General features: G+C 33.9%; 44 protein-coding genes and 1 riboswitch. Of the genes, 25 read left to right on the top strand and 19 right to left on the bottom strand.

Features of this window, described 5'->3' with window-relative positions; all coding sequences use genetic code 11:
- The 5 genes from ACFSTE_RS14135 to ACFSTE_RS14155 all read right to left on the bottom strand — a co-directional run.
- Positions 1-3,144: choice-of-anchor L domain-containing protein (locus ACFSTE_RS14135; RefSeq protein WP_378298202.1), on the bottom strand; the 3,144-nt coding region annotated here is incomplete at its 3' end.
- A 908-nt stretch (positions 3,145-4,052) separates the two neighbouring features.
- Positions 4,053-4,727 carry a response regulator gene (locus ACFSTE_RS14140; RefSeq protein ID WP_176029799.1) on the bottom strand — a complete coding sequence of 225 codons (675 nt, stop codon included), beginning with the start codon at positions 4,725-4,727 and terminating at the stop codon, positions 4,053-4,055.
- A gap of 70 nt (positions 4,728-4,797) precedes the next feature.
- Positions 4,798-6,828 carry a tetratricopeptide repeat-containing sensor histidine kinase gene (locus ACFSTE_RS14145; RefSeq protein WP_378255483.1) on the bottom strand — a complete coding sequence of 677 codons (2,031 nt, stop codon included), beginning with the start codon at positions 6,826-6,828 and terminating at the stop codon, positions 4,798-4,800.
- Between the two features lie 120 nt (positions 6,829-6,948).
- Positions 6,949-7,113 (bottom strand): hypothetical protein, encoded by a 165-nt coding sequence (locus ACFSTE_RS14150; protein ID WP_378255485.1) that lies wholly within the window; start codon positions 7,111-7,113, stop codon positions 6,949-6,951.
- Between the two features lie 415 nt (positions 7,114-7,528).
- Entirely contained in the window at positions 7,529-8,266 is a 738-nt protein-coding gene (locus ACFSTE_RS14155; RefSeq protein WP_176029796.1) for a LytR/AlgR family response regulator transcription factor, read from the bottom strand.
- Between the two features lie 723 nt (positions 8,267-8,989).
- On the opposite strand from ACFSTE_RS14155, the gene ACFSTE_RS14160 reads away from it, so the two are divergent.
- From ACFSTE_RS14160 to purB, 3 genes are all read left to right on the top strand, one after another.
- Positions 8,990-9,685, top strand: a complete 696-nt coding sequence (locus ACFSTE_RS14160; protein ID WP_176029795.1) for an SIR2 family NAD-dependent protein deacylase — start codon at positions 8,990-8,992, stop codon at positions 9,683-9,685.
- A gap of 6 nt (positions 9,686-9,691) precedes the next feature.
- Entirely contained in the window at positions 9,692-10,246 is a 555-nt protein-coding gene (locus ACFSTE_RS14165) for an adenylosuccinate lyase (protein ID WP_378255487.1), read from the top strand.
- A 303-nt stretch (positions 10,247-10,549) separates the two neighbouring features.
- Complete coding sequence (gene purB / locus ACFSTE_RS14170) at positions 10,550-11,893, top strand: adenylosuccinate lyase (protein ID WP_176029793.1); 1,344 nt, start codon at positions 10,550-10,552, stop codon at positions 11,891-11,893.
- Between the two features lie 385 nt (positions 11,894-12,278).
- Here the strand turns inward: purB and ACFSTE_RS14175 are convergent, their stop codons facing one another.
- From ACFSTE_RS14175 to ACFSTE_RS14190, 4 genes are all read right to left on the bottom strand, one after another.
- Positions 12,279-12,818 (bottom strand): DUF4252 domain-containing protein, encoded by a 540-nt coding sequence (locus ACFSTE_RS14175; RefSeq protein ID WP_378255489.1) that lies wholly within the window; start codon positions 12,816-12,818, stop codon positions 12,279-12,281.
- Positions 12,819-12,989: 171 nt separating this feature from the next.
- Positions 12,990-13,514 carry a DUF4252 domain-containing protein gene (locus tag ACFSTE_RS14180; RefSeq protein ID WP_176029791.1) on the bottom strand — a complete coding sequence of 175 codons (525 nt, stop codon included), beginning with the start codon at positions 13,512-13,514 and terminating at the stop codon, positions 12,990-12,992.
- Between the two features lie 43 nt (positions 13,515-13,557).
- On the bottom strand, positions 13,558-14,007 hold the full coding sequence (locus tag ACFSTE_RS14185; protein ID WP_176029790.1) for a hypothetical protein: 450 nt from the start codon (positions 14,005-14,007) through the stop codon (positions 13,558-13,560).
- On the bottom strand, positions 13,994-14,503 hold the full coding sequence (locus tag ACFSTE_RS14190; protein WP_176029789.1) for an RNA polymerase sigma factor: 510 nt from the start codon (positions 14,501-14,503) through the stop codon (positions 13,994-13,996). The genes ACFSTE_RS14185 and ACFSTE_RS14190 overlap by 14 nt, the downstream gene beginning before the upstream one ends.
- 139 nt (positions 14,504-14,642) lie before the next feature.
- Between ACFSTE_RS14190 and ACFSTE_RS14195 the strand changes: the two genes are divergently transcribed.
- Both ACFSTE_RS14195 and ACFSTE_RS14200 read left to right on the top strand, forming a co-directional pair.
- Positions 14,643-16,034, top strand: a complete 1,392-nt coding sequence (locus tag ACFSTE_RS14195; protein ID WP_378255492.1) for a S41 family peptidase — start codon at positions 14,643-14,645, stop codon at positions 16,032-16,034.
- Between the two features lie 57 nt (positions 16,035-16,091).
- Positions 16,092-17,564, top strand: a complete 1,473-nt coding sequence (locus ACFSTE_RS14200) for a S41 family peptidase (RefSeq protein ID WP_378255494.1) — start codon at positions 16,092-16,094, stop codon at positions 17,562-17,564.
- A gap of 97 nt (positions 17,565-17,661) precedes the next feature.
- On the opposite strand, the gene ACFSTE_RS14205 is transcribed toward ACFSTE_RS14200, so the two are convergent.
- Complete coding sequence (locus ACFSTE_RS14205) at positions 17,662-19,629, bottom strand: TonB-dependent receptor plug domain-containing protein (protein WP_378255496.1); 1,968 nt, start codon at positions 19,627-19,629, stop codon at positions 17,662-17,664.
- 71 nt (positions 19,630-19,700) lie between these two features.
- A riboswitch (cobalamin riboswitch) is annotated at positions 19,701-19,949 on the bottom strand.
- 119 nt (positions 19,950-20,068) lie between these two features.
- Between ACFSTE_RS14205 and ACFSTE_RS14210 the strand changes: the two genes are divergently transcribed.
- From ACFSTE_RS14210 to ACFSTE_RS14260, 11 genes are all read left to right on the top strand, one after another.
- Complete coding sequence (locus ACFSTE_RS14210; protein WP_176029785.1) at positions 20,069-20,587, top strand: bifunctional adenosylcobinamide kinase/adenosylcobinamide-phosphate guanylyltransferase; 519 nt, start codon at positions 20,069-20,071, stop codon at positions 20,585-20,587.
- Positions 20,588-20,651: 64 nt separating this feature from the next.
- On the top strand, positions 20,652-21,698 hold the full coding sequence (cobT, locus tag ACFSTE_RS14215) for a nicotinate-nucleotide--dimethylbenzimidazole phosphoribosyltransferase (protein ID WP_378255498.1): 1,047 nt from the start codon (positions 20,652-20,654) through the stop codon (positions 21,696-21,698).
- Positions 21,699-21,709: 11 nt separating this feature from the next.
- Complete coding sequence (locus ACFSTE_RS14220; protein ID WP_176029783.1) at positions 21,710-22,006, top strand: hypothetical protein; 297 nt, start codon at positions 21,710-21,712, stop codon at positions 22,004-22,006.
- A 44-nt stretch (positions 22,007-22,050) separates the two neighbouring features.
- Positions 22,051-22,815 (top strand): adenosylcobinamide-GDP ribazoletransferase, encoded by a 765-nt coding sequence (locus ACFSTE_RS14225; protein ID WP_378255500.1) that lies wholly within the window; start codon positions 22,051-22,053, stop codon positions 22,813-22,815.
- Entirely contained in the window at positions 22,800-23,318 is a 519-nt protein-coding gene (gene cobC / locus ACFSTE_RS14230; RefSeq protein ID WP_176029781.1) for an alpha-ribazole phosphatase, read from the top strand. The genes ACFSTE_RS14225 and cobC overlap by 16 nt, the downstream gene beginning before the upstream one ends.
- A complete protein-coding gene (locus ACFSTE_RS14235) occupies positions 23,296-24,471 on the top strand; it encodes an ABC transporter substrate-binding protein (protein WP_378255503.1) in 1,176 nt (391 codons plus the stop codon). The genes cobC and ACFSTE_RS14235 overlap by 23 nt, the downstream gene beginning before the upstream one ends.
- Complete coding sequence (locus ACFSTE_RS14240; RefSeq protein ID WP_378255505.1) at positions 24,468-25,499, top strand: FecCD family ABC transporter permease; 1,032 nt, start codon at positions 24,468-24,470, stop codon at positions 25,497-25,499. Before ACFSTE_RS14235 ends, ACFSTE_RS14240 begins: the two co-directional genes overlap by 4 nt.
- An 11-nt stretch (positions 25,500-25,510) precedes the next feature.
- Positions 25,511-26,305 carry an ABC transporter ATP-binding protein gene (locus ACFSTE_RS14245; protein ID WP_176029778.1) on the top strand — a complete coding sequence of 265 codons (795 nt, stop codon included), beginning with the start codon at positions 25,511-25,513 and terminating at the stop codon, positions 26,303-26,305.
- A gap of 160 nt (positions 26,306-26,465) precedes the next feature.
- Positions 26,466-27,500: a hypothetical protein gene (locus tag ACFSTE_RS14250; protein ID WP_378255507.1), complete on the top strand. Its 1,035-nt coding sequence runs from the start codon at positions 26,466-26,468 to the stop codon at positions 27,498-27,500.
- 114 nt (positions 27,501-27,614) lie between these two features.
- Entirely contained in the window at positions 27,615-29,012 is a 1,398-nt protein-coding gene (gene rmuC, locus ACFSTE_RS14255) for a DNA recombination protein RmuC (protein WP_378255509.1), read from the top strand.
- 406 nt (positions 29,013-29,418) lie between these two features.
- Positions 29,419-29,787 (top strand): 6-phosphogluconate dehydrogenase, encoded by a 369-nt coding sequence (locus tag ACFSTE_RS14260; RefSeq protein WP_176029775.1) that lies wholly within the window; start codon positions 29,419-29,421, stop codon positions 29,785-29,787.
- 71 nt (positions 29,788-29,858) lie between these two features.
- Here ACFSTE_RS14260 and ACFSTE_RS14265 read toward each other — a convergent pair whose 3' ends face one another.
- Positions 29,859-30,947 carry an alpha/beta hydrolase gene (locus ACFSTE_RS14265; protein WP_378255511.1) on the bottom strand — a complete coding sequence of 363 codons (1,089 nt, stop codon included), beginning with the start codon at positions 30,945-30,947 and terminating at the stop codon, positions 29,859-29,861.
- Between the two features lie 630 nt (positions 30,948-31,577).
- Here ACFSTE_RS14265 and ACFSTE_RS14270 point away from each other — a divergent pair.
- Positions 31,578-31,946, top strand: coding sequence for a c-type cytochrome (locus ACFSTE_RS14270; RefSeq protein WP_176029773.1), 369 nt, complete (start codon positions 31,578-31,580; stop codon positions 31,944-31,946).
- 137 nt (positions 31,947-32,083) lie between these two features.
- Here the strand turns inward: ACFSTE_RS14270 and ACFSTE_RS14275 are convergent, their stop codons facing one another.
- The 3 genes from ACFSTE_RS14275 to rpmH all read right to left on the bottom strand — a co-directional run bounded on the left by ACFSTE_RS14275 (position 32,084) and on the right by rpmH (position 36,201).
- Positions 32,084-32,944 carry a hypothetical protein gene (locus tag ACFSTE_RS14275; RefSeq protein WP_378255514.1) on the bottom strand — a complete coding sequence of 287 codons (861 nt, stop codon included), beginning with the start codon at positions 32,942-32,944 and terminating at the stop codon, positions 32,084-32,086.
- A 142-nt stretch (positions 32,945-33,086) separates the two neighbouring features.
- Positions 33,087-35,939 carry a carbamoyl-phosphate synthase large subunit gene (carB, locus tag ACFSTE_RS14280; RefSeq protein WP_378255516.1) on the bottom strand — a complete coding sequence of 951 codons (2,853 nt, stop codon included), beginning with the start codon at positions 35,937-35,939 and terminating at the stop codon, positions 33,087-33,089.
- 103 nt (positions 35,940-36,042) lie between these two features.
- Positions 36,043-36,201: a 50S ribosomal protein L34 gene (gene rpmH / locus ACFSTE_RS14285; RefSeq protein ID WP_176029770.1), complete on the bottom strand. Its 159-nt coding sequence runs from the start codon at positions 36,199-36,201 to the stop codon at positions 36,043-36,045.
- 177 nt (positions 36,202-36,378) lie between these two features.
- Between rpmH and ACFSTE_RS14290 the strand changes: the two genes are divergently transcribed.
- Positions 36,379-36,894, top strand: coding sequence for a tetratricopeptide repeat protein (locus ACFSTE_RS14290; protein WP_176029769.1), 516 nt, complete (start codon positions 36,379-36,381; stop codon positions 36,892-36,894).
- Between the two features lie 148 nt (positions 36,895-37,042).
- Positions 37,043-37,846 (top strand): TlpA family protein disulfide reductase, encoded by an 804-nt coding sequence (locus ACFSTE_RS14295; RefSeq protein WP_176029768.1) that lies wholly within the window; start codon positions 37,043-37,045, stop codon positions 37,844-37,846.
- A gap of 175 nt (positions 37,847-38,021) precedes the next feature.
- Here the strand turns inward: ACFSTE_RS14295 and ACFSTE_RS14300 are convergent, their stop codons facing one another.
- Positions 38,022-38,984, bottom strand: a complete 963-nt coding sequence (locus ACFSTE_RS14300; protein WP_378255519.1) for a lytic transglycosylase domain-containing protein — start codon at positions 38,982-38,984, stop codon at positions 38,022-38,024.
- A 72-nt stretch (positions 38,985-39,056) separates the two neighbouring features.
- Positions 39,057-39,719, bottom strand: a complete 663-nt coding sequence (locus ACFSTE_RS14305) for an alpha/beta hydrolase (protein ID WP_378255521.1) — start codon at positions 39,717-39,719, stop codon at positions 39,057-39,059.
- A 325-nt stretch (positions 39,720-40,044) separates the two neighbouring features.
- Here ACFSTE_RS14305 and ACFSTE_RS14310 point away from each other — a divergent pair, with 325 nt between their 5' ends.
- Positions 40,045-40,347 (top strand): GNAT family N-acetyltransferase, encoded by a 303-nt coding sequence (locus ACFSTE_RS14310; RefSeq protein ID WP_378258909.1) that lies wholly within the window; start codon positions 40,045-40,047, stop codon positions 40,345-40,347.
- 83 nt (positions 40,348-40,430) lie between these two features.
- Here the strand turns inward: ACFSTE_RS14310 and mtaB are convergent, their stop codons facing one another.
- Positions 40,431-41,741: a tRNA (N(6)-L-threonylcarbamoyladenosine(37)-C(2))-methylthiotransferase MtaB gene (gene mtaB, locus ACFSTE_RS14315; protein ID WP_378255523.1), complete on the bottom strand. Its 1,311-nt coding sequence runs from the start codon at positions 41,739-41,741 to the stop codon at positions 40,431-40,433.
- A gap of 153 nt (positions 41,742-41,894) precedes the next feature.
- Between mtaB and ACFSTE_RS14320 the strand changes: the two genes are divergently transcribed.
- On the top strand, positions 41,895-43,508 hold the full coding sequence (locus ACFSTE_RS14320; RefSeq protein ID WP_378255525.1) for an ABC transporter substrate-binding protein: 1,614 nt from the start codon (positions 41,895-41,897) through the stop codon (positions 43,506-43,508).
- Between the two features lie 32 nt (positions 43,509-43,540).
- Here the strand turns inward: ACFSTE_RS14320 and ACFSTE_RS14325 are convergent, their stop codons facing one another.
- A complete protein-coding gene (locus ACFSTE_RS14325) occupies positions 43,541-44,722 on the bottom strand; it encodes a GlmU family protein (protein ID WP_176029762.1) in 1,182 nt (393 codons plus the stop codon).
- Positions 44,723-44,906: 184 nt separating this feature from the next.
- Positions 44,907-45,158 (bottom strand): type B 50S ribosomal protein L31, encoded by a 252-nt coding sequence (locus tag ACFSTE_RS14330; protein WP_176031136.1) that lies wholly within the window; start codon positions 45,156-45,158, stop codon positions 44,907-44,909.
- Positions 45,159-45,335: 177 nt separating this feature from the next.
- On the opposite strand from ACFSTE_RS14330, the gene ACFSTE_RS14335 reads away from it, so the two are divergent.
- The 4 genes from ACFSTE_RS14335 to ACFSTE_RS14350 all read left to right on the top strand — a co-directional run bounded on the left by ACFSTE_RS14335 (position 45,336) and on the right by ACFSTE_RS14350 (position 50,458).
- Complete coding sequence (locus tag ACFSTE_RS14335) at positions 45,336-45,863, top strand: DUF4199 domain-containing protein (protein WP_176029761.1); 528 nt, start codon at positions 45,336-45,338, stop codon at positions 45,861-45,863.
- Between the two features lie 3 nt (positions 45,864-45,866).
- A complete protein-coding gene (locus ACFSTE_RS14340; protein ID WP_176029760.1) occupies positions 45,867-46,814 on the top strand; it encodes a glycosyltransferase family 2 protein in 948 nt (315 codons plus the stop codon).
- A 64-nt stretch (positions 46,815-46,878) separates the two neighbouring features.
- A complete protein-coding gene (locus ACFSTE_RS14345; protein ID WP_378255528.1) occupies positions 46,879-48,612 on the top strand; it encodes a phospho-sugar mutase in 1,734 nt (577 codons plus the stop codon).
- Positions 48,613-48,631: 19 nt separating this feature from the next.
- Positions 48,632-50,458, top strand: coding sequence for an ABC transporter ATP-binding protein (locus ACFSTE_RS14350; protein ID WP_378255530.1), 1,827 nt, complete (start codon positions 48,632-48,634; stop codon positions 50,456-50,458).
- Positions 50,459-51,203 lie beyond the last annotated feature (745 nt).

A 51,203-nucleotide genomic window follows, 5' to 3' on the forward strand; every position in this document is an offset into this window, starting at 1 on the left:
GCTATCATCAATACCATCACCATCGGTATCCGTACCACTTGGGGCAACATAACCAACCGTTGGTTGTCCTTCTATATTATCTACAATACCATCACCATCACTATCAATATCCTGATAATCCAGACCTCCTGTACCATCGGTATTGGGTAACGGTAGCATCGTTCCGCCATCTCCTGTACCCGCAACCGTATTATCATCTGTATCCACACTATCAGCAAATCCATCACCATCAACATCTGCCATAGAGGTTGGATCTCCCGGGGTTGGATAATCTATCTCTCCATCACCATCAGTATCTACTCCTCCAGCTTCACTGATATCTGTTAGCCCATCATTATCACTATCTAAATCCAGGCTATCTACAATACCATCATTATCGCTATCAGGATTTAACAACGCTGTACCACTAGTTACTTCTCCAGCGCCACTACCACTGTCAATTGTATCTACACTATCTTCTAATCCATCTCCATCTGCATCCGTCATAGACGTTGGATCCCCTGGAGTCGGGTAATCAATCGCTCCATCACCATCGGTATCAATTCCACCTGCTTCGATTATATCTGCTATCCCATCATTATCACTATCTAAATCTAAATAGTCTGGCTTTCCATCATTATCACTATCTCTTGACACACATGTTTGTAAAGCGAACTCTATCAAATCCCCTCCAAATCCTTCTATACCTACTCCTTTCCAATTAAAGGTTACAGAAGTAAATGTCCCGTTAATTCTAACAGAACCAGAGGCTGTTCCTTCTGTCATTCCTGCCAAAGTTTCCGGAGAATTACTCGTCATAACTACATTAGGTGCTCTCTGAATCGTTGTTCCTCCTAATACCTGAAAATCATCCGAACCACTTAATCTAGATAATGTGACTCCCGACGTTACCATCGTTAATTGTAATGAATTCGATAAAGAAAGACTTCCTGAACTACCATTTCCTCCTAATTTATCTATATGAAAAGTAGGATCTGTCACTGGCTCACTAAAAGTAAATGTTAGGGTTCCCGATCCCTGGTCATCCGATGGTAAATCTATATCTGCCCCTGAATCCGGAGTACTATCCCAATTCACATCATATATTAATGAAGGAGCTGAAGCCAGATTAGGTGTCCAAAAATTTGTTGTATTAAATGTATTATCACTAAAAGGTAAAGAATTTGCCGGGGCTGTAAAAGTAGAAGTAGTTGTCACAGTTACTCCTGCCGCATTACTGGAAAATGTAGTTCCTGACCCTGTCCAGGTTCCTGTAGAGGTTAGCGTACAAATCCCTTCATCTATATCGGATACTCCATCATTATCTGAATCTAAATCACAGCCATCAGGAACTCCGTCACCATCTGCATCAGCAGTATCACTAAACCCGGTACATACATCATTTCCATTTATTACACCATCTCCATCATCATCACAGGTGGTAGAAGTCACTGCATTATTAGTACTACTTACGTCTGCTTGTCCACCTGAAACTGCCGTGGGAACACCATTAGCATCTACTCCTCCTGTAATTCTACCGTTTGCATCTAAACTTGCTAATGTAAGACCTCCATTATCTCCTTCTAAAGCATCTGCACAACTGTCATTATCTGAGTCATTATCTAAATAATCCGGAATAGAGTCTCCATCCGTATCAGGACAAAATATCTCATTCGCAGCAAATCTAAATCCTTCTAATCCTGCGCCACCCTCTGCATTTATTGTAAATTGTGTTGCTCCTACTGGAAATACTACATACCATTGTAATACATTATTATTAAAGACTCCATTTTGAACAAAATTGCCTCCGTTTGAAATAGACTGTTCTCCTCCTACAATTTGATTCCCCGCAGGATCATAAACCCTAGCATCTCCAATACCTCCTAACCAGGAAATCGTATATGTACCAAACCTAGAACCAAAACTCGCATTAAAATCCGGTGATGTTTTATCTACAAATCCATATAATATTAATTCTATATCTGCTCCTACAGGAAGTGAACTTATTTGAAATGTAGTACTTAAATCCCAAGGATTAGATCCCGTATGAACATAGTATAACTCATTATTATCCGAAAGTCCGGAAGAAACTAAACTCCCTCCTGAATTGGATATGGTCCAATTTGCAGTTCCTCCAGAATTAGACAGTACAAAAGTCCCATTAGTTGAGCTCGCCACTGTAAAATTAGATGAACTTGATTGACACTCTGTACTATCTAATATCCCATCATTATCATCATCTAAATCTACCGCATCTGACAATCCATCTAAATCAGAATCTCCCAAACCAGAAATCTGACTCACAAATACTCCAGAATCTAACGAAGGATCTCCAGTATCAGCAATTGCTATAGCAAATCTATACGTATTACCCGGTGTTAATCCGGATAAATTCCCTGTTATCCTTCCTGTCAAACCATTATATTCTGTAGTTATTACAAATGGTCCTGGATTTGTGTTACAAGCACCTGTCGTAGTATGTCCGTTATTGATGTATATAGCACTGTTGGTTAAATCCTCTGTAGTTGGATCATCAAAACATCCGACAAATCCTGCATTAATTGTATTTACAGCTACAGGGCTGGATGTCCCAGGAACTAACGCAATATTTTGAGTTCCTGTTATTCCGGGTCCGGAAACGAAAAAACCAAAGATATCATTAAATCTACTTCCTACATAATCCGGGTATTCATCCGATCCAAATTGATATTCTACCACCAACTCTCTAATATTGGGATCTAGCGTAACATCAAATTCATATACCACCACATCATTATTAGCTGTAGGATCTATAGCAGTTATCGGAGGATATGAAAAAGTAGCTCCTCCTGCAGGTCCTTCAGTTACCTGTATTTGATTATTTGTTGTAAATGCTTCTGTAACTGTACCTGTAGTAAAAGCAATTCCGCTATCCAGAGATAGGTTTGCTCCTCCAAGTCCATTAGAAAACAGCCCTATCTGCGAAGCTCTTATTCCTGAAACCAAGAGAGGATTACTTAATGTAACACCTTCTCCTTCTAACTCTGCAAAAATCTGAGCGTCCGTAGGACCTGTTGTCAATGTTGCTTGCGAAAAACTGACAAAAGGAAACAGAAGTAGTAAAAAAGAAAATAATAAATAGTTTTTGTGGGTATGCTTAATCAAATTAGGAGTAATTATATCCATAAGCGTTAATATATTTTGGCTGGTTGAGAATCATTTATGAAGCATTCGCCTCATCTTATTTAGAAACTTAAAGGTATTAAATCTACATTAAAATAATCGTTAAAAAACAAAAAACATCGTTAAAAAGACGTTTTTATTCTGAATACGTGTAAAAAACAACATCGAATGCTTTTCTTCAAAACTCCTCACTTAAACATTTTTATTATTCAATTCACTTAAACAAGAGTATTATTTCTCTTATTTAGTATTAGAATTCTATACATCTTATTTAACTTCACTATCAAATTTATTAATAAAATTTTAACATTTATTACGTCTAAACCACCATATTTATACTGTTAAAAACCAAGATATTAACCTTATCTTTTATCTTATATAGATTAAACATTTTCTTATGTATCTAAAGACAGGAGCTGTCTCAGGTATTTTCAAAACCTTCTCTTTTTTAATAAAAACTGAATTTCATTCTTAATTTTTCTTATTTATTTTATCACTCATTTCTTTATCACATAGCATTAATCCATACAACTACTATGGAAAACATATACTTTTTAATGTTTCACAACTATTTTTACCCGTTAACAAACAATTTCAAACAAAAAAGCACTACGATATAGCCTGTACATCGTAGTGCTTCCTGAAGGAATCTCCTTTATTTATAAAAAAGTATCTGTTGTTATCTACTCGATAATCGAAATGTTGTACTCAGTGCTTGGACCTGAAATTAATGTTCATTTCCCAAACTATCTCATATTATTACTTAATTAGGAAAGGTAGTTTAGTTATTATAACTAGAAAAGTTGTTAGCTATAAAAATATGTAATCAAAATTAAACTTAAGCGCTATTCATTAAATAAACGTCTTATTCAATTTAGGATATCTACATATAAAAACAGATCTTCATATTGTTATACAAATCCTCTTCTTCTTGCTTCTTCCAGTAGTTTTTGGTCATCTGCTTTTGCAATAGAAAACATTTCTTTTATCTGATTCTTTCTTTTTTCTATAGCACTAAGTGACAAACTCACATAGTTAGGAAGGTTTTTAGTTTTTACACCTCTGGAAAGATGATATAGTATTTTTAAATTCTTTTCATCCAAAGAAAAATTATTGGTCATCATTTTTCTAAAGTGACTATTCACTGTAGCACTATAATATGGTGTCCCGACCACTATATTATTAAATGCTAATAGCAATTCACTGGAAGTAAGGTCACTCTTAATCAAAAATCCTGAAGGATTAATACTCTTCAAAATGTTATGAATTCGATGATCTTCTCTATGCATCGTAAGGATGATAATCTTAGCTTTGGGCAGTAATTGCTTAGCATGCTTAGCCAGATCTTCTCCGGATGTAATAGATCCATCAGAGGAAGGTGGTAATTTTATATCTACAAACAACATATCATATGGTGCCGCAGATTTAGAAGACTTTACTATTTTATCGTATGCATCATCACAATTAGAAGCGATATCTATTTTAATATTATACTCTTTTTGATTCTCTCCTAATAAGGTGTTCTTATATCCCTCAATAATCATCGGGTGATCATCAATCATAAGAACTTTTAGCTTTTTTTTCATGTTTTACTAATTTCGGGTTTTAAAAGTCATATATCTATTCAGTGACATACCACTTTGGTTTTAAGATTTATTAATATGACGGAATACTAATCAAAACAGATGTTCCTCCTCCTTTATTACTCATAAAATCTACCATTCCGCTCATTTGACGAACTCTGGAAGTTATATTTTTTAATCCTATACCTTTTTTGACTTTGTTACTATTAAATCCAATTCCATCATCTAAAATAGTAAGATTTATTTTATCTTCCGAATAATCAAAACTAATTTTTATCTTTTGAGCCTGAGCGTGTTTAAAAATATTTTGTAGGGATTCCTGCAAAATCCGGTAGATATTTACTTTTTTATGATTATTAACGACATCCCAATCGATGTTCTCATCATTCTCGAATTCGAATTCCATACTATGAGCTTCGCAGAGATCACTAATTAAGCTTTCTACTACATCTGCATAAGCAACATCCGGAGAAATTGAATCTGTTCCCAGATCATGTGAGATCAGTCGAATTTCTTTTTCTATGGATTTTAGCTCTTCTATATATTTATTCCGCGCATCGGTAAAACCATCATTCGCTCGTTGATTAATTCCATCGAGGCTTAATCGTACCCCAAACAATCTTCCTAATACTCCATCATGCAGTTCTTCTGACATTCGCTGTTGTTCTAACTGTCTTCCTTCTTCTAATTTGATCTGCTGATTTAGCAGCAATCGATAAATCTCCTGATTTGATTCTTGCTGCCGCTGTGCAAATAACAGTTCTTTATTACTCTGCTTTTGTCTAAAAATGATATACCCTAATATAAACAAGGCTGATAAGCCTAATACTGCCACTATTAACCGATCGTTTTCTTTAGTGATTTGCTGGTTTTCCTCTTTGATCTGATCAGTTTCATACTCAATCCGGGCAAATTTATCCCGATACAAACGCTCCTCTCGCTGTAAACTATCACTGAGTTTAATATAAGCATGAGCATATTGAACACCTTCATCACTAGGAACTATCTCTGACAATATCTGATAGGATTTTAACAATTCTTCGTTATTATCAATTTCCAGCGAAATATCTTTGGCTTTAGTCGCAAATTGAATAGCTAGACTATCATTACTCATGGACTTATAATATTCTGATAAATGAAGTGAATTTGTAACTATTCCTCTTTTATATGAAACACTATCTCTTATCTTCAATGCTTTATAAAACAAATGGGGAATACTATCTAGATCATTTGATAAAAAATCTGCATATGCTAAATTATCTAAAACTCTTGCATAACTTTCTGGTCTATCTTTCAAGTAATTTTTGTATGACAATACCAATTTATAATATTCTTTTGCTTTTAAATAATTTTTTTGAGACATATAAACAAAACCAATGTTATTAAACGAAGTTACTGCTTGTGACTCACTATTTTTAGTATTTTTAGCATACTCAATAGCTTTTAAATGATACTCTATAGCCTTTTCGTAATTTTGAAAATATGTAGCTATTATCCCAAGATTGTTATATGCTATTGGCATATAACGATGCTTTTCTGATTTCTCAAAATTCCGTATTGCTTTTATTGTTAAAGTCTCACTTTTAGTATAATTTTTTGTTTTTTTTAGAATTAAAGCCATACTAATCAATACCTTTCCTTGTTCATATGGGTATCTCTTCAATCTTTCGTAAACTTTATTCGACTTAGAAAAATAACTATAAGCTGTGTCCAATTCTTTTATCTGGTAGTGAATTCCTAAATTCATATTGGCTTTAGCCATTCCAAAAGAATCTTTGATCTTCGTTGCTAACTTAAGCATCCTAATATTTAAATCTTTACGCTTTTCTGGTTCATCGAATGTCGTAAAAAGAGAGGATAATTGTGTCATCTTTTCTCTTTTGAATAAATTATCGTCTAAGGTTGTATAAAAGGTATACGCTTTATTTAAGTTTTCTCTTCGATCTTCTATGGTTTTACTTTTGTCTTTGGCATTAGCTATATAAGTCTCTATAATGTTAGATTGCAGGTCTTCTTTCGGAATCTTACTTTTTTGATCCTTACACGAGAAAAGTAAAATACATAAGACAGATAAGGTGTAATAATTATTTAATACGTTGGTCATTTTATACATATCACATGTTAAAACCTAAAATTAATAAAAAGATACTAATCTCCCTATAATAGCAAAAAAAAAGAGCCATAAAATAGCTCTCTTTAGATATATTAAAATTATAAAGTTATATTAATCTTCATCATCTCTAACATGATCTGTACTAGTCTCATCTCCTGTCATCATTTGATTATCTTCCAATTCTACTGATACTTCTTCATTTATTGTTTCTGCTTCACAAGCGATAAAAAAAGTACTGATAAATAAAGCTACGAATAAAGTTTTAAAAGTTTTCATAATGTTTTTCTGTTTAGTGTTTGACAATATATTTTTTGACCTGTTATCAGCATTCTTGCGACCAAGAAATACCGAGCTATTTTTAGTACATAAAAAGTAGAACCTAGTTGCGCAACTAATCAATTGATATGTTCTATATGTTTTATACTCTTTTATTAACTCACTCATTATCTTATGAGTACACTACAAATGTAGGTGGTTTGTTTCTTATTTTCTAATGTATAAGAATGCCTTTAGTAGCTGAATAGGAATCAGAAGTAGATGGGGTACTTATAAGGGTAACTGTTCTATTTTTGCAAAAACCACTTGTAAGAAATTAATTACTAACGAAATTATAACAAAAAATAGACTTTATACAAAAAAAATACGAAATAAACATTTTTTTGTCATAATTTTCACATATCTCTTATCAAATTTATACGTTCATATAGCTTCTTTTAGCCAAATTATTCTTTATTTCCTCCACATTATTTTTATATGATTTAGAAAAAGGAATCATGCATGTGCTATTCTTGATAGCAAATTTAGCCTTGCCAAAATGAATTCGGGACACGTAATTCGTATTGATAATATAGCTGTTATGTATTCTTACGAAATGATCCGGTAACAGGTTCTGAAAATGCTTTAATGTCTTAAATGCTTCTACTTTATTACCGTTGTTCATGATAAAATCTGTAGTGTTGTTATCGGCTTTGAGATATAATACCTCATCGACGTCTATAAAGCGATAATCACCATAGGACCGAAAGCATAATGTATTCGCTCCTTCTTCTACAAACTCTTTTTCAAACCGGCATAAAGCTCTGGTAAGTTGGCTTTTTCTAAGGGGTTTCAGAATATAATCCATCACACTATTACGGATTCCTTCTATAGCGTATTCTTCTGTTTTGGTAACGATAACAAACTCAGGCAACCAAGTCATGTATTTCATTAACTCATTCACGATAGAATATCGTGTCTTATCACTATTAATACCCGGAGTATCAGGCTCTAAAAAAATCAACCTGGGTTTTCGTTCCAATATCAGATCAATTGCTTCTTCTTCTGATTTTGCTACTCCTGTACATATATAATCACTATGCTCCTCCAAAGCTATCTGAATGGCATTAATGGTCTGCTGATCATTATCTATTATTATATACGGATATTTCATAGGTAAAGAATTTTAAAGATTACTACTATTTTATGATTTCGTATTGCTGATTACAATAGAACAATTACAAGGTAGGATATTCGCTTCTTTTTTTGTTACGGTAAAACCTCAATATATATACGTATACATACTATAAAATCTATAATGCTCAGGTTTTTAATCCCAGAAAAGTGTTTATAATCGAAATAGTGCTCATAGCTCTCTCAAAACCAGCATATATAACTTACCATATATTACTTGTGTAAAACGTTCTTAAAACTCCCCTAAACACCTCTAAAAACTTTAACAAATAAACTTTATTTATGTTAAAATATTAACACAATAACTATTAATTATACAGTATTTATTTTCCTACACGGCACTCAGCGCATGTCTTTTTCCTACAAACTCCGTTTTAACACTTATATGGGCGGTATCGGTAATTATTTTTGCACTAAAAAAAATAATATACAACTATCAACAAGAGTATTCTTCTTAGTCTTTCTTTATCAGCGAATACCAGACAAAACATCCTATCTGAGTTTATTAGATTTTCGACACTTCTTCGTTTCTAAGAAATTAAGTGTTCTTTTATTTAACCACTAATCGTATTAAATATTTCTGGTGTTTTTATTAATTTCGAAACAAACTTCGGGTTCATTCCTGAAATAAAGATATATTATCTCGAGACAGATAATCATCTATGAATAACTCATTCAATGAGTACTTAAAAACAATGATACAATGACACAACAAAAAAGAATAGTTGTTCTCAGTGGAGCTGGTATTAGTGCAGAAAGTGGCATCAGTACTTTCAGAGATGCTAATGGTCTATGGGAAGGTCATGATATTATGGAGGTAGCTTCTCCTATAGGCTGGAAAAACAATCCGGAATTGGTATTGGATTTTTACAATAAAAGAAGAAGGCAACTACAAACTGTTGTTCCTAATTTAGCACATAAAGCGCTAGTTAATCTGGAGGAAGTTTATCAAGTGTCTATTATTACCCAGAATGTCGATGATCTTCATGAACGTGCTGGTAGTAGTGACATCATCCATCTTCACGGAGAATTACTCAAAGTACGTAGTCAATATGATGAAGCATTGGTATTAGACTGGACTTCTGATCTGGTAATGGGAGATCTATGTGAGTACCAGTCTCAATTACGTCCTCATATTGTATGGTTTGGAGAAGAAGTTCCCATGTTAGAAAAAGCAATCAAAATTACGAGTAAAGCTGATATTCTTATCATTGTCGGAACGTCTATGCAGGTATATCCTGCTGCTGGTCTTCTGGAATATGCCCCATCCCAAACTCCTATTTATTTTATAGATCCCAAACCTGCAATTTCTTCTACAAATCGGATCACTGTCTATGAAGAAAATGCTTCTACCGGTGTTCCTAAATTGGTTCAAAAATTACTAACCGATACATTATAATAGTCAATGCTCGAAGAATTCTTAACCACTATTGATCACTCTCGGGCTAAAAGGTTAGCGTTTGCACAATTTATAATTGCACACCCTCACCGTATTCCTGAGTTATTGGATTTCTGTGCCAGAACAGATGCAGAAATATCATACAGAGCATGTTGGGGGCTAGAATTTATGTGTAAGGAACATCTTCATTATCTGTATCCGCATTTGGACAGCTTTATTACTATTGCACCAACAGTATATCAACCCCCTGCTGTACGACCTGTTGCTAAAATATGTGAATATCTGACCATATCTTTTTATCAGAAAAAAGAACCTGACATCCAACACCAATTAACACCATCACATCGCAATGCCCTGACAGAAATATGTTTTGACTGGTTTATCAGTGACCAGAAAGTCGCTGTAAAGGCATATACTATGACCTCTTTATATTGGTTAGGAACAGAATTTTCCTGGATTCATCCCGAATTAAAAAAAATCATGGAGCAGGAATATTCTACCGGAAGTGCTGCTTATAAAGCCCGAGCCCGACAAATACTCTCTAAATTATCCCGAAAATAACAGATGTAACAGTATGTAATCAACCCCCTCATATAATCCACTAGGCATTCATAAAAAACTACTAAATAATATTTTATCTCTAGTAGCAGAGTATTTACATCCTAATTTATTGAGAAGTTATCCCAGGAACTCTCAGTGTATTCCTAATCTCTTCTATTAGGTAATCTCCTTTATCAAAAAGAAAAGCTCAAGTAGCTGGAATTGATTCTACGAATTTGCCTTAAAGTAGTTTACATAATTCATATGAAAACTATTAACTACAAATATTATACATTATCTTTGCAGCTTTAAAAAATTAAACATATGTCTTTATTGCCTTTGCAAGCCATCTCTCCTATTGATGGTCGCTACGCTTCCAAAACAAAATCTCTTAGTGCCTATTTTAGTGAAGAAGCACTGATCAGATACCGAGTATTAGTAGAAATTGAGTATTTCATTGCCCTATGCGAACTTCCATTACCACAGTTACAGGATATTGACACGGCTTTGTTTTCTCAATTAAGAGAAATATACACTTCTTTTTCTACGGAAGATGCTCTAGCAATAAAGAATATTGAAGCTGTAACCAATCATGATGTAAAGGCTGTAGAATATTTCATAAAAGAAAAATTCGATGCATTAGGTTTAGAAAAATATAAAGAGTTTATCCACTTCGGGCTGACTTCTCAGGATATTAACAATACGGCAATTCCATTGAGTATTAAAGAAGCAATGGGAAATGCTTATATCCCTCTTTTTCTGGAATTATTGGAAAAACTTAAATCCTTAGTTACAGAATGGAAAGATGTACCTATGCTGGCACGTACACATGGGCAACCTGCTTCTCCTACCAGGTTAGGAAAAGAATTTGATGTCTATGTTACAAGATTGGAAGCTCAGTTTGATTTAATGAAAGATATTCCTAGTGCTGCTAAGTTCGGAGGAGCTACAGGAAATTACAATGCTCACAAAGTAGCTTATCCATCTATAGACTGGAAATCATTTGGTACTGATTTTGTTCAGGAAAAGTTAGGATTACACCATTCTTTCCCTACAACGCAGATTGAGCACTATGATCATATGGCTGCTTTATTTGATGGTCTTAAGCGTATCAATACCATCATATTAGACCTAGATAGAGATATATGGACCTATATTTCTATGGACTATTTCAAACAAAAAATTAAAAAAGGAGAGGTTGGATCTTCTGCAATGCCACATAAGGTAAATCCTATTGATTTTGAAAACAGTGAAGGTAATCTGGGGATTGCTAATGCCATCTTCGAACATTTATCTGCAAAATTACCTGTTAGCAGATTACAACGCGATCTTACTGACAGTACAGTATTGAGAAATGTCGGAGTTCCTTTTGGTCATACACTTATCGCTTTTCAGGCAACATTAAAAGGACTAAACAAGCTGTTATTGAATGAAAGTAAGTTTGCAGAAGATCTGGAACAAAATTGGGCAGTTGCTGCTGAGGCTATTCAGACTATTCTTCGTAGAGAAGCATATCCTAATCCTTATGAAGCTCTAAAAGGTCTTACCAGAACAAACGAAGCCATCACAAAAGAATCCATTGCCAATTTTATAGACTCTCTGGATGTATCTGATGCTATCAAAACAGAATTAAAAGACATTTCTCCTGCTAATTACACAGGAATCTAACAAGGTTAAGAATATACTTATTATATTTAATACATGAACAATAGAGCGATGTTTATCCTTTCTGCTATGATTTGCGCAGGGTTCATTTGTTGTGCGCTGATGGATATCTTAGATCATATCCTCCCTAAACTAATTTTAGGGAGCTTATTTTTGTTTTTTCTTCTAAATTTATTCTATGTAAACCTGAAAAAACGATAAAACTTTTTTTAGAAATATCGCATCCTTATAAGTACATCTATATAAGCGTATCTTAAGAAACTGATAATAAAAAACCAGGTGATTTTAATTAAAACCACCTGGTTTTTTATTTTTCCTTTTCAAAGTACTCGAGTACGTTTTGAATGATAATTGAAGTAAAGAACTTCTTGTATTCTGTATGTCTTGATTACATCTCCAGCATTCCACCTATTTTCTTAATTCCTGATAGGTCAATTTTTCCTTCTTTCAGACTATTTCCTAACTTAGCAATTTTAGTAGGTTGCATCTTATCTCCTAATACCCTAAAAATAGCCAGCCCTTTCTCTTTTCCTTCTGCAAATATAATTACCTCATCTATTGCCTCTTCTGTTCCCAAATACTTAAACACGACACTTCCTCGTTCATCATTAATCTTCATTAATGTCTCGTATTTCTCAGATTGGAAAATCTTATTAATTGTAGCAACTTCTTTATTAAACCTCGGTTGATCTATATTCTTTACTGGTAATGCCAAAATATTTATCTTTCTGATGCTTTCCAGAGCTTCTTTCTCTTCTGCTGTATAATTAACCTTATCATTATTAAGAATACTTCCTGAGATATCTAATGATATAAAGTCTTTATCTTCTTGATGGTCTACAAAGTATTTTTGCAACGAAGGTTCACTATTACAACTTACCATCAGCAATGCACATAGTATGCTTGCTATTCTAATTATATAATTCATATTTCTTTTTTTGATTGATTCGTATTTATTTATACTCAGACTTCTTAATGGCGTATCAAGAAGCCTGAGTCGCATAACAAAATTATATGTAATCGCTCTTAAATGTTTTAATAGCTATAGTAACGAAGAATGAATACTTTTTTTGTTATACTATAATTCTATGCTAAGTGCTTAGCTTTTTTTTACTTTTTTCAGTTCTTTTCCTCCAGGGATATTAAGGTCATCTGCTAATTTAGAAACTTGTTTCAAATCGATATTTCCTTTTATTCTCAAAACAATTGTTTTTGGACCATCGTCTTCCACACCTTCTAAAAACATAAACAGTTCGCTTACATAATCATCATTTTTCCCTGGCTTGGAATAAAAGCGAATATTTTTCCCTTCACTATTCACTCTCATTAACTCGTCTAAAGTAGCACTTTTTAGATATTGTTCCACATCTGCTTTCATTTTTTTTCCAATATCTTCTTTTTCTGTAGCAAACACTTTAATATTCTCGATATTCTCTACCAAATCAATATATTGTTGTGTTTCTGCATCTTTACTATCAAAATCTATCTTGCTTAATAATTTGAATATTTTACTGGTCATCACCATGGATGATACCCCGTTCATATTCTCATATTTATCGAAATTACTCTGTGCACTTGCTAATATTGGCAATGCTAAGAAAGCTACTATTATTAATCTTTTCATACTCTTTTTTTTATTCTTATTCTTAAATAAGATGTTTCGTTATTTACTTTATTAATTTGTTTCTGGTGTTCTCAAATTCTTTGAGGTACACCAAATCTCTTTTGCCCTCATTCATATATTGAGAAACCAAACTGAGGACTTCTTTGGTCTTTTGCAAGGCTACTTCCGGATCCTCGAAAGTATCCACATCTACCTCATTAACTACAGGCTTATTAATGTCTGTTATAAAAATACCTGCTATTAACGCTATTGATGCTGCTACCCCACCCCATTTATACCATGTGGTACGATGTGATGTTCCTGGCAATCTAATTCCTGATGGAGCTACAACAGCCCGTTGATCAGAAAAAAATTGAAACATACTCTTATATTTTTCGAGATGAGACGGCACATTATCTCCGGTAAAATAAACCTTTAATTCTTTTTCTTCAGAAATGGTCGTTTCTCCTTCAAAATATTTTTCGAGTAATTTTTCGATTTTAGATAACTCCATAATTATGTGTATTTACTAATCTTTGTTGTATTGTTTTTCTTCCTCTTGATAATGCTACTCTAACAGCTGTTTCTTTCATATCCAACATCTCTGCTATTTCTGCATTATTATATTGTTCTATATCGCGTAATTGTACGATCAACCGTTGTTGTTCCGGGAGGCTATCCATAATTTTACCTACCCAATCCAAACTGTCTCTTGCTTCAACCTGACGGTGTAAAGACGCACTTTCATCTTTATAATTACTATGGACAATCTTTAGATTATCACTTGATTTTGCTTTTAACTTATCATAGCAATAGTTTTTAGTCATAGTGACAGCAAATGCTTCTACATTTTTATATTTTTCCATTTGCTTTTTATTCTTCCACAGTTTTAGTAACACCTCTTGCGTAGCATCTTCGGCTTCCTCATTACTTACTAAGAGTCGTTTGGCCAACCTATAGAGCTTATCCTTAAACCCATTCGTTAATGCTATAAATGTCTTTTCTTTCATTTTTTGATTGATTGATATAAAACCTCTTTCGTTAGCTTTATACTTTGGAGACGACTATACTCCTAATTTGTTACAATGTTTTCATAATTTATAATAAAGTCGTTACTTTTAGCTTTATAATATTAATAATAAGGTACGAATGAAAAATCTGAAATACATTGCATTACTCACTATTTTATGCATTACTACTCATAGTTGCTTCAAAGATAATGATGACGTACCACAATCAGCGAGTACTGTAGAGATTAATAATTTTATCTGGAGAGGAATGAATTATTTTTATTTATATAAAGCTAATGTTCCTGATCTGGCAGATAACAGATTTGATTCTACCCAAGAGTTCCAGGAATTTCTGACCAGTAAAGAAACTCCAGAAGATTTCTTCGACGGGCTTCTTTCCTCCGTGGATGAATTTAGTTTTTTAGTCGATGATTATATTGCACTGGAACAAGCCTTTGATGGTATTTCTAAAAATAATGGAATGGAATTTGGTCTCGTAAGATACCCGGATACTCCCAGCAACCTTTTTGGGTATGTTCGCTATGTACTTCCGGATACTGATGCTAAAAACAAAGGAATTACCAGAGGAATGATATTTAATACGATCGACGGGGAACAATTAACCGAAAATAATTATAAAAAGCTGCTGGATCCAGATACATATACTATTGGCTTAGCAACTTATACTGATGATGTAATCACTCCTACAAATGAAACAGTTAGTTTATCCAAATCTCAATATCAGGAAAACCCAATTTTTATTGCCAAAACAATAACTGTAACCGGAAAAAAGATAGGCTACCTAATGTATAATTCATTTACCGGAGATTTTGACAATCAGTTAAACAATGTCTTTAATGGTTTTAAATCCGAAGGAATTACAGACCTCGTTCTGGATCTGAGATATAACGGTGGAGGTTCTGTTACTTCGGCCATTGATTTATCCAGTATGATCACGGGACAATTTAACGGAAAAGTTTTTAGTACCGAAGAATGGAACAGTGATCGACAAGATCAATTCGGAGGGACCAATCTTTTTGACAATACTACCAGAAGTGGACAACCTATTAACTCTTTGCAATTAAATACCGTATACATTCTCACCACCCGAAGCTCTGCCTCTGCCAGTGAGCTTGTTATAAATGGTCTAAACCCATACATAAATGTTATTACCATAGGAAGTAGTACACGAGGAAAGTTTCAGGCTTCTATTACATTATACGATGCTCCTAACTTCTCCAGATCTGAAGCCAGCCCTTCTCATACCTATGCAATTCAGCCATTAGTATTAAAATCTATAAACGCCGCAGGCTTCACTGATTATTTTGATGGCTTTACTCCCACTATTGAGGTTAAAGAAAATTTTAGTAATTTAGGTAAACTGGGGGATGAGAATGAACCACTGCTTCAAGCGGCTATAAATCATATAACCGGGAAAAGAAAATTTCAGAAAAACATATATACTATACCAGAAATTATTGGCGATAGCAAAATGTTTTCCCCAAATTATCAAAGAATGTACAAAGATTAAAAATAAAATTCTATTTTACCCCTGATATAATGAATGTGTGAATTAAAACAAACTAATATGAAAAAGAAAACAAAATTTAACTTACTACTACTACTGTTGTCTTTTAATGCCTTATTGATTTCGTGTTCTGGAGATGATGACAACACTACTCCAAATACAGATAATGAAGTTAACAATCCCCATCAAAATATTCACCGTTTTATATGGAACGGAATGAATCAGGTATATTTATATAAAGAAAATGTAGCTGACTTAGCCAATAATCGTTTTAGTTCTGTAAATGATCAAAATAAATATTTTAGTACGTTTGCTACTCCTGAAGCTCTTTATGAAAAATTAAAATCTACGACCCCTAAAGACCGCTTTAGTTTTCTTACTGATGACTATATCAAGTTAGAGCAAAACTTTAGTGGAGTTTCTAAAAGTAACGGAATGGATTTTGGGTTAATTCGCGCCGCTGCAAATTCTAATGATGTGATTGGATATGTGAGATATATTTTACCTGGAACAGATGCCGAAAACAAAGGCATAAAAAGAGGAGATATTTTTGCTACAATTGATGGTGAAAAACTAACCGTTAATTCGAATTTTGGAGAAATTTTCGGGCGAGACTCATATACTGTAGGATTTGTATCCCACGGTGATCTAACTCCTACCAAATCAGTAGCTCTCACCCAGGTAGAATATGCAGAAAACCCAGTTTATATTGCTAAAACTATTGATTATAACGGGCAAAAAATCGGATATTTAATGTACAATGGTTTTACAGGAGATTATGATGAACAATTAAATGATGCTTTTGGTCAGTTCAAGACTGATGGTATTACGGATTTAGTCTTAGATTTCAGATATAATGGAGGTGGATCAGTACGAACAGCAATTGACCTATCTGCTATGATTACAGGTCAGTTCAAAGGAGAAGTTTTCTCTAAAGAAATATGGAATAGTGAATTAACCGCACATTTTCAATCAACGAATCCAGAAAGGTTGATCAACAGATTTCAGGATACTACCAGAAACGGTACACTTCTAAACTCTTTAAATCTAAGTAAGTTATACGTTCTGGCTACAGACAGAACTGCTTCAGCCAGTGAACTAGTAATGAACGGACTAGAACCCTATATCGATATCATTCATATCGGAGAAAATACAACCGGAAAACATCAGGCCTCCATTACACTTTATGATTCTCCTAATTTTGGAAGAGAAGGTGCTAGTAAAGATCATACGTATGCAATCCAGCCATTGGTTTTAAAATCAGCTAATAAAAATGGAGTTACAGATTATGATAACGGGCTTACTCCTGATTTTGAATTTTCGGAGAGCCTAGCTAATTTAGGAATTTTAGGAGACGTTAATGAGCCTTTCTTAAAAAGTGCATTAGATCATATCACTAATGGTACTGTCCCTGCGAACTCTGCTAAACAAAACGCAATACATTTCTCTACAATTGGAGAAACTAAAATGTTTACCTCTTCTTATCAGAGAATGTACAAAGAAGATGTTGACCTTAATTTTATCAATGAATAAAATAAAACGTCATACACCATTATAGAAAAAGCCTGCAATTGCAGGCTTTTTCTATAATAACTCTTACGTCGTTAACAGGAGTATTCAGCTATATATATTAAAATTTGAGATTCATTCCTATTCGCACATTTCGTCCCAGCGTACTAAATCCATAAATCTCCTGATATTCTTCATTTAATATATTATCAACAGAAGCATAGACTGTCATTACATCCAGTAACTGATGATTTATAGCAGCATCTAAAACTCCATAAGAAGACAATGTCCTAGGTTCCGAAGCAAAAGTTGCCAGGTTAAAAAAGTTATCTTCTCTTCTTCCATTAAACTGATAACTTATATTAGAATATGTCTTAGGGCTTATTTGATATCCAACACCAACATTAAACTTTATTTCAGGAATTCTGGTTTGAGAAATTTCGTCATCCAGATCTGTATAAGTAAAATTCCCTGTCATTGTCAGCTGATCCTTCAGTATTCTGGTCAATACTTCTACTTCTACTCCTTGCGTATTAAAAGAATCTGCCACATTTTGATATTGAAACACAAAATTCCCAGTATCTACAAAATCTACAAATTCTTTCTCTTTTCTATTAAAATAAACGACACTAACACGCATATTTTTCTTTTTAGCCCATTCTAAACCTGCTTCTATTGTATTATTCTCTTCCGGTTTTAGTTCCCTGTTTCCATAAGAAGGAGAAAATAACTGAAATAAAGTAGGTGTAATATAAGCTGTACTATAAGAAGCCAGTGCCTTTATTGTATTTTCTTCTCCGATAGCATATGCATATGAAGGATTTATACTATATACCAGGTGTGTTCCATATTCACTATGAATATTTAACCTAGCTCCTGCATTAATTGTCATCCCAAAAGGAGAAGTATATACCAGATTTACATACGGATCTAAAATATCAAAATCAGCTGCTTCATCATTGATTATCTGTGTTAATTCAGAAAATTCATTAGCTCCCTGAAACGCTTCATAATCGTTATTGGCTCCGTTGATTCCCAAAACCGTATGAAGGTCATCGGCAAAAGTATATTTATTATACACATCAAAGGTAAAGGAACGACTATCAGAAATTCGATATCCGGAACCTGACGCAAAACTTCGTCTAAATAATGAGTAGTTACTTTCTGCTACTATATTTCCATTAGCATACTGATATTCCCAATGACTTCCTCCTCGTAATTGACGACTAAAAGAGTTATTCGCAGCATCTGCTGCTCCTCCTGCATCATAGGCATTCTTAAACTGATCTAGATTTCCAAAAACATGGAATTTAAACCGGTCATTCCATTGATACCCTATTTTACTTGCAACATTAAACCGAGAGTACGCATCTTTATCAAATGTACTCTCAGAAGTATCCTCCGGTAACTTCTCTGCTGCCGAAATTCCATCAGAAAATCGGTTGCTAAAACTCGCTATATACGAAACCTTACCCACAGTTCCATTAACAGAAGCCCGATTAATAAACTCTGCCACATCATATTCCTGATCTTCCTGAGATTGGTTTGTCCCTATACTGGAATCAAAATTAACGCTTATCGATTTTTTAGAAGCTGATTTTGTTGTAATATTAATTACTGCAGTGGCAGCTCCCGATCCATACAGAGTACTAGAAGCTCCCTTGAGAATTTCGATCTCTTTAATTGATTGTGTCGATAACAATCTCAAATCAAATTCTCCCGAAATCGTAGAAGGGTCACTAACTGTAACACCATCTATTCTTACAATCACCTGTCTGTTTCTTCCTCCCCGGATATAATATCCCAACACTCTTCCTCCGGCACTTCTGTTTCCATTAATCTCTACTCCTGCCACTCTATTTAGAACTGTTGCTACTGATTGCCCTTTACTGTTTTCCAGCTCCTTACTACTAATTTTAGTAATTACCTTACCACTGTGGATTCGCTTCAGTTCAAATTTAGAATCAGAAATAACCACCTCATCTAGTGTTGTTACTTTTTCTTCTCCGCTCTCTTGAGAGATTACAACACTAGTTCCCAGCACGCACAATGCAATGCTATAAAACGCTTTCTTTTTTAATGTATTCATACATAAATTAATAAAAAGGGAAAAAAAGTATGTAGTTTACCCATACCCAAACTTTTATCCCGAAAGTTTGACTTTACAAATGAATTCTGGCAGGTCTCCTGGCTTACATCTTATTATTTTCCTTCCCATTAAGAAAATTCCTAACAGTGGTTATGCAGTTATAATAATAAGTACCCTATAACTTAATTGTATAGATGGCTGAGTTTACAGTTGCGGGAACAGCTCAGGAATATTGATATGTTAAAAATCAAATCACCTGATTCCCTTTTAATTTTTAATACTTAGTATTGTATTAAAAAACCAAAAAAATCGCAGCAAATGTATCATGTTTTTCGCAATTAAACTCCTAAAAAAAAGTATTTTTTTACGAAATTCTCATCTATTTTTTAAAAAGACTAATAAATCTTAATAGATTTGTATAGCACTAAAACAATATTCAATGTTGTACTATATAACAGGAGGAGAACGATCAGGAAAAAGCAATTATGCCCTAAACCTTGCTCTAGAGCTCTCCGAATCACCTTACTATCTTGCTACATCCAGAGTCTGGGATCAAAATCATCAACAACGTATCGACAGGCATAAAAAAGAAAGAGATGACCGATGGACTTCTATCGAAGAAGAGAAAAAAATTGCTTCCGTTATTGTCGAAAAAAGTGTCGTAGTTATTGATTGTGTAACATTATGGCTGACGAACTTTTTCGTCGATCTGGATAATGATGTGGAAAAAGCACTGGAAGAAGCAAAAAAGGAATTCGACAGACTTATAGCTATAGATGCAACTATTATTATTATTTCTAATGAAATAGGAATGGGAGTTCATGCCAGTACGAAAGTAGGAAGGCAATTCACCGAACTCCAGGGATGGATGAACCAATACATAGCAAAAAAATCAGACAAGGCTATTTTAATGATTTCCGGTATTCCCGTAACAATAAAAAGTTTTTCTAATACATAAGAAAAATACAGAAACTCTGAAAAACGAATATTATATTTGAATTACATTAAACATAACCCCACAAATGAATTTTAATATAACGTCTATTTCTAATGATGAATTAGAAGGAAAATTAAAACACAAAATTGACAACAAAACAAAACCAAAAGGAGCTTTAGGAACATTAGAGTGTATTGCAAAGCAGATTGGATTAATCCAAAACACACTCGAACCATCGATCCAAAACCCAACCATGATTGTCTTTGCTGGAGATCACGGCATTGCTGCCAAAGGAGAAGTAAATCCATTCCCACAAGAAGTTACTTCTCAAATGGTTTTTAACTTTCTACAAGGAGGAGCTGCAATTAACACCTTCTGCAATCTGAATACTATGAATTTAAGTATTGTGGATGCAGGAGTAAACTTTGATTTTAAGGATGTGGAAGGTCTTATCGATGCTAAAATTGATTATGGTACCAAAAATTATCAGGAACAACCTGCTATGACTCCTCAACAATTACATGCTGCCATCGAAAGAGGAAGTACCATCGTCAAAGAGCATCAATCAAATGATTGTAATACTATTGCTTTTGGAGAAATGGGTATTGGGAATACATCTGCTGCTTCTTTATTAATGGCATATTATACCGGAATTCCAATCGAAGATTGTATCGGTGCCGGAACCGGATTGCAAGAAGCCGCCATCCAAAATAAAATTAATATTCTTTCTAAAGTATATAACAGTTATAGCCCTAAATCCGCCATGGAAGCATTAGCCACATTTGGCGGTTTTGAAATTGCTATGATTACAGGGGCTATTTTAGAAGCAGCACAGTTAAAAATGACAATCATCATTGATGGTTTTATTGTTACTGCTGCACTATTAGCTGCACAGGCTATTCACTCCAAAGTAATTGATTACTGTATATTCGCCCATAACTCCGGGGAGCAAGGACATCAGAAAATGCTTCGGTTTTTAGATAAGGTCCCCCTTCTTAATCTTGGTTTACGCCTGGGAGAAGGAACCGGGGCTGCAATTGCTTTACCAATCATTCAATCTGCCGTTTCATTTTTAAACCAAATGGCTAGTTTTGAAGATGCTGCTGTCAGTGATGAAGTGGTAAAACGATAAAACAATAATAAATGACAAGAGGAGTACTTTCTGTTTTAATAGCTTGTTGTGGTTTTTATCTTATACATTATGTAAACTACGAAACGTACCAAGCTGCTACGACAGAAAGTACAGCTCCTGAGTCTCCTCCTCTTGTCACGATCTTTTATAATGTCTATAAAATCCTCACTTTTTCTATGGGTCTTCTCAGTCTGTATATGGGCATTATTTCTTATAAACAACAATACAAATACAGTTATCTAGGAATTGTAATGGGGATATTCTTATTAATAATTACTTTTGTTCCTTTCTGGAAATTTTTCTTGTAATTAAAACTTACTATTTTTATTTCCTTATAACGTATCCCTAAAAAATGATAAAAAAGGAGATTCATATTTTTCTGACTGCTATTATGTTTTTTACAAGAATCCCTTGCCCTTCCTGGGTACATCATCAAAAGGAATATCAGAAAAAAAGCATCCGATACTTCTCATTAATCGGGGGAATTATCGGAGGATTAAGTGCTGCCGTTTTCTATGCTTCTTCTTTTGTTTTTTCAAAAGAAATCTCTATCATACTAGCTATGATTACATCAATCTACAGTACAGGAGCATTTCATGAAGACGGTTTTGCCGATGTATGTGATGGCTTAGGAGGTGGATGGAATAAAAAGAAAATTCTGGAAATCATGAAAGATTCCCGAATAGGTACATATGGAAGCATCGGAATTGTCTCTATTTTAGCACTTAAGTTTTATGCCTTACACGCTATTGATATCGCATATATCCCACTGGTATTGGTTAGTGGGCATATGCTCAGCCGGTTTATTGCTACTACACTTATGTATACTCTCCCTTATGCCAGAGAAGAAGAGAGTAGTAAAGTAAAAACTACCGCTACTGATATAAGTATTTCTTCTCTATTAATCAATGGATTTATAGGAATTTTCCCATTATTTTTATTTCAAAATTTATGGCTTTTCATCAGTATATTGACTATGTACATTTCTAAAATGTACCTCGCTAAAAAATTCAAAAAATGGATTGGAGGTCAAACAGGTGATTGTGCCGGAGCTGTGCAGCAAGTAAGTGAGGTTATATATTACCTAACAATAATCAGCATATGGAAATTTATGTAATTAGACATACTACCCCTGATATAGCAAAAGGAATATGCTATGGACAGAGTGATATAGGAGTTGTTGATACTTTCGACCAGGAGAAAGAAAATATACACCGTCAACTTCCCTTATCTGAAATCACAACTGTATATTCCAGTCCATTACTTCGCTGTAAACTATTAGCAGAAACATTCCAGAAACCAGTTGTATATGATGAACGGTTAAAAGAATTAAATTTTGGGGATTGGGAATTACAATCATGGGACGCCATAGATCAAAAAGAGTTAAAACCGTGGATGGATGATTTTGTGACAACTCCGGTACCAAATGGCGAATCCTACATAGCGCTACAGAAACGAGTGGTTTCTTTCTATCAATCCCTCCCCCATTCCAGCTCACAAAAAATAATTATCGTATCACATGCAGGTAGTTTACGAGCTTTACTCTCTTATTTACAAAATATATCGCTAAAAGATTCTTTCAACATAAAAATAGCTTATGGAGATGTTATTCAGTTATAAAACCTTCAAAACCTCCTTATATCTAATCATATGTCTTACTGTACTTTCCTGCAAAAAAAAGACACCTGATACAGCAGATACTTCTTCTGAAACACCAATAGTGTCAGAAGTAACTATCGAATATGCACAGGGATTTTCTATTAAGAAAACCAAAACATATCAGGAAATTACCGTTTCTTCTCCCTGGCCCGGTACTACAACTACCTATACCTACATTACATATCCCAAAAACCAAAAAAAACCAGTACATAATAACCCAAATGCTATTTTTATCCCAGTACCTGTTGAACGTCTCATCGCAACCTCAACTACTGACATCCCTAAAATAGAGGCTTTGAGTTCAGAAGACAAAATAGTTGGTTTTCCTCATACGGATTATATCTCTTCTCCTAAAACCAGAATGCGAATTGAAGAAAAAAAAATATCCGATATTGGCAATGAGAGTGCTATCAATACCGAACTCGCAATGGAATTATCTCCTGATCTTATTATCGGATTTTCCGCTACAGGAGATACAAAAGCATATGATCTATTAGAAACTTTAGGAATCCCTGTTATCTATAATGGTTCCTGGATGGAGCAACACCCTTTAGGAAGATCAGAATGGATTAAATTTATAGCTGCTTTCCTCGATAAAGAAAATGAAGCTTCTCTCATTTTCGAGAACATCAAAAAAGAATACCTCTTGGCAAAAAAAAAGGCAGCACAAGCAACCAATAGCCCTTCTGTTCTTTATGGCAGTATGTATAAAGACATATGGTACGCTCCTGGAGGAAATAGTTATAAAGCACAACTCCTAAAAGATGCAAATACTACCTATATCTGGGCTGATGATTCTACATCCGGAAGCCTGCAATTGAGTTTTGAAACTGCACTTGAAAAAGGAATGAATGCCGATATATGGGTAGGTCCTCTTCATGCTCCTACACTTACAGATTTATCACATAAAAACGATAAATACACTCTTTTTCATGCATTTAAAAATGAATCCGTATATTCATCTTCCTTAATCAAAGGAAAAACAGGAGGTACCATTTTTTATGAACTAGGGTCTTTACAACCAGATTTAATACTAAAAGATTTAATAAAAATTGCACATCCTCAGTTATTAGAAAATTATGAATTAACTTTCTTTAAAAAACTTGACAATTGACCCCAAATACATCATATCGTCTCGCATTTACTATTATTTCTGTAGTAGCTATATTGTGTTTTATTACTAATATTAGTCTAGGTTCTTCAGTGATCCCATGGGAAGATACATTACAAAGTTTGCTTGGTGGAACCATCGAAAAAGAATCCTGGAGACATATTATTATTTCATATCGACTACCCAAAGCATTTACTGCAGTTATTGTCGGAAGTGGTCTGGGAGTTTCCGGACTTCTGATGCAGACACTCTTCAGGAACCCTCTAGCTGGCCCTTATGTATTAGGACTGAGCTCAGGAGCTAGCTTAGGTGTTGCCATACTGGTATTGGGTATTCACCTTTCCGGGATTGCAGCAATTACTTTCTTTGTTTCTAAATGGAGTACAATTCTAGCTTCCAGTATAGGAAGTATTCTCGTTTTATTATCGGTAATTGCTATCTCTAATAAAGTAAGAGATACCATGGCGATTCTGATTATCGGATTGATGTTTAGCAGTATTACAGGTGGCATCGTCAGTGTACTGTCTTATTTTACCCCCGCAGAGCAATTACAACAATATACCTTTTGGAAATTAGGAAGTCTGGGGAATTTATCCTGGTATGACTTAGGGATATTAAGTAGCATGTTTATCGTAGGTATTATATTAACCATTTTAGCTATCAAACCGCTAAACTCTTTGCTACTTGGTGAAAACTATGCTCGTAGTTTAGGTGTAAATATAAAAAAAACACGTTTTTTAGTTATTGTCGCTACAGGTTTACTAGCCGGTAGCATTACAGCTTTTGCTGGACCTATTGCTTTTATAGGACTAGCTGTTCCCCATCTAACCAGGCAACTATTTCATAGCTCTGATCATAAAATATTACTCCCAGCAGTTATCTTACTGGGAAGTATTATTATGCTTTGCTGTGATACTGTGGCACAATTACCTGCAATGGAGATCACATTGCCAATCAATGCAGTTACCTCCTTAATTGGTGCTCCTGTGGTGATATGGCTACTCATTCGCAAAAGAAAAATGTTATTTTAAGATTAAACAAATTGAGTCAGGAAAATCAACATATCGTTATCCAAACCGAAAACTTATCTATCGGTTATCGTCAGCATAAAAAGCTTATGGTAGTTGCTGCTGATATTAACTTAAAACTTTATGAAGGAGAGCTTATCGGACTCGTAGGAGCTAATGGAATTGGAAAATCTACCCTCTTGAAAACGATCGCTAAAGTACATCCTTTATTACATGGGTCTATTTTTCTATCCGACAAAGAAATCAGAAAGTACACTCCACAGGAACTTGCTACCCAATTAAGTGTCGTCCTTACAGAGCGTATTTCTTCTAAAAATCTAACCGTAAAAGAACTTGTTGCACTGGGAAGACATCCATATACCAACTGGGTAGGAAAATTGACTGAAGAAGATATTAATATTGTCAAAAAAGCGATCGATATCACTCATATTAATGAATTAACAGAAAAAAGATGCTTTGAACTCAGTGACGGGCAATTGCAAAAGGTACTCATCGCCAGAGCCATTGCTCAGGATACTCCTATCATCCTTCTGGATGAGCCTACAACTCATCTCGACATCTATCACAAAGCATATATCTTAAAACTGCTAAAACGTCTCGCTTTTGAAACGAAAAAAACCATCTTATTTTCTACTCATGAAATTGATTTTGCTATTCAATTATGTGACAAAATGATTGTCATGAATACAGATGGGTTTGAGTTTGGACGACCAAAAGAACTGATTCAATGTAGAAGCTTTTCTTCACTATTCCCTCAGGATCTCATCATTTTTGACAGTGAAACCGGCACTTATAAAGTGAGAAACTAGCTTTTCTCAGCCCTATAAAAGAGATCTTATACTTGTAAAAATGCATTTCATCGGTTTATTTTACCGATTATGGAAAAACTATACAATTTCAGTGCGAAACACTCATACACTTTCTAGCAAAACAGCCTACCTTTGTTTTTGAATTAAAACCATTTCAAAAATGAACAAAATTTTCAAATTCAAAGCTGTATTAGTATTAATTATCGCTGCTGGCTTATCTTTTAGCTGTAGTAAAGATGATAACGATGATTTAGTTATCACTGATCCTACTTCAGAGTTTGACGCAGAATTGATTGTTACAGAAGATAATGTTGGCAACAAAAGAGAAGTTTCTGTAAACGCTGATAGTAATACTGGATCTACCATTAAAGCTAAAGTAAAGTTCTCCTCTACTACTAAATCTATGAGACGTTTATACATTACACAAGATATTGGTGGTGTCGGAGAAGAACCTTTTGTATTTACATCACAGGAAGTTGATGAAAAACCAGATGGTTCATTAGACCTGGTTGGAGACGACAAAAAAGATTTTGAATTTCAAATCAACTTAGACGCTCCTGCTAACCTAACCAACGGAACAGTTGTATATAAATTCTGGGCAACTACAGGTCGTGGAGACTTTAGGGATATTACCAAAAGAAATGCCTTAGGTGATGATGTAATTGGTACGATTACGATTAAGTATGGTAATGGTAACAATAGTAATTCAGGAATTCACGTATATGAAGGAATTCAATTATTTGCTCCGTTAGCAGATGGATCTTCTAGTACTTTCCTCTCTTTATACAATAACTCTGTATACAAAATTAATCAAGGAGAAGAATATGCTGCTCTTTGGGATTTCGGATATTACTATGGAGCATCAGGAAAAGCTTCTTTATCTTCTACTGATGATTATCCTTCTAATATTATTAACATTGCTACTGTAGCAAATACACCTGCTGATGAGGTGTTCAACAAAGCATATTTTAGTCTTTCTACTAAGACAACTGCCGAGTTTGATGCAATAAGCAATGCTACTGATTTAGATTTTGTAACACAGTCAACTAATCAGACGATTAACTCTCTTTCTGCAGGGGACGTTGTTGAATTCGTAGATAACTACGGAAAGAAAGGGCTTATCAAAGTAACAGAAGTATCAGGAACTTTTGGAACCGGAGATTTTATCAAAATAGATATCAAAGTACAACTATAGTACACATTTTATAACGATACCAAAGGCTAATTCGTAAAAGAATTAGCCTTTTTTATTTTATCCAATATTATAGAAATACCAACTAATCTTTATCTTTGGTCTAAAAAAATAAGCATGTCAGAATACATCTTACTTATTGTAGCCGTAATCGCTATCTTACTTGGTGTTTTTATAGGAAAATATGTTGCTGGTCTAAAGAATAAGAACCAACAAAACACCTTGGAAGAAAAATCGAATCGCATTCAGTTACAATACGATGAATTCAAAAAAAATGCAGTTCAACAGTCCGAATTATCCAAACAACAATATCAGGAGTATAAAAACACAATAGAAAAACAACTCTCCGATATCATAAAAGAAAGAGAAGATATACGAAGGGAAAAAGATTTTCTCAATACAGAACTCACACGAAGAAATACAGAGTTTGAAAATTTGTTACTCAAAAACAAAGAACAAAAGGAAGAGGTTGATAAGCTACAGGAAAAATTCACAAAAGAGTTTGAAAATCTAGCAAATAAGATCCTAGATGAAAAATCTAATAAATTTACCGAACAGAATAAAGAAAATATAAAAAACATCCTTTCTCCACTGCAGGAAAAAATTGTCAATTTCGAAAAAAAAGTGGATCAAACTCATAAGGAAAGTATTGATTATCACGCTGCTTTGCGACAGCAAATTTTAGGTCTAAAAGACCTTAATGAGCAGATGAGTAAAGAAGCAACGAATCTAACTAAAGCACTCAAAGGAGATAGCAAAATCCAAGGAAACTGGGGAGAATTAGTCCTAGAAAGAGTTTTAGAAAAATCCGGATTAGAAAAAGACAGAGAATACTTCGTACAGCAAAGTTTCACAACAGAGGATGGGCAACGAATTTTGCCTGATGTAGTGATCTATCTTCCTGATAATAAAAAAATGATCGTAGATTCCAAAGTTTCTCTTACTGCTTATGAACGTTTTATCAATGAAGATGACGAACAACAAAAAACGAGTTATCTCAAGGAGCATGTTACTTCATTAAAAAGACATGTAGATCAATTATCTTCCAAAAATTATCAGGATATATACGATATAGAATCCCCGGATTTTGTATTGCTTTTTGTTCCTATAGAACCTGCTTTTGCGTTAGCCATTAATGAAGATAATAAGCTGTATAACCAAGCCTTTGAAAAAAACATTGTTATTGTTACTCCCTCGACCTTATTAGCCACATTAAGAACTATTGATACTATGTGGAACAATGAGAAACAGCAACGAAATGCTTTAGAGATTGCCAGACAAGCTGGTGCCTTATACGATAAATTTGAAGGACTGGTAAAAGACCTGACTGGAGTAGGAAAAAAAATAGACGACGCCAAAAAAGATTATTCCTCTGCTATGAACAAATTAGTAGAAGGACGCGGAAATCTTATAACAAGTGTCGAAAAATTAAAAAAGATGGGAGCAAAAGCAAAAAAATCACTTCCTGATGCAATCATTAAACGAGCAAATCAAGATAACGATTTAATAAATTGATATCTATTTAATGGATCCAGAAAGGCTTTTTATACAGGTTTTTACAACTCTGCTATACAACATCCCAGTTATTTTATTGATTTGTACTACACTTTATTATCTTTTCAAAACTGAAAATAAGCACAAAAGGAATTTTTATCCTTACCGGATCATCAGTCTCTTTTTTAACTTCTTTACTACCCTCTGTATTAATGTATTTTTCCTCAGAAGCGGGATTTGATTGATTTAAGATTTATTACCAGATCAGTTATGGGATCTCAATTTTAGGATGGATTGTATCTGCTATTGGTTTCTTCATTCTTTTTCAAAAACTAATAAAATTAAAAAAGGCTACTGAATAAGATATCACTTCCCTGTTTTACTTTTTTATTTTTAAGTACCTTAGCCTTCTTTATTGATATAGATTATGAAAAAAATATTAGCAATTATTATTGCATCTATCATACTATCATTCGCAGCATACTTTGCTTTTATATATTATTCCAGTTTTAGCGAAGGAGTTCGAAGTGGAGAACTTATTAAGTTTAGTAAAAAAGGAATTGTATTTAAAACCTATGAAGGAGAAATTAGTCAGGGTATTTCAGGAGCACAAATTTTTAGCTTTTCCGTAGAGGATAAACACAAAGAAGTAATTCGCAAACTGGAACAACTTCAGGGGAGATATGTAAAATTAAAATACAAAGAACGGTTTAGCACTTTTTCCTGGCTTGGAGATACTAAATACTTTATTATTGAAGTATCAGAAGAAGAATCTCCACACTTCCGAAATAAATAAGAAACTTTTGTCTGTACCCTTAACAATCATTTTATATATTTTCTTCTGTATGGAGATTTTCAAATTACTACTTATGATGTAATCTTTGTTATTCTTTCTTTGATCAGTATATTATTAGGAGATTCCTCCAGTGCCCACTTATAAAACTGCAAGGCTTTCTTTTTATTTCCTTTAAAAGAAAAAAGATCTCCCAGGTTTACAATTTGTAGTATACTAGGATTAAAAGACATTCCTACTTTATCTGATAATACTTTATAGCGTTCCTGTAATTTTTCTTTTGTCAACTTATAATCAGTTGACTGAAAAGAAACGTCTTCAAAAATAAACGACAATCCATCTTGCAAAGCAATCATACTGACAGAATGGTGTTCTCTGTCTTCATAAAATTTATGCTTAAAATGCAGTCCATTTTCTTTGGAATTATCCAATAATTTTGCAAAACTTTTAATCGTTTCCTGATGCAAATTACTGGTGGGCATTGATGGAGTTCCCTGTTGGTTAGCAATTGCCAGAAACAAGCTTTTATTTGTAAACTTCTTTGAGATTAACATTTCTTTAGCATCATAAAACAACCTTCTGTTATCCCACCACAAACTAGGATCTGAAGCTATAAATGCCTGAAAAAATCCTTCTTTTTCTAAAAGTGTATACAGTGTATTAAGTCCTCCAAAAGAATGGCCCGTCAATATATTAAACCCACTGGTTCTATACATTCTATTTACCTTCTCTCCTACTTCGTTTGCTATGAATTCATAAAAAGCAAAAGCATTTCCACTCTTTTCGTATCGCTTTGTTTTTTTACCATTCGGAAAAGTCGTCGCTTTTGTAGGTGTCAAATCAAACATCCTGTTTTTTTGATGAATTGCTACGATAATTAATTCGGGAATAGCTGGTTTTACACCATTTGCTAAAAAATCATATACTCCATTAGTTACCACCTTCTTCTTTCCCCCATCAAGAACATACAAAACCCCAAAATTACTTTTTACAGCCAACGGGTGATAATAATTCTTGGGTAAAAAAACAGTTACCATCCTATCTTCTCCTAAAACTTCAGAGGAAATAACATGTTTATAAACGTAATTTTTCTCTTTCTGTCCATATAAACTACAAAAAAAGAACAGACAACATATAATAGTATACGAATAGGATATTTTCATGTTTTCTATCAATCAAAATACCTGATAAAAGTACTGTTTTGTAACCTCCTTGATATAACGTAAAACGTACTATAATTGCCGCAAAAAGTATTATTTACATTTCAAACAAAAGTTTCTATATTTCAATGCCTGTTTCAACGTACTAATTCTCTTTTTCGGAAAAGTTAGTCTTCCTTATAAATCCAAAACATTATTTAGAATAATTATATTTTAGACATTTTAACGTTTATTTAAAATCATAAAAACACTTGATCTTACTACTTTTATATAAGATTATCCGGTGATTGCAAACTAATCACACACAATACTAAAATGATCAATTCGTTTGAAAAGTGTCTGCCACGTATACATATAGTACTATATATGTATGTTTTACAAGATCGGACATCAGACATAAATAGTTAGTTTCCTGATAATCTAAAAAGGGATTTCTTATGAAATGAGTATGATTTCCCTCTTGTATTTATCAGCTAAAATAATAGATATCTTAAAAATCATTGAATCAAGATACAGGCATTAAACTACCTCCGGGCAAATCCATGAGGTATTCGTTAGAAACAAATTTTCAATTTCAAGGCAGGTCTTGGGTTAGTATACCCTTTGGCGGTGCCAATAAAACCAAGGAGCAACATGAGAACTACTTATCAACTATTGACACTTATCTTACTATCATACTTCTTTCTCAATTGTGGAGGTAGTGATGATGCTACTCCTGTAACTGATCCTATTGATCCTGTCGAAAAAAAAACGTATGAAGCAGATGTGAAGTCTATTGTAGACACACATTGTATCAGTTGCCACAAAACCCCTCTGGCTAATGGAGCTCCTATGCCACTAGAGACTTTCCAAGAAGTTAAAAATGCCATGCAGAATCGCGATATGATAGGCAGAATATCAACTACAAATACCTTAAATATTATGCCTCCTGCAGGAAAAATGTCCGATGCAGACATCAATACAATCGTACAATGGGAAAAAAGTGGACTTCCTGAAAAATAACCCATCTAAGAATACAGACATATGTTACTCTAATGACACAATACGCTTATAACGCTTATCTGTTAACTATCAAATAAAGGGTAGTAGAAAAGTGATATATGTATTCTACTACCCCTTACAGGTGATCATCACACACATCAACTGTTCTTTTTTATTTTTTTTCGGACTACTTTTTTAGGCTTGTTGCTTTTTGATACTTTCTTTTTCTTTGTTACTGTTACTACTTTTGTTTTCTTAACCGCAACTGGCTTAGGACTTCTTTTTTTGACCACTACCACCTGTTTCTTTACACGAAACGATTTAGAAGGATAGTGAGTTACTCCCCCTGTTTTTCGTATAGTAATATGCATACGAGGTGCTGCTACAGATCTTCTTATCGTCGTTCTCCGATACACATGTTTTCTATTAATAGATACATATACATTTTTTCTATAAGACTGTATTGATACCGGACGCCAGGGATAGAAATACTTAGGGTATCTTCCCCAATAAAAAACAGATCGATACGGACGGTATAAAGGTCTCCAGAAAACCGTAAAAATAGGTGGTCTATAAACATATACCGGTTCTATAATATATGCACTCCCATATAAATACACATCTCCTACTAGTTGTACTTGTTCTATATTGTTCTTGTCTTTAAAAACCTCTACTGTAGCTACATCCTGATATAAATCAGCCCCTATCACTGCTTGTATTGCAATAAGATGTGTGTTTTTCTCTACAGTTTCTACTACTCTCAGATAATCGACCTGTTGATCGTCATTTAGGTCTAAATTAGACAATCCAGATGCCGGATCATTTAATCGCTGTTCAAAATCTTCTAAGTCTCTCGCTTCTCCAAAAACAGATGCAACCGCTTCCAGATTCAAATGCTCTCCAGTTTCCCCATTTGTTGCTCTTACAGTTGTTATATCCTGACCACATATAGAATGAGTAATCATCAATCCCAATACCATGAGACTAATAATACTTTTATTTCTTCTTGACTTTTTCATAATATAGCTTGTTATAAATTATTCATTAATCAAACATGCATGTTTTGTATACTATTATATGACTCACTATACCTCAAATGGTTTAATAAAAAAAAAGCTTCAGTAATTAACTGAAGCTTTTTTTTTATTGAAATAAGAATATTTATTTACTCAAATACATCTTTCTTCTAGAGTATAGATCATAAAATTCATCATCTTTCAGGTCATCTATAAACAAGATACTTTCTCCTGTACTCTTCATTTCTGGTCCTAATTTTTTATTTACGTTAGGGAACTTATTAAATGAGAATACAGGTTGCTTGATTGCATACCCTTCTAATCGTGGTTTGAAATCAAAATCCGTTACCTTTTTATCTCCAAGCATTACTTTTGTCGCATAATTCACATAAGGTTCTCCATATGCTTTTGCTATAAAAGGAACTGTTCTAGAAGCTCTTGGGTTTGCCTCTATTATATATACCATGTCATCTTTGATAGCAAACTGGATATTAATTAACCCTACTGTATTCAATGCCAAAGCAATCTTTTTGGTATGATCCTTAATTTGTTGCATCACAAACTCTCCTAAGTTAAACGGAGGCAAGGTCGCATTCGAATCTCCCGAGTGAATTCCACAAGGTTCGATATGCTCCATAATACCAATAATATAGACATTTTCTCCGTCACATATAGCATCTGCTTCTGCTTCAATAGCTCCATCCAGATAATGATCTAATAATAATTTGTTATTAGGAATTTTTCGAAGCAAGTCTACTACATGCTCTTCTAATTCTTGTTTATTAATCACAATCTTCATTCCCTGTCCTCCTAATACGTAAGAAGGTCTTACCAGTATAGGAAAGTTTAATCGGTCTGCTACCGCTAATGCTTCATCAGCTGTTTCTGCAGTATCAAACTCTGGATATGGAATATTATTTTCTTTCAACAATGTAGAGAAACTTCCTCTATCTTCTGCCAGATCCAATGCCTGAAAGCTAGTTCCTAAAACTTTTATTCCGTATCTATCTAATTTCTCTGCTAATTTTAAAGCAGTTTGTCCTCCTAACTGAACGATAACTCCTTCTGGTTTTTCATGTCTGATAATGTCATAAATATGCTCCCAGAAAACCGGTTCGAAATACAGCTTATCTGCCGTATCAAAATCTGTAGACACCGTCTCAGGGTTACAGTTGATCATTACAGTTTCATACCCACATTCCGCAGCTGCTAATACTCCATGTACACAACAATAATCAAATTCTATCCCTTGTCCGATACGGTTAGGGCCTGATCCCAAAACAACAATTTTCTTTCTATCAGAAACTTCACTTTCATTAGAAATCAGTGTCTCTCCTTCTTTTGTTTTAATCTCTTCTTCAAAAGTAGAGTAATAATATGGTGTAGCTGCTTTAAATTCAGCAGCACATGTATCCACGAGCTTATACACTCGTTTTACTCCCAGTTCTTCTCTTTTCTTATATACTTCGCTTTCATAGCAATTAAGCATGTGTGCGATCTGTCTATCGGCAAATCCTTTTTGTTTTGCCTCTAATAGTAAGCCTTTGCTCAATGACTGCACTGTAAAGGTAGAAATCTCTTTTTCTAGATTATACAGTTCTTCATATTGTTTTAAGAACCACATATCTATTTTGGTAATCTCATGAATACGACTTAATGGAATTCCCATTTGAATTGCATCATAAATTACAAAGACACGATCCCAGCTCGCATAGGTTAATTTCTCTATAATCTGATCATAGTTCTTATATCCTTTACCATCTGCTCCTAATCCATTTCTCTTAATTTCTAGAGATTGTGTCGCTTTATGCAATGCTTCCTGGAAGGATCTTCCTATCCCCATTACTTCTCCTACAGACTTCATCTGTAATCCTAATGTTCTGTCTGAACCTTCAAACTTATCAAAATTCCAACGAGGGATCTTTACGATTACGTAATCCAATGTAGGTTCGAATAAAGCTGAGGTAGATTGTGTAATCTGATTACTCACTTCATCCAGTGTATATCCTATAGCTAATTTACTAGCAATCTTAGCAATTGGATACCCGGTTGCTTTTGATGCCAAAGCAGAAGAACGAGATACACGAGGGTTAATTTCTATCGCAATAATATCTTCTTTCTCATCAGGGCTTACTGCAAACTGTACGTTACATCCTCCAGCAAAATCTCCAATACTACGCATCATATGGATTGCCATATCACGCATTCTCTGGAATGTCTTATCACTTAATGTCATTGCCGGAGCAACCGTAATAGAGTCTCCTGTATGGATTCCCATTGGATCCATATTTTCGATTGTACAGATAATAACTACGTTATCATTCTTATCTCTAAGCAACTCTAATTCATATTCCTTCCATCCTAAAAGTGCTTTATCAATCATCACTTCGTGAATTGGCGATACTTCTAGTCCTCTGGTCAATAACTTATCAAAGTCTTCTTCTTTATGAACAAAAGAAGCTCCTGCTCCTCCAAGAGTATATGAAGCTCTAATTACTAAAGGAAAGCCAAATTCCTGTGCAATTTCTTTTCCTTTTAGGTAAGAATTTGCCGTAGCTTGTGGTGCCATCGGAATTCCAATCTTGAGCATCAATTCTCTAAACTGCTCTCTATCTTCTGTAATATTAATGGCGTCGATATCAACTCCAATAAGTTCTACATCAAAATCTTCCCAAATTCCTTTTTCATTTGCTTCAATACACAAGTTTAATGCAGTCTGCCCTCCCATTGTAGGTAAAACAGCATCAATTTGTGGATGTTCTTTTAAAATCTCTACAATTGATTTGGTATTCAATGGTTTCAGATACACATGATCTGCCATTGAAGGGTCTGTCATAATCGTTGCAGGGTTTGAATTAATCAAAATTGTTTCAATTCCATCCTCTCTAAGAGATCTCAACGCTTGCGTTCCAGAATAATCAAATTCACAGGCCTGACCGATTACAATTGGTCCTGACCCAATAATTAAAATACTCTTAAGTTTTTCGTTTTTTGGCATGTAATATAAATATGATCGACTTAAATAATTCCTCTCTAATAAATATAAAAAAAGGCGTTACCCGTAAAAGTAACACCTTTATTATTTCAATCACTAATATCCATTAGTGCTTATGTCTTAATTCTGAAGAAACAGATAGCTTTTTTCTGCCTTTCTTTCTTCTTCTAGCTAATACCTTTCTACCATTAGCTGAAGCCATACGCTCTCTGAAACCGTGTTTGTTTTTTCTCTTTCTCTTAGATGGTTGAAACGTTCTTTTCATGTTGCTATCTATTCTTTATAAATCTTCTTGATTTTATATGTTTTTCACTTCTGTAGGATGTAACTCCAAAACTGCGGGCAAATATACAAAGAGTTTTTACTTTCACAAACCGATTTTGTAAATTATTTTTATTTGTTTTTATTACCTTTGCCGCAATTCAAAAAAATAGCAGCGTTCATGTACAACAAAAATATAAAATTAGTTATCGCAATCCTTATATTCGGAGTAGCAATTTGGCAATTCATTGAAGGGTATATTGGTAATGGTATTATGTTTATCCTATTATCGCTAATCTTTGTGTTTTTGTATTTTAAGAATGAACTTATTCTAATTGCATTTCTCAGATTGAGGAAGCAAGATTTTGAAGGTGCTAAAAAATGGCTGGATAAAATCAAAAACCCTGAAGCAGCTCTGACTACTAAACAACAAGGGTATTACAACTACTTATTAGGAATTATGCTTTCTCAAAAAAATATTACCCAAGCAGAGAAGCACCTAAAAAAAGCCATCAAATTAGGATTATCCATGAATCAGGATTTAGCGGTTGCGAAATTAAACCTTGCGGGTATCGCAATGACTAAGCGTAGAAAAAGAGAAGCTCAAATGCTACTTACTGAAGCTAAAAAACTAGACAAGCACAATATGCTTTCTAAAGAAATCAGTATGATGAAACAGCAAATGAAAAAAATATAGGCATACTAATTGCTGTATTTTTAACGTTTAATCTTAAAAGCTATTAATCTGAATTGATACACCTCAGATTAGTAAGGGAAAGTTTTTATCTCAAAATACATTTTTTTAAAGACTTTATATTACATTAGCTATTGTTAATCAATCTGTAATGAAGAAATTATTAATTCTAGGCTTTCTTTTTATATACTTTACTAATACCTATGCCCAAAAAGAAGTCAAAATTCCTTTTTCTGTTGCTATCTCTGCACATATAAAAAAGTACAACCTAAAAATTAATGAAGCATACAACAATAATGATTTGGAGCATGCTCAATTTCTTTTTGATTCTCTTATTAATAATCATCTCAAAGGAACTTATCTGGATAACTTTAGTGTCAATTCACTAAAAGGAGAATCTATCTTTTTTGAAGAATACGAGAAGCCAATTTTTTTAATCACTTATGCTTCTTGGTGTGTTCCTGGCATTGGAGAAATTCCAGCCTTTAATGATCTTGTTGATAAATTTCATGATCAAATTGATTTCATTGTACTGTTTTGGGATTCAAAAGAAAAATTAAAAGACAAAGAAAAAGATTATAGCTCGCATACACATCTGGCCTATGTAAACGAGATGACAAATCAAGATTCTCATATCATCAATAAACTAAAACACTCTCTTGGTTTTCCTATGATGTATTTTATGGATCCTGACAAAAAAATTCTCGACATCAGAAAAATCGTTACACATCATTCCAGTGAATCATTGAGCAATTCATATAATATACATTTCAATTCACTATCAAAAGGAGTATCACTACTAATTGCCGATCTGGATAGTCGCCCTCCTGAAGTTGAAAAAGAAGAAGAGAAAGTCGGAAAAGATGGAAGAACCGATGAAGAAAGGAGAATTGACGAAGAATATGAACGCTATCGAAGAGAACAAGATTCCATCAAAAAAGCGGAAGATAATTAATAAAAAAGCACACTAGATAGTGTGCTTTTTTATTTTTTACCAAAATCATTTTTATGGCGACAAGAATCAGTACGCCTCGAATTTTTTTTTAAAGAGCCTGATTGATCGAAATTGCCAGCTTACCACCCCAACCTATACAAAAACAAAGAAAAGTATATCCTGATTATGAAAAATATTATTGCCCCGTAGTTGTCGAATAATACCCGTCTTTCGGAATCTGAATTAAATATTCTTTCCCGGAAGCATTATTCAAATGAGGCTCACGTAACCAGGGATTATGTAGCTTAAGAATTTTGTAATTAATATTTAATTCTTTAGCAAAAGTTGCAAAGTTTTCTACTCGCTCATCCACTACGATATTGTAGGTAGGAATATGCTGATATAAATCTTTTTCTTCAAAGTTAAATCCATATTTTTTAGGATTGCTCAAAATCTCCTTAACCGCTATAATTCTAAAAACATATCTTCCTGTTTCTTCTCCTAATAACAAATCATAATACGTATCGACTTTCTGACTAGCCAATCGCTTACTCACTCCATGGTTTCCAGCATTATACGCTGCCGCTGACAATGTCCAGGAACCGAAACGTTTTTTAGATTGATTAATATACTTACAAGCAGCTATTGTTGCTTTTTCTATATGATATCGTTCATCGACATTCTGATTCACTTCCAAACCATACTCTCTTGCCGTATTTTTCAGCAATTGCCAAAACCCTGTAGCTCTGGCAGGAGAAACAGCTTGTGTCAAACCACTTTCTATCACTGCCAAATATTTAAAATCGTCAGGAATTCCATACTCTTTTAATATAGGCTCTATAACAGGAAAGTATTTATGAGCTCTTTTAAAAAGAAGCAACCCATTAGATTGCCAATACGTATTCACCAACAATTCTCTATCCATTCGCTCTCTGATATCAGGATTGGAAACCGGCACAAGCTCTCCTGCAAAATTCAAATTTTCCGGCATTTCAATAGCGTACACATTGTAATCACTAACCAGTTTTTCTTCTAATGCTTTTTGCGCTTCCGGTTTTTCAACTTTAATCTCTGCTAAATCTTCCTGAGTGGCATTAACTAATACTCCAAAGGTGAATACAACACCTAAAAAAACTAAAATTCTTCTAATCATCTTCATACTTTAAGTAGGTTTTATTTGGGGAAATCTACAATTATTTTTATCTAAGGTAAAAAATAAATCCGAAACGATTTAATTATTTATTATTTCTGGCAAATGCTCGTTGAACCATTTTGCTCTATTGACAATCATCACATGTGTCCCATTTTCTACCGTAATGCAATCTTTTATATTAGAAATCGGAAATACAATATCATGATCTCCATGAATATGAACCAATTCCCTTGGCGGCTCCTCCTGCTCCCAGCATATCATTTTTTCCAAAGCCCAGTCCAGATACTGCTTATCTTTAATGGATAAATACTTTTGATACATCTTAGCCCTTTTTTTCGAAAAATCTCCAAAAGCATACTTTTCCCAGTTTTCTATTTTAGAAACAATAGCCGTCGGAAAAGCCCTGTACATTTTTATTTTTTTCACAAATTTCATTCTTTTCGGAAATTCGTGTTTACTTTTTACGCTGGAGATAATTATCAACTTTTTCAGCTTTAAAAACTTACTCATTTCCTGAGCTACCACCCCTCCAAAAGAGACGCCCACAAGCACACAATTATCATGCTTAACCTCTTCACTCATACGCTTCGCATAATGTCCCATAGATTCCTTTTTAAATGGAATTTTCCATGGAATTACATGAATTTTAAACGAATCTTCTGGCAACTTTATAAATTCAAAAATAGAAACATCGGCTGCCATTCCAGGGACAAAATAAATGTTGGTAACTTGCTCCTTCATAGGTTTTAACACTAAAAATTAAATTTAAAGCTCTAATTTTCTTATCTTTGCACCTCAAAATCTCTTTTTCAATACACTGAAGTGATGATTTTGAAAAGATGTAAAAATGGTAAGGGAATAATAACAGAAGCTTTTCTTTAACAAATGATCAGTTCTGTAAATCCATTTTTAATAGGGAAAACTATAGTACAAACAACGATTAAAAAGAAAAATTATTTGACCTTTAATTTCTGTATCAAAAATACAGAAAAAAAGAGACACCAACCTATATGCCCCTTGTTATTTTTTAAGTATAAATTTTAAAGCAATTTTAAACATGGAGAATATGAGCGATGTTGATTTAGAGGTGATCGATAATGAATTTTTGAGGCAGTTCGAAACCACAATCGAAGATCAAAAAGTAACAATTGAATACGCACAACAAGAGCGTAAAATTTTCCTGACTAAACTTATTATTACCGAGGAACTTCAGGAAAAAGGATATGACGAAGAGTTCATCGTTGCCGTTTTTAATATTATCAAAGAACGAAACATACGATTAGTTCCAACCTGTCCTATTATTGCTAAATTTATGAGAAGAAACAGAAGAAAATACAAAGACCTTCTTCCTGTAGGAATTAACATTTAGCATCAGTACAAAAAGACCTAAATAAAAAGCAGCAATAGTAATTGCTGCTTTTTACTTTATAATTTATTTTATTGCTATCCCTCTCAGATAAATTCAAAACGCACCATCCCATCTTCATCTATAGTATTCAGCTTTACCCGATGCAAGGTATTAGCATATTCAGGATTCCACGGCATTTTTACCTTTACATAATTCTCTGTAAATCCATGAATATACCCTTCTTTATTTTCCGACTCGAACAACACTGTTCTGGTAGATCCTATTTGTCCTTCATAAAATGCTCTTCTTTTCTTCACAGAAAGTCCCCTAAGCATCTTACTCCTTTTCTTTCTCACATCATGCGGCACCACTCCATCCATCTTTGCTGCTAATGTATTTTCCCTCTCTGAGTAGGTAAATACATGCAGATATGATATATCTAACTCTGCTAGAAAATTATACGTATCCAAAAAGTAATCATCTGTTTCTCCTGGAAACCCCACAATCACATCAACCCCAATACAAGCATCCGGCATTACCTCTCGTATCCGACGTACCCGATCTACATATAGACGAGTCAAGTATCGTCTTTTCATCAATTTTAAGATCGTATCACTTCCTGATTGCAAAGGAACGTGAAAATGAGGCACAAAGGTCCTGGAAGAAGCAATATAATCAATTGTTTCATTTTTAAGTAAATTAGGCTCTATAGAAGAAATTCGCAACCGCTCTATTCCATCAACCTTATCCAGCGCTTGTACCAACTCAAAAAAAGTATGCTCATGACGCTTATTCCCAAACTCTCCTTTTCCGTAATCTCCTATATTTACTCCGGTAAGAACAATCTCTTTGATTCCTTTTTCTGAAATTTCTTTCGCATTTTTCAGAACATTCTCCAGCGTATCACTTCTGGAGATTCCTCGTGCCAAAGGAATCGTGCAATATGTACACTTATAATCACACCCATCCTGCACCTTGAGAAAAGCTCTTGTTCTATCCCCTATAGAATAACTACCCACATAAAAATCTGCCTCTTCAATCTCACAAGAATGCACTTCCCCGAAATCATTCTTAGACAGGTCATTAATATAGTCTGTAATTTTAAATTTTTCGGTAGCTCCTAATACCAAATCAACACCATCAACCGCTGCTAATTCCTGTGGTTTTAATTGCGCATAGCAACCTACCGCAGCAATAAATGCTTCAGGGTTTACTTTTTGAGCCTGTTTTACAATTGTCTTAAACCTTTTATCCGCATTTTCTGTTACCGAACATGTATTTATAACATAAATATCAGCATTGTCGGAAAAATCTACCCGATCAAAATTCTCATCTGCAAAACTTCTGGCAATGGTAGAAGTCTCAGAAAAATTAAGTTTACAACCTAGTGTATAAAAAGCTACTTTCTTTCTCATGTACAATAAAAAGATTGCTACGATTCTCGGATCACAAGAATCTTATTATCTTTACTCTTTGTTTCAAAAATCATCCCTGTAAATCAGAAACATATTTTTAAGGCGTCAAAGATACCAACAAAAATTCGTTTACTAAAATTGAAAAACCAGCTTTTGAAATACCTAAAAAACTACATAACAGTATTTTACATTTTATCAACTTGCATTGCCTGTAAAAATACTTCTCAAAACAACAAAGATCATCTGGTATTCAGATATAACGAATATTCGAACATCAAATCATTAGATCCTGCTTTTGCCAGAAATCCATCAATTATATGGCCTACGAATCAGCTTTTCAATAGTCTTGTTCAACTGGACGATGCCCTTAACATTGTTCCTGATATTGCCAAAAATTGGGAAATCTCTCCGGATGGATTACACTATACATTCACCCTTAGAGATGATGTCTATTTTCACAAACACCCCCTTTTTGGAACCCCAGACAGCACCCGAACGGTTACAGCTACCGATTTTGCATATAGCTTTAACCGCCTAAAAGATCCCAAGGTAGCATCACCAGGAAACTGGGTTTTGCAAAATGTAGCCCAATACAATGCTGTCAACGATTCGACCTTTACTATCCAATTAAAACAAACATTCCCCGCTTTTCTCGGTCTTCTTAGTATGCGATACTGCTCAGTAGTACCAAAGGAAATCGTAACCTTCTACGGTTCAGAGTTCAGATCTCATCCTATTGGAACAGGACCATTCAAATTCAAACTATGGGAAGAAAATATTAAATTAGTTTTACGAAAAAATGAATTGTACTTCGAAAAAGATGCTTCCGGAAAACAACTGCCTTATCTCGAAGCTGTTGCCATCACTTTTTTACCCGATAAACAAAGTGAATTTCTTCAATTTGCAAAAGGAAATATTGATTTCCTAAATAGCTTAGATGCTTCTTATAAAGATGAATTGTTAACTCCCACGGGAGCACTACGGGACAAATACAAGGATCAAATAACCATCACAAAAGGTCCCTATCTCAACTCTGAATACCTTGGGTTTTACCTAGAAAGCGACAAAGAAGAAATCAACTCTATCTTATTGCGAAAAGCTATTAATTATGGATTTGACAGAGAAAAAATGATCACCTACCTAAAAAATGGTATCGGCACTCCTGCTATTCACGGTTTTATTCCCAAAGGAATTCCCGGTTTTTCTAAACTTCCCGGATATCCATACGATCCGGAAAAAGCACGGAAACTGATCAATCAATACAAAAAAGAAACTGGCAACAACACTCCTTCTATTCAAATCACCACTGACAGCAATTATCTGAGTATCTGTGAATTTATCCAAAGCGAACTAAATAAATTAGGGCTTAGCATACAAATCAACGTACTTCCTCCATCAACCATTAGAAAACAAAAATGGAGTGGAAAACTAGACGTTTTCAGAGCTAGCTGGATTGCCGATTACCCAGATGCAGAAAATTTTCTCTCTCCATACTACAGTAAGAATTTTACTCCTAACGGTCCTAATTATACTCATTTCAAAAACACGTTATTCGATCAGTTATATGAAGAAAGTTTTAAAATCACAGATATCAAGGAACGAGAAAAACAATACGCAAAAATGGACTCTATCATTATAGCAAATGCCCCTATTGTTCCATTGTATTATGACGAAGTAGTCAGGTTTACTCAAAAAAATGTGAAAGGACTTACTCCTAACCCTCAAAATTTCTTAATCTTAAAAAAAGTATGGAAAGAAAAAGAATAATCATAAAAAAAGGAGGACTATACCTCCTTCTTCTATGATTCATATGATTTTCTCCAATGTTGAGTCTCTTCAAAAATATGCTCTAAAATCTTCTTGTCTTCTTCGTCAAAATTCACCTCTCTTCTTGCCATTACAATTTTTGCCACTTCCATCGCTTTTTTAGTAACATATGTCACAAAGCCACTATGACCTCCCCAACTAAAGCTCGGGATAAAATTTCTAGGAAACCCGCTTCCAAAAATATTCGCTGATACCCCTATAACTGTTCCTGTATTAAACATTGTATTAATACCACATTTAGAATGGTCCCCCATCATCAAACCACAAAACTGCAGACCTGTTTTTGCAAAACCTTCGGTTTCATAACTCCACAATCTTACTTCGGCATAATTATTTTTTAAATTAGACACATTTGTATCTGCCCCTATATTACACCACTCTCCTAAAACTGAATTTCCCAAATACCCTTCATGCCCTTTATTAGCATATCCGAATAAAACAGAATTATTAACTTCTCCAGCAATTTTGCAATAGGGACCTACTGTAGTCCCCGAGTATATTTTTGCACCCATTTTCACAACAGAATGTTCCCCTAGCGAGAAAGGTCCCCGGATCAAACTACCCTCCATCACCTGTGCATTCTTTCCTATATACACCGGTCCTTTACTTGCATTAAGTGTTGCATATTCCATCGTTACTCCTTCTTCTACAAACACATTCTCAGCAGCTATAACATTATTAGTTTCTGATATCTTCTGGCTCTTTCTTCCTTTTGTCAGTAATGCAAAATCATCTGTTATTGCCTGCCCATTTTTAGAAAAAATATCCCATGTATTTTTTACAATCATCCCATCGGCTGAGAATGTTATTTTTTCATACATATCAAAATCAACTTCTGCTCCTTCTTTCACAAAAAAAGCCACCGGTTCTTCTTTATCAAAAACAGCCTGATGTTCTTTTAATCCTTTTATAATCGTTACCAACTCTCTGGTCGGAAGATATGATGCATTAATCATAATATTATCTTCCAATTCGACCATAGGAAATTTACCACTCAAGTAAGATTCGGTTACTGTAGAAGTCGTAAACCCAAGCCATTTCTCCCACTTTTCTCGTATGGTTAATATTCCTATTCGAATTTCTGCTACTGGCCTTGTATATGTAAAAGGTAACAACCCATTACGAGAAGCGCCATCAAAAAGAATATAATTCATTTTTTATTATCTAATGATTGTGTGTTTGTTTTTTATTCGGCTCGAAGGTAAAAAAATAGCGCGATATACCTTGCTATTCCTTGTTTAATAATATTAATTTTACACCCCCGCATTACTAAACCCAAAAACAAAAAACCCTTCTTAACTAAAAGAAGGGTTCAGAAAAAATTGTTGTACGCTGTTCTTATTTCTTGAATTTAGCGTATTTATTTTTGAATTTATCAATACGTCCTGCTGTATCGATAAGTTTAGATTTACCTGTATAGAATGGATGAGAAGTTCTTGAAATTTCTAATTTCACCAACGGATACTCAACACCATCAACCTCGATAGTTTCTTTAGTATTCGCAGTAGACTTAGTTATAAAAACTTCATCATTGGACATATCTTTGAAGGCTACTAATCTATAATTTTCAGGGTGAATACCTTTTCTCATCGTATTTAATCTTTTCTTTTTTCGAGCTGCAAATTTAATCATATTCTTTAAATCGACAATAGCTAATCTTATTTTTTTACAGTTTTTTATGCTAAAATCTATTTTTGCTATACAAGCTTGTAACGTTTTAGTATCTTTGTGTACTGATTATTGGTAAATAACCAAAAAGAATAACATATGGAAAATGCAACTACCAATACCAAAAAATTCATCCTTAATTACGGAGCCATACTTGGTGTACTATCAGTGTTACTTGGTGTTATATTATACGTAACCGATAGTCATAAAGAACAGAGCTGGATTCAATCTTTAATTGGCTTTCTGATTATATTAGGAGTTATTATTTTTGGAATTAAAGCCTTTAAAACTGCTAATAATGGTTTCTTGACATTGAGTCAAGCGCTAAAAATAGGTTTGGGAATCTCTCTTGTCGGAGCTCTTATCGGAATCATCTGGCTATTTTTATTAACAATGGTAATCGAACCTGACTTCACTGCACAGTTAGCAGATATGCAGCGAGAAAAACTAATTGAGCAATATCCTGATTTTACACAAGAACAGATAGATCAGAGTGTAGAAATGGCTCAAAAATTCTCTACGCCTTATATGATGGCAGCTTTTTCTCTAATAGGAAATTTATTTTTAGGATTTATAATTTCGCTATTCGGAGGACTGATTATGCAGAAAAAACAAGACTTATATTAATATATGAATATATCTGTAGTCATTCCCTTGCTCAATGAGCAGGAGTCACTAAATGAATTATACAATTGGATTGCAAAAGTCATGCAATCCAATTCTTTTTCTTATGAAATTATCTTCATTGACGATGGTAGTTCGGACGATTCCTGGGCGACAATTCAATCTCTTTCTAAGAGTGATCCAAATGTTAAGGGGATTCGGTTTCTAAGAAATTATGGAAAGTCACAGGCACTACATGCTGGTTTTGAAGCAGCCTCCGGGGATGTTATCATTACCATGGATGCCGATCTACAAGACAATCCAGAAGAAATTCCCGAGTTATATAAAATGATTACAGAAGAGCAATACGATCTTGTTTCTGGGTGGAAAAAGAAACGTTATGATTCTGTTATTGCCAAAAACCTCCCTTCCAAACTTTTTAATGCAGCTGCCAGAAGAACATCTGGCGTAAAACTACATGACTTTAATTGCGGTCTCAAAGCCTATAAAAATAAGGTCATAAAAAACATTGATGTACACGGAGAGATGCACCGATACATCCCTGTATTGGCAAAAAATGCAGGATTTGCTAAAATCGGAGAAAAAGTAGTGCTGCATCAAGCCAGAAAATACGGGAAAACAAAATTCGGAATGAGCCGTTTTATAAATGGTTTTCTCGATTTGGTAACTATCTGGTTTATGTCCAGATTCGGAAAAAGACCCATGCATTTTTTTGGTCTTATAGGCACCCTTCTTTTCCTTGTTGGCTTTTGTTTCTCTCTTTATCTGGGAATCGACAAACTTTTTATAGAAACCAAAGGGCGCTTAATCTCACAACGACCAGAATTTTATATAGCGCTAACCGCCATGATCCTAGGAACTCAGTTTTTCCTGGCAGGATTTATAGGAGAGATCATGCTAACAACCAAACGAGATAAAAGAAGGTATAATGTTTCTCAAAAAATAAGCTTATAACCCATACAGAACCTACTCTTTTGGTAAAGATAATTAGTATTTTTGCCTTTAAACAACAAAATATATGCACATTACAGATTCTGATATCAATGCTAAAATTGAAGAATGGTTAACTCCAGTTTTCGACCTCTCCATACAAGAAGAAATAAAAAAATTACAAAAAGAGAATAAAACCGAAGAATTAAAAGAAAGTTTTTACAAAAACTTAGAATTCGGTACCGGAGGAATGCGTGGTGTTATGGGAGTAGGCACAAACAGAATTAATAAGTACACTCTGGGAAAAAGCACACAGGGGCTTAGCAATTACCTGCTTGAACAGTTTCCTAATGAAGCTGTAAAAGTAGTCATCGCCTATGATTGCCGTCATAATAGTGATACACTGGCGCAAATTGTTGCCGATGTTTTTTCATCAAACAACATTCATGTTTATTTATTTTCGGAATTAAGACCCACTCCAGAACTATCTTTTGCGGTAAAACAACTGGAATGTCACTGCGGTATTGTACTTACAGCAAGTCACAATCCCCCTGAATATAATGGTTACAAAGTATACTGGCAAGACGGTGGACAATTAGTACCTCCACAGGATAAAGAAATCATCGCAGAAATAAATGCCCTACAATACAGCGAAATAAAATTTGACGTCAATCCTGATTTAATCCAAAAGATAGATAAAGAAATTGATACCTTATTTATAGAACAAAGTGTAAAAAACGGAAGCTTTATCGCTTCAGAAAAAGCAAAAAAAGAAACTAAAATTGTCTTCACTTCTCTACACGGTACTTCTATCACCGCTGTACCGGAAACGCTTAAGAAAGCAGGTTATGAGCAAGTGTATATTGTAAAGGAGCAAGAAGCCCCTAATGGAAATTTCCCTACTGTAAAATCTCCTAATCCCGAAGAACCTGAGGCACTAGAAATGGCTATAGCACTAGCCAACGAAATTGGTGCGGATATTGTGATAGGGACTGATCCGGATTGTGACAGACTAGGTATTGCCGTTCGTAATAATCAAGGAGAACTACAATTATTAAACGGAAACCAAACCATGGTTGTTATGACCTGGTTCCTTCTTGATTTTTATAAAAATAATCTGGGTTTACAAGGAAACGAGTTTATTGCATCTACTATAGTTTCTACTCCTATGCTAAAAAACATAGCTGATGCCTATCATACCGAATACAAAGAAGTTCTTACAGGGTTTAAGTGGATCGCCAAACTAATAAAGGATTTCCCTGATAAAAAATTTATAGGTGGCGGGGAAGAAAGTTTTGGTTTTATGGTCGGTGATTTTGTAAGAGATAAAGATGCTGTTACCTCTACACTACTCGCCTGTGAGATTGTAGCGCATACCAAAGAACAAGGAGCTTCGTTTTTCTCTACGCTCATTGACCTGTATACTACTTATGGATTCTACAAAGAAAACCTAATTTCATTAGTAAAAAAAGGAATCAAAGGTGCCGAAGAGATCAAACAAATTATGATTGATCTACGAAAAAATCCTCCCTTGACTATTGCAGGAGAACAAGTAGTACTTATGGAAGATTATCAAACCGGTATTTCCAAAAACATGATTGATAATTCTGAATCAAAATTAACAATTCCGACTTCTAATGTATTAATTTTTTATACTGAAAACGGAAACAAAATTGCTGCCAGACCCAGTGGGACTGAACCTAAGATCAAATTTTATATCAGTGTGCAGAAAACATTACCTTCTGCTTCTTTATTTGAAGAGACAGAAATGCAATTAGACACTAAAATAGCTGCTATAAAAACAGATCTTAATTTAACATAAAAACGACGATACTTATTTAATGAATCATTTTAAACAAATTTTAAAGTACGCTACCCCTTATAAAAGGTTTGCCATATTAAATATCATATCAAACATTCTGTATGCACTTTTTGGAACACTATCCTTTGTTTCTTTAATCCCAATGCTCAGTGTTTTATTAGGGGAAACAAAACCTGTTCATCAGAAACCTATTTGGGAAGGAATTACAAGAATAAAACCATACCTTGAAAATTACTTAAATTACTTTGTTACAAACCAAACTGAAATAAATGGAGAAATGTATGTCCTAACAGCAATGGTTTGTTTAGTAATTTTTATGTTTTTAATGAAAAATCTTTTTGGGTATTTAGCTATGTACTTTATTACATTTCTAAGGAATGGCGTTCTAAAGGATCTACGAAATAATTTATACAAAAAAGTAGTTACACTACCTATTTCTTTTTTTTCTGAAAAAAGAAAAGGAGATATTATTGCCAGAGCAACATCAGATGTACTTGAAATTCAGCATTCTTTTTTATCTATACTAGAACTTATTGTCAGAGAACCTCTGACAATATTATTTACAATTATAATCATGTTCTCAACAAGTATGGAACTTACCATTTTTGTCTTCCTATTCATTCCTATTTCTGGATTTTTAATATCTAAAATAGGAAAATCCTTAAAAAGGCATTCTGACAATGTTCAAAAAGAGCAAGGTAATTTTCTTTCTATCATCGAAGAAACATTAGGAGGTCTTAAAATTATAAAAAGTTTTACAGCAGAGCACTTGTTTACTAACAAATTCAAAGCCTCTACTACACGTTTCTTTAAGTTTTCCAATACCTTATTAAACAGACAAAATTTAGCTTCTCCCACAAGTGAATTCTTAGGTATATGTGTAATAGCAATTTTATTATGGTATGGAGGTAAAATGGTTTTCATTGATAAAACACTTGATGCCAGTGCCTTTCTTGTTTATATGGGGCTAGCCTATAACATTCTCACTCCTGCCAAAGCAATCTCAAAGGCTAGCTACAGTGTAAAAAAAGGAAATGCTGCTGCCGAAAGGGTACTGGAGATCCTAAATACCTCTTCTCCCCTAGAAGATCACAAAGATGCTACTTCTAAAGATTCTTTTGATGCTGAAATTCATATAGACAATATATCTTTTAAATACGAAGATGAATATGTTCTCAAAAATTTCAGCCTAAAAGTTCCGAAAGGAAGCTCTGTTGCTCTGGTAGGACAATCCGGTAGCGGAAAATCTACTATTGCTAACTTAGTTACTCGTTTTTATGATGTAAATAAAGGAGCTATTAAAATTGATGGCACCAACATCAAGAATCTAAAAAAATCCTCATTACGACAATTAATAGGACTGGTTACCCAAGACTCTATCCTATTTAATGATACCATCAAAAATAACCTCCTAGTAGGAAATGAACAAGCAACCGATGAACAGATCATTGACGCACTTAAAATAGCTAACGCCTGGGAGTTCATAAAAGACTTACCTAATGGTATTGATACAAATATAGGAGATAGTGGAAACAAACTCAGTGGAGGGCAAAAGCAACGAATATCAATCGCGAGAGCTGTATTAAAAAATCCTCCAATCATGTTATTAGATGAAGCTACTTCTGCCCTGGATACAGAAAGCGAAAAACTAGTACAAGCTGCATTAGAAAACATGATGAAGAATCGAACCAGTATCGTAATTGCTCACCGTTTATCAACCATTCAGAAATCGGATAGCATTATCGTTATGCAAAAAGGGCAAATTGTAGAGCAAGGTACCCACCTCGAATTAATCAACAAAAATGGAGTTTATCATAAACTAGTAAATATGCAGTCTTTTGACTAAATAAAAGACACATCCCTCCTCTCTCTATTCTTCTTACAATAGAGAGAGGAATATGTTAACTTTTTCTAATAGTAATAGGAAGTAGCACTTCTGGACGTCTCTCATTCATTTAATTCAAATTTTGTTTATTTAACTTCTTTATATCAATTACTGAAGCCTTAACTTAAAGAAAATTACCATTGTTTAAACACACAAATCGGTATATCAGGAAATGAATTTAATTTGAGATAAACTTCATGGTATCCACCAATCATCCTGTAAAAAGAAAAGATATATAGAGAGTTGCTACAAAACACTCTCCTTAAAAAAGTTGATTTATAGTATATTTTCTATTCTCTATAAATGAAAAAAAGAGTGCTTTCGCACTCTTTCTCTTCACACAAATCATCTTAATTTATGAGGTATACTCAAAAACTAAAACTTACTTTTATAAAATTCCTTATTTATAAAAAGGAATCATTTTATACTGCAAAGATAACATAATTTATATACGGAAAAAGCTTTTTATCTAAAAAAAAATACTTTTAACGCAATAAATAGATTTTCAATAATTTAGATGTGATCATTTTCTTTCAAAAAAATAGTACAAAAAGAAAAAAGAGTGCGGTTGCACTCTTTCTCTTCACACAAATCATCTTAATTTAGGGGCTTAATCTAAAATTAAAACTCACTTTTATTAACACTTTCATTTCAAGACAATGAAATAACTAACTCATTTTCACAATGTAAAGATAAACCTTTTTTT

It is taken from the genome of Aquimarina hainanensis (genome assembly GCF_042684685.1).
Lineage (GTDB): Bacteria > Bacteroidota > Bacteroidia > Flavobacteriales > Flavobacteriaceae > Aquimarina > Aquimarina hainanensis.

Bases quoted from the DNA above. Each gene is read 5' to 3' on its own strand.
- ACFSTE_RS14205 (WP_378255496.1), bottom strand. From the start codon at position 19,629: ATGAATACATTAAAAAAGAAAGCGTTTTATAGCATTGCATTGTGCGTG.
- ACFSTE_RS14165 (WP_378255487.1), top strand. From the start codon at position 9,692: ATGCTCGAAGAATTCTTAACCACTATTGATCACTCTCGGGCTAAAAGG.
- rpmH (WP_176029770.1), bottom strand. From the start codon at position 36,201: ATGAAAAGAACGTTTCAACCATCTAAGAGAAAGAGAAAAAACAAACAC.
- ACFSTE_RS14195 (WP_378255492.1), top strand. From the start codon at position 14,643: ATGAAAAATCTGAAATACATTGCATTACTCACTATTTTATGCATTACT.
- cobC (WP_176029781.1), top strand. From the start codon at position 22,800: ATGGAAATTTATGTAATTAGACATACTACCCCTGATATAGCAAAAGGA.
- ACFSTE_RS14140 (WP_176029799.1), bottom strand. From the start codon at position 4,727: ATGAAAAAAAAGCTAAAAGTTCTTATGATTGATGATCACCCGATGATT.
- ACFSTE_RS14185 (WP_176029790.1), bottom strand. From the start codon at position 14,007: ATGGAGTTATCTAAAATCGAAAAATTACTCGAAAAATATTTTGAAGGA.
- ACFSTE_RS14310 (WP_378258909.1), top strand. From the start codon at position 40,045: ATGAGCGATGTTGATTTAGAGGTGATCGATAATGAATTTTTGAGGCAG.
- ACFSTE_RS14290 (WP_176029769.1), top strand. From the start codon at position 36,379: ATGTACAACAAAAATATAAAATTAGTTATCGCAATCCTTATATTCGGA.
- ACFSTE_RS14350 (WP_378255530.1), top strand. From the start codon at position 48,632: ATGAATCATTTTAAACAAATTTTAAAGTACGCTACCCCTTATAAAAGG.
- ACFSTE_RS14275 (WP_378255514.1), bottom strand. From the start codon at position 32,944: ATGAAAAAGTCAAGAAGAAATAAAAGTATTATTAGTCTCATGGTATTG.
- ACFSTE_RS14295 (WP_176029768.1), top strand. From the start codon at position 37,043: ATGAAGAAATTATTAATTCTAGGCTTTCTTTTTATATACTTTACTAAT.
- ACFSTE_RS14145 (WP_378255483.1), bottom strand. From the start codon at position 6,828: ATGACCAACGTATTAAATAATTATTACACCTTATCTGTCTTATGTATT.
- ACFSTE_RS14210 (WP_176029785.1), top strand. From the start codon at position 20,069: ATGTTGTACTATATAACAGGAGGAGAACGATCAGGAAAAAGCAATTAT.
- ACFSTE_RS14150 (WP_378255485.1), bottom strand. From the start codon at position 7,113: ATGAAAACTTTTAAAACTTTATTCGTAGCTTTATTTATCAGTACTTTT.
- ACFSTE_RS14330 (WP_176031136.1), bottom strand. From the start codon at position 45,158: ATGAGAAAAGGTATTCACCCTGAAAATTATAGATTAGTAGCCTTCAAA.
- mtaB (WP_378255523.1), bottom strand. From the start codon at position 41,741: ATGAGAAAGAAAGTAGCTTTTTATACACTAGGTTGTAAACTTAATTTT.
- ACFSTE_RS14225 (WP_378255500.1), top strand. From the start codon at position 22,051: ATGATAAAAAAGGAGATTCATATTTTTCTGACTGCTATTATGTTTTTT.
- ACFSTE_RS14160 (WP_176029795.1), top strand. From the start codon at position 8,990: ATGACACAACAAAAAAGAATAGTTGTTCTCAGTGGAGCTGGTATTAGT.
- ACFSTE_RS14260 (WP_176029775.1), top strand. From the start codon at position 29,419: ATGAAAAAAATATTAGCAATTATTATTGCATCTATCATACTATCATTC.
- ACFSTE_RS14200 (WP_378255494.1), top strand. From the start codon at position 16,092: ATGAAAAAGAAAACAAAATTTAACTTACTACTACTACTGTTGTCTTTT.
- ACFSTE_RS14270 (WP_176029773.1), top strand. From the start codon at position 31,578: ATGAGAACTACTTATCAACTATTGACACTTATCTTACTATCATACTTC.
- ACFSTE_RS14305 (WP_378255521.1), bottom strand. From the start codon at position 39,719: ATGAAGGAGCAAGTTACCAACATTTATTTTGTCCCTGGAATGGCAGCC.
- purB (WP_176029793.1), top strand. From the start codon at position 10,550: ATGTCTTTATTGCCTTTGCAAGCCATCTCTCCTATTGATGGTCGCTAC.
- ACFSTE_RS14265 (WP_378255511.1), bottom strand. From the start codon at position 30,947: ATGAAAATATCCTATTCGTATACTATTATATGTTGTCTGTTCTTTTTT.
- ACFSTE_RS14325 (WP_176029762.1), bottom strand. From the start codon at position 44,722: ATGAATTATATTCTTTTTGATGGCGCTTCTCGTAATGGGTTGTTACCT.
- ACFSTE_RS14175 (WP_378255489.1), bottom strand. From the start codon at position 12,818: ATGAATTATATAATTAGAATAGCAAGCATACTATGTGCATTGCTGATG.
- ACFSTE_RS14345 (WP_378255528.1), top strand. From the start codon at position 46,879: ATGCACATTACAGATTCTGATATCAATGCTAAAATTGAAGAATGGTTA.
- cobT (WP_378255498.1), top strand. From the start codon at position 20,652: ATGAATTTTAATATAACGTCTATTTCTAATGATGAATTAGAAGGAAAA.
- ACFSTE_RS14300 (WP_378255519.1), bottom strand. From the start codon at position 38,984: ATGAAGATGATTAGAAGAATTTTAGTTTTTTTAGGTGTTGTATTCACC.
- ACFSTE_RS14220 (WP_176029783.1), top strand. From the start codon at position 21,710: ATGACAAGAGGAGTACTTTCTGTTTTAATAGCTTGTTGTGGTTTTTAT.
- ACFSTE_RS14180 (WP_176029791.1), bottom strand. From the start codon at position 13,514: ATGAAAAGATTAATAATAGTAGCTTTCTTAGCATTGCCAATATTAGCA.
- carB (WP_378255516.1), bottom strand. From the start codon at position 35,939: ATGCCAAAAAACGAAAAACTTAAGAGTATTTTAATTATTGGGTCAGGA.
- ACFSTE_RS14250 (WP_378255507.1), top strand. From the start codon at position 26,466: ATGAACAAAATTTTCAAATTCAAAGCTGTATTAGTATTAATTATCGCT.
- ACFSTE_RS14235 (WP_378255503.1), top strand. From the start codon at position 23,296: ATGGAGATGTTATTCAGTTATAAAACCTTCAAAACCTCCTTATATCTA.
- ACFSTE_RS14155 (WP_176029796.1), bottom strand. From the start codon at position 8,266: ATGAAATATCCGTATATAATAATAGATAATGATCAGCAGACCATTAAT.
- ACFSTE_RS14335 (WP_176029761.1), top strand. From the start codon at position 45,336: ATGGAAAATGCAACTACCAATACCAAAAAATTCATCCTTAATTACGGA.
- ACFSTE_RS14340 (WP_176029760.1), top strand. From the start codon at position 45,867: ATGAATATATCTGTAGTCATTCCCTTGCTCAATGAGCAGGAGTCACTA.
- rmuC (WP_378255509.1), top strand. From the start codon at position 27,615: ATGTCAGAATACATCTTACTTATTGTAGCCGTAATCGCTATCTTACTT.
- ACFSTE_RS14190 (WP_176029789.1), bottom strand. From the start codon at position 14,503: ATGAAAGAAAAGACATTTATAGCATTAACGAATGGGTTTAAGGATAAG.